Genomic DNA, 46,775 nt, shown 5'->3' with positions numbered 1-46,775 from the left:
GGGGGGGGGGGGTGGGGGGGGGGGGGTGGGGGGGGTGGGGGGGGGGGGGGGGGGGGGGGGGGTGGGGGGGGGGGGGGGAGGTGGGGGGGGGGGGGGACACCCCCCCCCCCCCCCCCCGCCACCGCCGCACCACCCCCGCGGCAGGGCACCCCTGACCCATGTCGACCCGCGCAGATGAGGCTGAGCCCGCACCCCTCTGGGGGACGCTGCCCCCACATCTGCCGCCCGGTGTCAAAGGACCGATGATGACCGATATGACCGCCCCGCTGACCACTGCTGACGGGATGCCGCTGAAAGAAGCGCTCGCCCACTCGCAGCGCCGCGCCAAGCGCCGCGCCCTGACGCTGGTGGCGCCGCTGTTCCTCTTCGTGCTGATCAGCTTTGTGTTTCCCATCGGCCAGATGCTCTGGCAGTCGATCTACAATGACAGCTTCTCCTCGGCCGCTCCGGCGCTGGGGAAATGGTTTGACGAACATCCCGCCGGGTCCGAGATCGACGAGACGGCCTATGCCGCCCTCGCCGCCGATCTGGTCACGATGAAGAACGACAAGACCGCAGGCTCTGCCGGGACCCGGATCAACTATGATTATTCCGGCACGCGCAGCCTGTTCACCGGCTCGGCCCGCAAGGCGGACAACCTGACCCCGCCCTACAAGGACGCGCTTCTGGCCATTGATGCCAAATGGGGCGATCCGGCATTGTGGCAGGTGATGCGCGGTGCCTCGCATGCCTATACGGCGGATTTCTACCTCGCCGCGCTCGACCTCACGCATAATGCCCAGGGCGAGATCGTGAAGGTCGATGAGGGGCAGGCGATCTACAAGCTCCTGTTCACCCGCACCTTCGCGCTTTCGCTCCTGATCACCTGCTGCTGCCTGATCCTCGCCTTTCCGATCGCGCATCTGCTGGCGATCCTGCCGATGGCCAAATCCAACCTGCTGATGATCCTGGTGCTGCTGCCGTTCTGGACCTCGCTTCTGGTGCGCACCACCTCCTGGATGGTGCTGCTGCAAAGTCAGGGCGTGGTGAATGACATTCTGGTGGCGCTGGGCATCATCGGCGAGGATGGCCGCATCCAGATGATGTACAACCAGATCGGCACCATCATCGCGATGACGCATATCCTGCTGCCCTTCATGGTGCTGCCGCTCTATTCGGTGATGCGGCCGATCCCGCCCAGCTATGTGCGCGCGGCCCGCAGCCTCGGCGCCACCAGCTGGACCGCCTTCCGCCGCATCTATCTGCCGCAGACCCTGCCGGGGATCGGCGCGGGCGCGCTCCTCGTCTTCATCCTCGCGGTGGGCTATTACATCACCCCCGCGCTGGTCGGCGGCGCCGATGGCCAGTTGGTCTCGAACCTGATCGCCTTCCACATGCAAAAGTCGCTGAACTGGTCGCTCGCCGCTGCTCTCGCCGGTCTTCTCCTCTTCGGCGTGCTGATCCTCTACTGGCTCTACGACCGTCTCGTCGGCATCGACAATCTGAAACTGGGCTGACGGCTCGCCGCCTTTGCCTGATTGAAAATATCCCGGGGGTCCGGGGGCAGCGCCCCCGGCGTCACCGCCCAAGACGACCCCGCCAAGGAGACCCAGATGGCCCTGCCCACCTACGCCACCCCGCTGGAAAAGACCTGGTACTACACGTTTCGCGTCATTTGCGCGCTGATCTTCCTGTTCCTGATCGCGCCGATCCTGATCGTGATCCCGCTCTCGTTCAACGCCGAGCCCTATTTCACCTTCACGCCCAAGATGCTCTCCTTCGACCCCGAGGGCTACAGCCTGCGCTGGTATGCCAATCTGGTGACCTTTGGCATGGTGGCCCCCGAGACCGCTCAAGGGGCGGGCTGGTGGGCCGATCTGTGGGATAACTCGCAATGGCTGCAGGTGACCAAGCATTCGATCATCATCGGGGTCTTCTCGACCATCGTCGCCACCGGCCTTGGCACGCTCGCCGCGCTCGGGCTCTCGCGTCCCGAAATGCCCTACCGCCGGCTGATCATGGCGGTGCTGATCTCGCCGATGATCGTGCCGGTCATCATCACCGCCACGGGCCTGTTCTTCTTCTACTCCAAAACCGGGCTGGCCTACAGCTATCCGGGCATCATCCTCGCCCATGCCACACTGGGCATCCCCTTCGTGATCATCACCGTCACCGCCACCCTCGTCGGCTTTGACCAATCGCTGATCCGCGCGGCGGCCAGCCTCGGGGCCAATCCCCGCACCACCTTTTTCAAGGTGATCATGCCGCTGATCCTGCCGGGTGTGGTTTCGGGCGCGCTCTTTGCCTTTGTCACCTCATTTGACGAGGTGGTGGTGGTGCTCTTTGTCGCCGACCACAGCCAGCAGACCATCCCGCGCCAGATGTGGAACGGCATCCGCGAGCGCATCAGCCCCGAGATTCTGGCGGCGGCGACGATCCTCGTGATCATTTCGATCGCGCTGCTGACCACGGTGGAATTGCTGCGCCGCCGGTCCGAGCGTCTGCGCGGGGTCACGCCGCACTGAGCTGCCGCCGACCGCAAGGGACAAGCGCGCCGGGCGACCGGCGCGCTTTTCGCTTTCCATGGCGGCGCGAATGGATTTTATGGACCTATGCCGGAAACCGCGATCATCCGCCCCCTTATGGCCCGGACGCATGCCGATGCTGTGCTGACCTTTTACCGTCGCGCGGCGGATTATGTGCAGCTGGAGACCGGCACACTGCCGGACATGGGTCTGGTTGAAGAGTTTTTTGCCGATGTGCCGCCGGGATGTGATCCCGCGCGCTCGCTGAAGCTGGGGCTCTATCTGCCGCACCCGCAGGGGGACGGGGCGGGCGAGGGCGCGCCGGTGCTGGCCGGCATTGCCGATCTGGGCTTTGGCTATCCCGAGGCCCGCGACGCCTATCTCGGCCTGCTCTTGCTCGCGCCGGAGGCGCGGGGGCAGAATTGGGGCCAGCGCTTCCTGCGGCATCTGCGGCGAGAGGCCGAATTGCGCGGTGCTAGGCGCCTGGTGCTGGCGGTGCTGGCAGACAACCCGCGGGGCCGGGCGTTCTGGGAGCGTGAGGGCTTTCGCATCGAACTCACGACACCGCCGATGCAAATGGGGCGGCGGCTGAATGTGCGCCACCGGATGGTCCTCGATCTCTGAGCCGCGCTCAGGGCAGAATGGCCAGCCAGATCCAGATCGTCAGCACCGACACGGCGGTCGCCACCAGCACCGAGGAGGCCGAGACGCGTTTGGCCACGCCGTACATATTGGCAAAGAGGTAGGCATTCACCCCCGGCGCCATTGCCGCCGTCATCACGGCCGAGCGAAGTCCCGCCGTGTCGAGGTGAAAGGCATAGCGCGCCAGAAGATAGGCGATGCCCGGATGCACGACGAGCGAGCAGAGCGTGACCATGACGATCGGCTGTACATCCCCCTCGGGACGGTAGCGGAAGAGCACGCCGCCAAGGCCAAAAAGCGCGGCGGGCAGCGCGGCGGCGGCCATCATATCCATCGCCGACCAGATCGGCTTTGGCAGATCGAGGCCGAGGGCCGCCAGCGCCTGAATGACAAAGCCGCAAAGAATGCCCAGCACCAGCGGCGTGCGCAGCACCCCGGCCAGCGCCTTCAGCGCCACCTGCGGCAGCGAATTGGCACTGCCGCGTGAGCGCACCGCCTCCATCATCGTGATCCCGATCGTGTAGAGCATCGGCGAATGGATCGAGATGATGGCGAAATTCCCGGTCAGCGCGGCGGTGCCATAGGCGCGCTCGGTGATCGGGATGCCGAGGAGGAGGGAGTTGGAAAACAGGCAGCAGAACCCGATGGCGACGCAATCGGTCGCCGGGCGGTTGAAGAGATAGCGCGCGCCCAATAGACCGATCCCGAACGAGGCAAAGGCCCCGATGTAGAACGAGAGCATCAGCCCCGCATCATATCCCGCGTGCAGATCGAGCCGCGCGATGGAGCGCGCCAGCAGCACCGGCACGGCGAAATTCTGCGCGAAACGCATCACCCCCTCGACCGCGCTTTCCGAGAAAAGCCCCCGCCAGCTCACGACATATCCAAAGCCGATGACCAGAAACACCGGCAGGATGACGTCGAGAAGGTTCTGCATCAGACGGGGAACTCCAGCACCAGGCCGTCATAGGCCGGGCGAATATGGTCAGGGGTCTCGGCGGCCAGCGTGTCATGGTCGAGGTCGAGATGCATGTTGGTCAGCACGGCACTGGCGGGTTGCGCCCGCTCGATCCATTCCAGCGCCAGCGCCAGATGCGCATGCGTCGGATGCGGTGTGCGGCGCAACGCGTCGAGGATCCAGCAGTCGAGGCCCTGCAAATGTGCCGCCCAGACCGGCTCGGGGATGGCCGAGACATCGGGCAGATAGGCGAGGCCGCCGATGCGGAAGCCCAAAGCCGGGATATTGCCATGCTCCACCTCGAACGGCGTAAAGGCGATCTCGCCCCCGGCGCCGGCGATGCTGAACGGCCCCCGGATCGTGTGCAGATCGCAGATCGGGGGGTAATTGCTGTCCTCGGGCTGCACGAAAACATAGGCGAAGCGGTCGATCAGCGCCGCTTGCGTCGGCTGGTCGGCCCAGACGGGCAGGCGGCGGCGCATGTTGAAGGTGATCTGGCGCAGGTCATCCAACCCATGCACATGGTCGGCATGCGGATGGGTATAGACCACCGCATCCAGCGTTCCGACACCCGCCGCGAGGAGCTGGGCGCGCATGTCGGGCGAGGTGTCGATCAGCACGCGTGTGGTGCCCTCCGGCCCCAGCCGTTCGACCAGCATCGAGCAGCGCAGGCGGCGGTTCTTGGGGTTGGTCGGATCGCATTCCCCCCAATCGCCGCCGAGCCGCGGCACCCCGCCCGAGGAGCCACAGCCAAGGATGGTAAAACGCAGACGGTTCATGCAGGCACCTGTGGCGTCCGGGCGGCCTTCCAGAACAGCCGGTCGAAATTGGCCGAGGTTTGCGCCGCGAAATCGGGGTAGCTGAGGCCGAACACCTCGGCCCCGCGCCGGGCGGTGTGGGCGGTATAGGCGGGTTCATTGCGGCGGCCCCGATGCGGCGGCGGCGCGAGATAGGGGGCGTCGGTCTCGACCAGAATCCGGTCGAGCGGGGCGGCCGCGAAAATATCGCGGATCTCCTGGCTTTTCGGGAATGCAGTGATGCCCGACATCGACAGGTAAAAGCCGAGATCGAGCGCGGCTTTCGCCAGTTCCGGCGAGGAGGTGAAGCAATGCATGACGCAAGTGAAGGCGCCTGCGTGGAATTCCTCGGTCAGGATCTGCGCCATATCGGCATCGGCATCGCGCGAATGGATGATCAGGGGCAGGCGGGTCTGCCGCGCCGCCTCGATATGGATGCGGAGCGAGGTTTTCTGCGCCTCGGCGCTGTCGGCGGAATAGTGGTAATCCAGGCCGGTCTCACCCAGACCCACGAATTTCGGATGCCGGGCGAGGGCGACCAACTCCTCGACGCTCGTCATCTTTTCCTCGCCCGCCCGCATCGGATGCGTACCGGCGGCGTAAAACACGCCCTCATATGCCTCGGCAATCGCGCGGACATTGGCCTCGGTGTGCAGTTTGGTGCAGATGGTGACCATGCGCGTGACCCCCGCCGCACGGGCGCGGGCGATGATCTCGGGCAGTTCGCCGTCAAAATCCGGGAAATCGAGGTGGCAATGGCTGTCGACGATTTCGGGCAGGGCTTCGGTCGCAGGACCAGTGGTTTGGGGCATATCGTCGGGCTTCGGGCTCATCTGCCGTCCTCAAAGTATTGGGTCAGAATGCGGGGGCCGGGGCGGGCCCGGTCAGACGCGCTCAGGCGGCGGCACCCTCTGCCACTGCGGAAATCTCCAGAACCATATCCATGACCAGCGCGGCAGGGTCAAGGTTGACCGCCTGTCCATGCCGCGCGCGCGCGCCCAGCGACTGGTGCAATGCCGCCCATTTGCGCGCCCGCCCCATATCCGGGCAAAGCCGCGCCATCAGCGCCGCTTCACCGGGCGCCGCCTCGGGCTGCGGCGGGCCCATCACACCCGTGCGCGCCAGGCGCGACAGGAACAGGTCCATCAGCCCCAGCATCAGGTCAAACTTCGCCTCATTGCCGCGCCCGGTCGAGGCTTCGGCCAGTGCCAATGCGCGGGGGCGGTCAAGCCGGGGCAGGGTGGAGAAGAGATCCACCAGACGGCCATAGCTTTTCAGCCCATCGAGGTTCACCAGCCGGATCGCCTCGCCGACCGAGCCGCCCGAAAGCGCCGCGAGCGCCACCGGATCTTCGGGATGCGCGCCCGCCGCGACCAAAGCCTCGGCCATATCGGCGGCATCGAGCGTGGTCAGCCGCAACTCGCGGCAGCGCGAGCGGATGGTGGGCAAAAGCCGCGCGGGCTGATGCGCGATGAGCAGGATGGTGCAACCGGCGGGCGGCTCTTCCAATAGTTTCAACAGCGCATTGGCGGCCGAGGTGTTCATCTCATCGGCGCAATCGACAATCGCCACCCGGCGGCCGCCATCGGCAGAGGAAAGCTGGAAAAAGCTCTTCAGCTTGCGGATTTCCTCAACCGTGATGTCCTGTTTCAGGCGGTTGGCTTTTTCGTCATAGGGGCGGCGGGTCAGCTGCAAACGCGGCTCGGCCAGCGCCGCCATCCGCCGGGCCACCGGGTGCTGCGGGTCGATGTCCAGACTGGCAGGGGGGGGCGGCGCGCCAAAAAGGCCATCTTCCTCGGCCTCGGGTGTGGCGATCAGAAAGCGTGCGATCCGCCAGGCGAGCGTGGCTTTGCCGACGCCGCGCGGCCCGGTGATCAGCCAGCCGTGGTGCAGCCGCCCGGTGGCATAGGCCTCGAGAAAGGCCGCTTCCGCGCGCGACTGGCCCAGCAGGCGGGCGGTGTCGCGCGGATGCGGTGCCCCTTCGACGCGGTCGGGTTCGGGATGGCCCTCGTCACCGCTCATCCGCGGGCCTCCAGCGCGGCGCGGGCGATGGCGGTGACATCGGCGGCAACGGCTTCGGGCGCGCGGTCGCCGTCAATCACCCGGAAACGCGGGGCGAATTCCTTTGCCAGCGCCAGAAAGCCCGCCCGCATTTTCTCCTGCATCGGCAGGCCGAAATCCTCAAACCGTTCCTCATGCCCCTTGCGGCCCAAGGCGCGGCCAAGGCCGACGGCGGGGTCAATATCGATCAGAAACGTCAGGTCCGGCTCGCGGCCGATCATCATCTGATGCAGGGCATCCACCGTGGCGCGCAGATCGCCGCGCGAGAGGCCCTGATACATCCGCGTGCTGTCGGCAAAGCGGTCGCAAATCACCACCTCACCCGCCGCCAGCGCCGGGTTGATCGTGCGCTCCAGATGGTCGCGCCGGGCGGCGGTGAACAGAAGGAGCTCGCTCTCGGCTGACCAGCGGTCGGGGTCCCCCTCCAGCACCAGCCGGCGGATCTCCTCAGCGCCGGGCGAGCCGCCGGGCTCGCGCGTGGCGCGGACCACATGGCCCTCCGCATGCAGGGCCTCGGCCAACAGCCGCGCCTGCGTGGATTTGCCGGATCCGTCGATGCCTTCAAAGGTGATGAACATTCAGCTGCCCGAAGCGTCCATCGCCCGGCTCATCAGCCGCCCCACGGCGGTTTTCAGCCGGACGCTGAAGCCGCCCGGGGCCACATCGCTTTCCGCCACCAGATCCACCCGGTGCTGCGCCATGCCCGGCACGTCGATCACCAGCTCGCCCAGCTTTTGCCCGGCGGTGATCGGGGCCTCGACCGGGCCGGAGAACTCGGCCTTGGCGCTGACGCCATCCGCCGCCAGCGCGGGCAGGAGAAGCGAGACATCGCCGCCCGGCACCAGCCCGACGCTCGGCGCAGCCCCCAGCCAGACCGGCGCTTCGGCCAGATGCTGGCCCTTGGTCGCCACCGTCTTTTTCACAAACTGCCGAAAGGCCCAGTTGGCCACCGCTTCGCCTTCCTTGGCGCGCGCGGTGTCGCTCTCCAGCCCGGTGATCACGAAAACCACGCGGCGGTCGCCCTGTTGCGCCGAGCCGACGAGGCCATAGCCCGCTTCTTCGGTATGGCCGGTTTTCAGCCCGTCCGCCGTCCAGTCGCCGCCTTCGCCGAGTTTTAGCAGCGGGTTGCGGTTGTGGCTGTTGGCCGGGGCGCGGTCTTCGTAGTTGAACTGCAACATGCTGAAGAACGGGTAATATTCCGGGAACTGCGTGATGAGGCGCGTGGCCAGAATGCCCAGATCATGCATCGACATCCGCTGGCCCGGATCCGGCCAGCCTGACGCATTGGCGAAATGCGAATTTTCCATGCCGAGCGCCTTGGCCCGCTCGGTCATCAGTTTGGCGAATGCTTCTTCCGAGCCCGCCAGCCCTTCGGCCACCACCACACAGGCGTCATTGCCCGAGTTGATGATGATGCCGTGGATCAGATCCTCGACCCGCGGGCGGTCCATCTCATTGAGGAACATGGTCGAGCCGCCCATCGCCTTGGCGCGGCTCGAGACCGAAAACTGGGTGTCCATCGTGACGCGCCCGTCCTTCAGCGCCTCGAACAGCATGTTCAGCGTCATCAGCTTGGACATGGAGGCGGGGGGCAGCGGCGTGTCGGCGTTTTTCGACAGCAGAACGGTGCCGGTCGAGATGTCATAGACCCAGGCCGCCGTCGCATTGGTTTCGAAATGCGGCTCTTGCGCCAGAAGCGGCGCGGGCAGGGCGAGGGCCAGGCAGAGCATCAGCGCATGCCGGAGGGCGGAGCCGGCACGGCGGGCCTTGCGGGCGCGGGTGAGCGGGGTCGGCTGGGTGCTGTGGGTCATGCGGGTCATCGGATCGGTCCGGTTCAGTTCGCCCCGAAGCTGTGGGGCTTGAGATGGGCCCCGGCCGCCTTCCCGCTGGGAGAGGGGGCCGGGTCAGGCAGACGCGCCAGATCAGCGCGTCACGGCATAGGCATCGGAATATCCGAGCCCTTTGATTTTGGTCAGCATGGCCTCGCGCGCGGTGACATCGGCGGCAGGGCCGGCCACGACGCGCCAGAAGGTTTTGCCTTGGCTGGATTCGGTTTTCACCGTGGCGGTGACACCGGCCGCGCTCATTTGGCTGGCGGCGCGTTTCGCATTGGCTTCGGTGCTGAAAATGCCAATCTGGATCAGCATCTTGCCGCTCGCGGCCGGGGTGGATGCGGGTTTGGCGGGCGCGGGAGATGCCGCCGGGCTGGCGGCCGCTTTCGGCGCGGCAGCGGCGGGTTGCGCGGCAGGCTTGGTTTCGGCCTGCGCGATCGCCCCGGCGGCGGCGCTGGTGATCTGGTCGATCGGCCGCGCCTCGATGCTCTCGCTGGCCAGGGCGCCGCCGGGCGCGGCGACCACATCCGATGCGGCGTCGGGGGCCTCGACGGCCTCCGCCCCTGCGGCCTCTTCGCGCGTCAGCGCCACGACCGAGAGTTTGGCCGGCTGCCCGGCCAACATGCCCAAGGCGGCCGCCGCATCCGAGGAGACCTGGAATTTCGGGCCGGGATTGTCCAACTCGCGGCGGAACAGCGCGCCGATGACGAATTTCCCGTTGGCGGTGTTGCGGATGATCACCCGTTCGGGGTCTTTCACCGTCGGATGCGCCACCCAGACCCCGCCGAGCGAGGGGCGGCCATCCCAGAGGCCCTGATCATCGACCGAGAAGATTTCCGGCGCTTCGACATCGCGCTCGACCAGGCGGGTGGAGCTGGCGCTGCGCGGGGCGGTGTCGGATGCGCCCGACCCGCCTTTGCCCCCGAGAAAGCCCGGGGCGCTGTCGCATCCGGCCAGGGTCATCCCGATCACCATCAGCCCCGCGATGCCCACGACCTTCGGCTGCAACACCCGTCTTGCCATTCTGCCCCCTTGGCGGCCGTGGCCGCTCGCTGCCGGATCCGCCCTTGCCGGGCCGTTTCATTGTCGCATCGGTCAGCCAGCTGCCTGCCCGTCGCCATCCGATGCGCGGGAACCTTATCCGCTTGGGCGTTGCAAGAAAAGTGCGCAAGCAGCGCTGATGCGGTTTTCAGCCGCCCCGGGCCTGTCAGAAATCCGTGATCGGGCGGTGCCGCGCGGTGGCCGGGCGCCCGTCGCGCCGGCACGCCCGGCGGCGGGGCGGGAGTTGCCTTGACTTCCCGGGGCGCAGTCCCTCTAAAAATCATGTCGCTTTCAAACAGATGTTGGGTCCTTCATGCGCATTCTTCACACCGCCGACCTGCATCTGGGCCGCCAGTTCAACGGAATCGCGCTCGAGGCGGATCAAGAGGCCATTCTGGCGCAGATCGTGCAGGCGGTTGTCGCGCATCGGGTGGATGTGCTGGTGATCGCGGGGGATATTTTCGACCGCGCCGCGCCGCCTTCCACCGCGGTGCGGCAGTTCAACGGCTTTTTGACACGCATCGCGCAGGAGAGCTCGGCGGCGGTGGTGATGATCGCGGGCAATCACGATTCCGGCGACCGGATCGAATCCATGTCGATCCTGACCGACCGGCGGCGCGCGCTGATCCGGGGGGCGCTTTGCGCCGAAGAGCCGCCGCTGATCCTCTCGGATGCGGCAGGGCCGGTGGCGTTCTCTGCGCTGCCCTTTGGCTATGAATATGCCGCGCGCGCGTGTTTTGACGATGAAAGCATCCAGAACCCCGAAGATGTGCTGGCCGCGCAGGTTGCGGCAGCCCGCCGCCATCTGCCCCCGGACGTGCGCTGGGTGATCGTGGCCCATGCCTTTGTGGCGGGTGCCGAGAACAGCGATGCCGAGCGCCCGCTGGCGCGGGTCGGCGGGATCGAAACGGTTCGCCCCGAGATCTTTGCCGGGGCGCAATATGTCGCGCTGGGGCATTTGCACCGCCCGCAGGCGATCAGCTTTCCGCATGTCTGCTATTCCGGCGCACCGCTGGCCTTTGGCTTTGACGAGGCGGAGGCCGCCAAATCCATGAATCTGGTCGAGATGGACGCCGAAGGCGGTGTGCAGATCGAGGTGCTGCCGTTTGTGCCTCTGCGCCGGGTTCGGGTGCTGCGGGGGACGCATGCCGAATTGCTGCTCGCGCCGCCGTCCCAAGATCTGATCAAGGCGATCCTGACCGATCCGGTGCCGGTGATTGACGCGATGAAGCGCCTGCGCGAGGTGTTCCCCAATGCTTGCGACCTGACCTATGCGCGCGACGCCGCCGCGCCGGAGGTGAAATCGGCGCTGACGCGGGGGCGGCAGGTGACCGATCCCTTGACGGTGGTGGGCGATTTCCTCGAAGGCGTGCGCGGCGAGCGGATGCGCCCGGAGGAACTGGCCGTGGTGGCGCGCAGCCTGCATGCGCTCGATCGCGATGATGCGGGAGAGGCGGCATGAGGCCGGTCCGGCTGACGCTGCAGGCCTTTGGCCCCTATGCGGGCCGCGAGGTGATCGATTTTCGCGCGGCAGTGGCGGCGGGGCTGTTTGGCATTTACGGCCAGACCGGTTCGGGCAAATCCACCATCTTCAGCGCGATGACCTTTGCGCTCTTTGGCGAGGCGGCAAAATCCGAGCAGGAGGCCAGCTCCCTGCGCTCGGACCATGCGGGCGCGGATCTGCTGACCGAGGTGGAGCTGGTCTTTGACATCGGCGCCAACCGCTATGTGATCCTGCGCCGGCCCGAGCAGCGCCGCCCCAAGCAGCGCGGGCAGGGCGAGACGCGCGAGCCGCATGAGGCGTTCTTGTTCGACGCGACCGGGATGGCGCTGGGGGAGATCACCGCCGGGCATCGCGGCAAGATCCTGGCCGAGAAAAAGGTGGGCGTGGTGGCCGCGGCGGTGGTTGATCTGCTGGGCTATGGCCCGGCGCAGTTCCGCCAGATCGTGCTCTTGCCGCAGGGCCGGTTTGAGACCTTCCTCGCCGCCAAGACCAAGGAGCGGGTCGAGATCCTGCGCGAACTTTTCGATGTCTCGCTCTACCGGCGCCTGGTGGCGCGGACCCGGGCCGAGGCCGAGGCGGCGGAGCGCGAGATCCGTGAAGAGCGGGCGCTTTCGGTGCGCCGTCTCTCGGCTGAGGGGTTCGAGAGCGCCGAGGCCCTGACCGCCGGTATTGTGACGGTGACCGCCGCGCAGGTGCTTGAGCAGGAGGCGGCCGCGCGCAGCCGGGCTCTGGTCGCGGGCGCCCAGCAGGCGCTGCAGGCGGCGCAGGCGGTCGAGATGCAGTTTCAGGCGGCGATCTCTGCGCAGGAGGCCCGGGCGGCGGTGCGGGCGCAGGTGCCCGACATGGCGCAGCTGGCGGCGCGGTTGCGCGATGCGGAAGGTGCGCGCGGGCTTCTGGATGTGGAGGCGCTGGTGCTGAAGGCCGCGGCCGAAGCGACGGCGGCCGCCGGGGAGGTGCAGGCGAAGGAGGAGCTGGCGGCCGCGGCCGGGGCGGCGGCGGCAACGGCTGCCGGGGCACTGGCGGCCGAGCAGGCCCGGGCGGATGAGACAGACATGCTGCGCCGCCAGGTGGAGACGCTGGCGCGGCATCAGGAGGTTCTGGTGCAGGCGGCCGGGATGCGCGATGCCACCCTGCGGGCCGATCAACAGGCAAAAGCGGCGCAAGCGGCGCATTCGGGGGCGGTGGCGGCTCTTGCCTCGCTCGCCGAGGCGCGCAAGCGGCAGGCAGAGGTGCTGAAAGCTGCCCGCCAAACCGCCGAGGCCCGTCAAAACCTGACCGTCGTGCTGGCGCAACGCGAGGCGGCACGGGCCGCCGCCGAGGTTTTCGAGACGGCGGAGGCTGCCCGGGTGCAAGCGGCGCAGGACGTGGCGCGGCAAGAGGGCCTCTGTGCGGCGGACCGCCAGCGGCTGTCAGAAGCCCGCGCGGCGGTGGAGGCCGCCACCGCGCATCTGGCGCAGGCGCAGGCGGCGCAGCTGGCGGCGCAGTTGCGCCCCGGCGCGCCCTGTCCGGTCTGTGGTGCCGAGACGCATCCCGCCCCCGCGCAAGGCGGCGCGGCAGAGGCGGGTCTGGAAGGGGCGGGTCTGGACGAGGCCGCCCGCCGCGCCACATCGCTTTGGGAGCAGGCGGATGCGCAAGCGCGCCGCAGCGAAGGCGCGCTGGGCGTGGCGCAGGGCGCGCTTGCCGTGCGCGCGCAGAGCCTGGCCGCTTTGACCCGCCCGGCGGACAGCGCCGCCAGCTTGCGCGCGGCCGAGGCGGAAACCCGCAAGGCGCTGTCGGCTTTGCCCGCGCCGGGTGATCTTGGGGAGGCTGAGGCGCAACTTGATCGGCTGGATCAGGAGATGGCCACCGCCGAGACCACCCGCGATCAGCGGCGTGACGCGCGCGCCGAGGCGGAGACCGGGGCGGCAACGGCGCAGGCACGGTTGGCCGAGATGCTTTCGGTGGTGCCCGAGGCGCTGCGCGATCCGGCGGCCCTCGCGCAGACCCTTGCGCGCGAGCAGGGCGCCTTGCGGGCGCGTGTCGCGGCGCAGCAGGCGGCGGAAACGGCGGCGCAAGCCACCCGCGAGGCGGACCTGTCGGCGCGCAAGGATCTTGAGGCGGCGGAGCGTTACGCGGCGCTTTGCCACGAACGCCACGCGGATGCGGCGCGTGATCTGGCGGCGCGGCTGTCTGCGGCGGGGCTGACCGCGGCGGCGTTTGCGGCGCTCAAACCCGCGATTGCCAGCATTGATGCCGACCGCGCAACATTGGCCGAGCACGACCGCCGCCTGCGCAATGCCGAAGAGGCGGCGGCGTCCCTGGCGGCGGCCATTCAGGGGCTGGAGCGCCCCGATCTTGACGCCGCGGCGGCGGATCTGGCCGCGGCCGAGGTGGCGCTGACCGAGGCGAACGCCACGGCGGCCGCGACCGGGGCACGGCGGGCGCAGCTGGCGGCGCTGCAGGACGAGCTGACCGCCACCTTCGCGCGACTGGAGGCGGCAGAGGCGGCAACGGGCCCGCTTCGGGAGCTGGCGGCGCTGTTTGACGCCAAGAATGCGCTGAACCTTGATCTGGAGACCTTTGCCATCGGGGCGATGTTCGATCAGGTGCTGGGTGCCGCCAATCAGCGGCTGGGGCCGATGACCTCCAACCGCTACCGTCTTGAGCGCGAGATGGAGGGCGCCGGGCGCGGGCGGCGTGGTCTGGGGATACAGGTCTTTGACATCTTTACCGGCAAGGCGCGCCCGACCGCGACCCTGTCGGGCGGCGAGACCTTCATCGCCGCTTTGGCGCTGGCGTTGGGGCTGGCCGATATCGTGGAAAGCGCCAGCGGCAAGGTGCGGCTTGATACGATCTTTATTGACGAAGGTTTCGGCAGTCTGGACACCGAAAACGGCTCGGGCACGCTGGAGCAGGTCTTGCAGGTGCTGGGAACTTTGGTCAGCCAGAACCGGGCTGTGGGCCTGATTTCGCATGTGCCCCTCGTGCAGGACGCCATCCCCAACGGGTTTTATGTGCGCAAGGATCTGAGCGGCAGCCATGTCGAGGCCCGCGGTCTGCTCTGAGGGGGGCACGGCGGTGCTTGCGCCGTCAGCGTTGCTCATGCGCGGTTGCTCCTGTGCGGTCGTGGCGCGGGGCCGTGGGAGGGACGGAGGTTCGGGGGGTGACGGTGCGCCCTGTTCGGCGGTCAGGCATGGCCCGTCCGATCCGGCGGCATCTGCCGGCGGGCGCGTGCCCGTCGTTGCGTGTCCGTCGTTGCGTGCCCGTTGTTGCGTGCGGGTGGATGCGTGCCCGTCAGTCTGCGCCCGTCGGCGGGGGGGCGCTTCCGGCATTTGCGGGCGCTTGCCAATGATCACGATTTCGTTAAGTCTGGCGCCATAAGACGTTTTGATTTTGGAGTTGGTGATGGGATTTTCAGAAGCCGTGCGCAGCTGTTTGCGTGAAAAATAGTTCCGTTTTTCCGGGCGCGCCGCGCGGTCTGAATTCTGGTGGTTCACGCTGTTCATGTGGCTGGTGATGCTGGTCGCGGGCGCGGCGCTGGGCGGCCTGTTCTTCGGTGTGGCCAGCAACAGTTTCGGCAATGGCGTTGGCATTGTGGGCTGGCTTTTGATCATCATCGGCGCTGTCGTGTTTGTGGCGCTGCAACTGCCCGCCATCGCGGTGACGGTGCGGCGGTTCCACGACAAAAACCTGTCGGGCTGGTGGGTTCTGGGCTTTTACATCGGTTCGAACATCCCGGTCATCGGCATTGTAATCGGCATCGCGACGCTGGTTGTGCTGCTCCTCAAGGGCACAGAGGGGGCGAACCGCTTTGGCCCCGATCCGCTCAATCCGTTGAGTGACGCCGCCGTTTTCGCCTGATGGTCGGTGACATGGCAGGGTCTGGCGCTTGGCCCGCACGGGTTTCACTGATCCTGTCCCTGACCTGCCTTGCGCCCCTCGCGGCGGTGGCGCAGGCGGCCGAGAACGACAGTTACCGTATCCTTGAGGTGGTGAACCCGCCCGGGGTCACGCCCGTGTCCCCGGATGCCACGGCCTACCGGGCGCGGGCCGCTGCACTCGGGGTGCGGACCGATGTCAGCTACGTCACACGGCTGGAGGGGAAGCTTGTTTCCGGCAAGGAAGATCAAAGCGCCGATTTCGTAGCGCCCGATTTTTCCGGCTCGGGCAGGGGGCTTGGCGTGGCGCTGGCGCTATTCTTGATTGTCGCGGCGCTGGTGGCCTGGGCGAAATTCGGCGGCGGTGGCGCGTTGCTGGCCCGCGCACCGCGGGAGGCGAAAGCCAAAGGCGCCACTGCACCGGACGGCTGGCAGATTTCGGCGGCGGAGGCGGTGCGCCATCCGGCGCAGCTTCTCGCCGAGATTGCGTCGATGCCGGATCGGGGGGCGGCGCTCGTGCTTTTGTTGCGCCATTGCCTGCTGAGCGCCGGGGCCGCGACACAAACCCGCTTTGCCCGCTCGGATACCGAGCGGAGCGCTTTCGCGCGCCTGCCCGGCCGGTACGCGCATCGGCAGGGGCTGGGCACGATCCTGACCACGGCGGAGCTGGCGCATTATGGCGGCCGCCCGGTCGGCGCCAGCAGCTTTGAGGCGGCTTTGCAGGCGGCCCGCGCGTTGCTTTTGGGGCAGGCCCCGGGCGGAGAGGGCGCGCATGGCTGAGCGGTCGGGTGGCGCATCGGGGCTGCTGATTGGCCTTGGCATTCTGGGCGTGGCGGGGCTTGGGCTCTTGCTGGCCTTTGCGGCGCAGGGTGCGCGCGACCGGCAGCTGGACGCCTCGCCCATCGGCTTTGGCGCATTGACCGGCACGCTGAAAGCGGCGGGCATCGCGGCGCGGGCGTCGCATCCCTATCAGTCGCCTTTGGTGGAGGATCTGGGGCTGCGGATCCTGCCGCTCTATGACCTCGATCTGCACCGCACCTCTGACACGCCGCGCGACCGTGCCGACCGGATCGCTGCCACCAGCCTGCGCGATATTGACGAAGAGACGCTGGCGACCAAGCTGTCGGAAATTCCCACGCTGATCATGCTGCCCAAATGGAGTGGCGCGATGGTTGAGCTGGGGGTAGCGCATCGCCAATCCTTGCTCGCGCGGTCGTCACTGCGGCGGGTCTTGCGGCAGATTGGCGTTTCCCGCGTCGAGGTTCAGCAGGCGGGCGCGGCATTTTTGCCCGCCACGATGCCGGAGGGGCAAGAGATGGCCCTGTTTCACGCCCAAACCTTTGAGCGCGCGACATTGCCGAATTCCTGCACAGAAATCATCGGGATGACGGCTGGCGCGCTGGTGGTTTCGTGCCAGATGACGGGGGGCGAGGGGCCGGTTTTGCTCCTTTCTGACCCCGATCTGCTGAACAATCACGGGTTGGCGGTGGCCGAAAATGCGGCTTTCGCGCCAAGACTGGTGGCAGAGCTGATCCCGGCGGACCGGCCGCAAACCGTTTATGTCGATTTCAGCCCCGATCTTTTGACCGCCGTTGACCGCGATGATGAGCGGCAGGATTACACCCGCGGCAGTGCCGAATTCGCGCGCTTTCTGACCTATCCCTTTGGCCTGTTCTGGGCGGCGCTGCTGATCGTTCTCGGGGTGGTGTTCTGGCGGGGCCAGCGCCGCTTTGGCCCCGTTGCCGGGGTGGGGGCCGGGCCGAGTTCCGGGCCGAGTTCGGGGGACACCGGCATCACCCGGGACCGCTCGAAACGGCTGTCGCTGGGGGCGAAAGCGCGCCTTTTGCGGCTGTCGGGGGCCGATGCCCGGTTGGCCGCCGATTTCGTGCAGGCCGATCTGCAGGATCTGGCGCAAACCTTCTTCGGGCGCGAGGCGAGCGCGGGCAGCACCGAGCGGGTGCTGGCGCTGCTGACCCGGCGCGACCCGGCCCTCGCGCGCGACTTCGCGGAAACCAGCCGCCGACTGACCGGCGATGCCGCACTCGGGCCGGCAGCGCTGATGCGCGCGCTCGATCAATACCAATCCCTTCGCAAGAAAGTCCTAGACCATCATGGATCTGCCTGAATTTCAAACGCTCGCCGCTGACATCCGCCACGAAATCGGCTCTGTCGTCCAAGGGCAGGCGCCGCTGATCGACATGCTGCTGATCGGGGTCTTTGCGCGCGGCCATTGCCTGCTGGAAGGCCCGCCGGGCACGGCGAAAACCCTGCTGGCGCGCAGCCTCGCGCAGGTGATTGATCTGACCTTCGGGCGCATCCAGTTCACCCCCGACCTGATGCCGGGGGATGTGCTGGGGGTGAACCTCTTCAACTTTGAAACCAACAGCTTTCGCCTGACGCAGGGGCCGGTTTTCACCGACATCCTGCTGGCCGATGAAATCAACCGCGCGCCGCCCAAGACGCAATCCTCGCTCTTGCAGGCGATGAACGAGCGTGAGGTGACGATTGACGGCACCTCCTATGCGCTGGGGGGTGATTTCTTCGTGCTGGCGACGCAGAACCCGATTGAGCAGCACGGCACCTATCCGCTGCCCGAGGCGCAGCTGGACCGGTTCCTGTTCAAGCTTTTGGTGGATTTTCCGGATCGTCAGGCCGAAATCGACATTCTGACCCAGAATGCCGGGCTGCCGCTCGCGGCCGACAGCGGGCGCGTCAACCTGCGCAAGATCCTCTCGCGTGAGGCGCTGCATGCGGGGCATGCCTTGGTGGATTCGATCCGCCTCGATCCGACGATCCTGACCTATATCGTCGATCTGGTCCGCGCGACGCGCCATGATGGCGACATCCTGCACGGCGCTTCGACCCGTGCCGCCGATGCGCTGGCCCGCGCGGTGCGCGCGAAAGCGGCGCTGGAGGGGCGCGATTATGCGCTGCCCGACGATGTGCAAAGCCTGTTCATCCCCGCGCTGCGGCACCGTCTGGTTCTGGGCCCCTCGGCCGAGATCGACGGGCGGCACCCCGATGATGTGCTGGCGATGATCCTGCAACGCGCCGACGCGCCGCGCTGAGATGCGTCCGGCCCGTTCTCTGATCGCGCTCTGCCTTGGCATCGCTGCGCTGAGCCTGTTGATCGGGCTGATCACGCCCGCGGGCGCGACCTATGCGCTGGTGCTCTGGGGCGGGCTGGCGCTGGTGGCGCTGGCCGATCTGCTGGCATCGCCCGGCCCGCGCCGCTACCGGCTGACGGCCGATGCGCCGGGTGCCGGGTTTGTCGGGTCGGAGGTGCCGCTGGCACTGACCATTGCCACGTTGTCGGGCGCCTTGCCCGCGCGGATCGCGCTGCGGTTGGGGCATGATGCGCATCTGGCGCCGGAAGCGGCTGAGGTCTCGTTGACGCCGGAGCCGGGGGCGCAGAGCCACGCACTTCAACTGCCGATCCGGCTGCGTGCGCGCGGGCAGGGGCGGCTGGACCGGCTCTGGCTGTGTTTCCCCTCGCGCTTTGGGCTGTTCGAGATCCTGCCCTCCTGGCCGCTGGATCTGACGATCAGCATTCATCCCGACATTGCGCCGGTGCTGAACGGCGACATCCAGATGCAGATGTTGCCGCTGACCGACGGGCTGAAAACCATGCGGCTGCGCGGGCAGGGGTCGGAGTTTCATCAGTTTCGGGACTTTCAGCCCGATATGGATCCGCGGATGATCGACTGGAAACGCTCGGCGCGGATGCACCGGCTGGTGGCGCGCGAAACCCGGGCCGAACGCAACCATCAGATCATCCTTTGCCTCGACAGCGGCCATCTGATGGGCGAGCGGATCGGGTCCCTCAGCCGTTTTGATCTGGCGTTGAATGCCGCCCTGGGGCTGGCCTGGGCCGGGGGGCTGGGCGGCGATACCGTGGGCTTTTACAGTTTTGGCAGCCGCCCGGGAAAATTCCTGCCGCCGCGTCCGGGGCGGGCAGCCTTCGGTCTGATCCGGGCGGAAACCGCTGACCTGTTCCCCGAAGAGGCGCAGAGCAACCATACGCTGGGCCTGACCCATCTGAACAGCATGGTGTCGCGCCGCTCGTTGGTGGTGGTGTTTTCGGATTTCTCGGACAGCGTCACGGTGGATCTGCTGGTCGAGAACCTCGCGGTGATCCGGCGTCAGCATCTGGTGCTCTATGTCGCGCTGCGCGACCCGGAGATATCGGCGCTGATGCGGCCCGAGCAGGGCGATCTCGACGCGGTGGCGCTGGCGGTTGCGGCCCGGCAGGTCACGCAGGAGCGGCAATCGGTGCTCGACCGGCTCAACCGGTTGGGGGTGCTGTGCCTCGACACCACGCCCGAGCGGCTGACGGCGGCGCTGATCTCGCGCTATATCGACATCAAAGCCCGGGAGCTGATATGAGCACCGCCCCGCAGGACCGCACCGATCTGATCCGCTCCTCGCGCTTTCGGGCCGAGCGGGAGGCCAGCTGGCGCCAGCTGGAGGCGCTGGTGACGCGCGCCGAAAAGGCAGGCGTCGCGGCGCTGGGATATGAGGCGGCGCGCGATCTGGCCAGCCTCTACCGGCAGGCGATGAACGCGCTCAGCCTTGCGCGGGCGATTTCGATGGATCAGGCGCTGGAGCGCTATCTCGAGGCGCTCTGCGCGCGCGCCTATCTGGTGGTCTATGCGCCGCAAGAAAGCATCCGCGGCGTGCTGGGCCGGTTCCTGACGCAACGGGTGCCACAGACGGTGCGGCGGGCCTGGCCGCCGCTGCTCTTGGGGTTTCTGGCAATGGCGCTGGGGGTGCTGGTGGGCTATGTGCTGTTTCAACAGGATCAGAGCTGGTTTTTCAGCTTTGTTCCCAGTGGCTTGTCGGACGGGCGCGCGCCGGGTGCCTCTGTGTCATATCTGCGGGACACGTTGTTTGACGGGGGCGGGCGCGACGGCGACACCATGGGTGTATTTGCCGCTTTCCTGTTTTCGCACAACACGCAGATTGCGATTTTCACCTTTGCTCTGGGGATCTTTGCCGCGCTGCCCAGTTTTGTGCTGACCTTTTACAACGGGCTGGTGCTGGGGGCGTTTTACGCGCTCTTTGCCTCGGCGGGGCTGGGATATGAGGCCTTTGGCTGGCTCTCTGTGCATGGGGTGACCGAGATTTCGGCGATTTCGATTGCCTGCGCGGGGGGCGCGCAGCTGGGGCTGGCAGTGCTGCAACCGGGCCATGAGACGCGGCGCGCGGCGCTGCGCCGGGTCGGGCCGGATGCGGTGACGCTGATGATCCTCGCCGGTCTGATGCTGATCGTCGCGGCCGGGATCGAGGGATTCCTGCGCCAGATCGTGCAGACGACGCAATGGCGTCTGGCGATTGGCTGGGGCGTCGGGGGGCTGTGGCTTTTGTGGGTTCTTTGCGGCGGACGCGCGCCGTCAGGGGGCCGCGGATGAAGGACAAGCGGCTGATCATTCACCCGCCGGAAGGGGTGCCGATCCAGTTCATGCTCGCCACCCGGGGCAGCCGCTTTGGCGCGCAGTTTCTGGATGTTTTGCTCACCTATGGCGGCCTGCTGCTGCTGATGCTGGTCTGGCTGCAGGTGCTGGACTTGTCCTTCATCGCAACGCTGTTCTTCCTGCTCGTTTTCCTGCTGCGCACCCCCTATTACATTTTTGCCGAGCTGGTCTGGAACGGCCGTACCCTGGGCAAAAAACTGACCAGGATCCGGGTGATCAGCGCCGATGGTACCCGCCTGAGCCCCTATCAGATCACCGCCCGCAATCTGATGAAAGAGATCGAGGTGTTTTTGCCCATCGCGATGTTGCTGGGCGACAGCGCTTTGGCCGGCCCCGAGCGTTGGGCGCTGTTTGGCTGGATGATCGCGGTGCTCAGCGTGCCGCTGTTCAACCGGCGCAACCAGCGTTTGGGCGATATTCTGGCCGGAACCCTGGTCGTCGAGCAGCCGGCGACGCTGTTGTTGCCGGATCTTGCCTCGCAGGCTGTCAGCGCCAAGGCAGGTTTTCGCTTCAGTCCGCAGCAATTGGGGATTTATGGGCGCTTTGAGTTGCAGGCGCTGGAAGCGATCCTGCGCGACCGGCCCCAGACGCCGCAGGCGCAGGCCCGGATTGACGCGATTGCACGCACGATCCAGCGCAAAACCGGCTATGAGGGGCCGGTGCTCGTGGCGGATCATTGGGATTTCCTGTCGGATTTTTACCGTCAGCAGCGCGGCTTTCTGGAAAGCCGTCATCTGATGGGCGACACGCGCGAGAACAAGTTTCACGAAACCACCAAGAATGTTGCCCGGTCCTGACTGTGGCGCGTGGCGTTGCCCGGGGGGCGGCATTGTTGTCCGATACGGGCAAGTTCCTGCCAGCAAAAGTGGTCTTTCCACCTCGGCTTTCCGGCCCGGCATTCACGCCCCCGGTTTTCCGCCTTGCTGGCCGCGCAGCTGTCATCCGTCGACTACCCGCGGGCATTGACGGCACAGCGGCAGCCACCGCCCAACCGGCGCGCGGAAATTGCTCTGTCGCCGCGATGATGCCGCAGAGCGGGCCCGCGGCGCGGGGTGTGACATGGGGGATGTGCAGGCGGCTCTGGCAGACAACAGCCTACGCGCGCGCAGGGGTTGTAAATTGTGATGAAAGACGAGACCGAAGCGTCTGTCGCAACCAAGCGCAAAAACTTAGGCTGATACGTCGGGGGGTGAGCCTGCCGCCGACAAATTCATGAACAATTTCAAGGATGATTGGCGGAAGCGGTGGGATTCGAACCCACGGTAGAGTTCCCCCTACGCTAGTTTTCAAGACTAGAGCCTTAAACCACTCGGCCACACTTCCTGCAGGCAAATCTCTAGCGGGCGGCGCGGCGAAGTTCAAGTATCGCGCAGCGGGGAATTGGGCGGCAGCGACCTCTGGCCGCGCCCGCCCCCGTTCTCAGCAATTCGGGACGTTGACCGCCAGCCCGCCCAGCGAGGTTTCCTTGTATTTCTCATGCATGTCGCGGCCGGTCTGGCGCATGGTCTCGATCGCCGCATCCAACGGTACCAGATGCGTGCCGTCCCCGCGCAGCGCGAGGCTGGCCGCCGAAACCGCCTTGATCGCGCCAAGGCCGTTGCGCTCGATGCAGGGCACCTGCACCAGACCCTTGACCGGATCGCAGGTCATCCCGAGGTGATGCTCCAGCGCGATCTCGGCGGCATTCTCGATCTGGGTGACCGTGCCGCCCAAAACCGCCGCCAGCCCCGCCGCCGCCATCGCTGCCGCCGAACCGACCTCGGCCTGACAGCCGCATTCGGCGCCCGAGATCGAGGCATTGTGCTTCACCAGCCCGCCCACGGCGGCGGCGGTCAGCAGGAACTCGCCCACCCGCGCGGCAGAGGCCCCCGGCACATGGTCGAGCCAGTAGCGGATCACCGCGGGCACCACGCCTGCCGCGCCATTGGTCGGTGCGGTCACCACCTGCCCCCCGGCGGCATTTTCCTCATTCACCGCCATCGCATAGGTCGACATCCAGTCGTTGATCACATGCGGCGCGGTCAGGTTCATGCCGCGCTCGGCGATCAGCGCGTCACGGATGCCCTTGGCGCGGCGCTTGACCTTCAGCCCGCCGGGCAGGATGCCCTCGGTCGCCATGCCGCGCTCAATACAGTCGTTCATCACCGACCAGATCCGCTTCAACCCGGCGTCGATCTCGGCATCCGTGCGAAAGCGCCGCTCATTGGCGCGTTTCATCTCGGCGATGCTCTTTCCGGAACCGGCGGCCATCTGCAGCATCTCGGCGGCGGTCTGGAACGGGAAGGGGACGGAGGAGGGGGTGCGCAGTGACTTGTCGGTGACGCCCGCCGCCTCATCGGCAGTCAGCACAAAGCCGCCGCCGATGGAATAATAGGTCTCTTGCGCGATCACATCGCCCTGGGCATCGGTGGCCATCAACACCATGCCATTCGCATGGCCCGGCAATGCGGGGCCGAAATCGAAGATCAGATCCTTGGCCGGATCAAAGACCAGCGCGGGCAGGCCCGGCGGGGCCAGGGTCAGGGTCTCGCGGTTGGCAGCGAGGGCGGCCTCGGCGGCGGTGGCGTCATAGGTCTCGGGCAGGAACCCGGCGAGGCCGAGGATCGTCGCGCGGTCGGTCGCATGGCCCTTGCCGGTGAAGGCGAGCGAGCCGTGCAGGCTGGCGCGCAGCCCATGCACCGCGAAGGGCAGCCCGCGCAGCATGTCCAGAAAGCGCGACCCGGCGACCATCGGCCCCATCGTATGCGAGGAAGAAGGGCCGACGCCCACCTTGAACATGTCGAAAACGCTGAGGAACATCCGGGGCCTTTCTGAGCTTTGCCCCAGACTGCCCGATTGCGCGCGGGGGGCAAGGCCGGAAAGCGACGTGATGGCGTCTGTTCTGGCCGTCTTGGGGTTCTGCCGGTGTGCGGCAAGTGCAGGGCCGGGCGGGGCTATCCCCCGGGGGGCGTGCTGCGTGGCGGGGCAGGGTGCCCGCCCGGGATGCGCCGGAGATCATGCCCGCAAATGCGGGCCGAGCATCGGCTGCACGGCAAGAATGACGCGGACAGACTTCAGGGGGCGGAAATGAGGATGGACGTCCGGCGGGGCGCTCGCTACCACTTGCGGATGAGCGCTCAAAACACACCCGCCGCCATCGTGCCGCCGCCTGTATCCACCGCCCTGATGGGGGCGGATCGGGTGATGCTGGGCGTCTCGCTGATGATCTTTTTCTGTCTGGTGGCGCCGCTGATCGACGTCTCCTCGAAACTGGCCTCGCAGGCGGTGCCGGTGGGCACGGTCACGCTGGCGCGCTTTGTGGTGCAGGGGCTGTTGATGCTGCCGGTGGTGCTGATCATGCGGCTGCCGATGTCCGTGACGCCCCGGGTGATCTGGCTGACACTGGCGCGGGCGGTGGTCTCGATCCTCGCCACCTATTGCTTTGTGGCGGCCGTGCAGGTGATGCCGATTGCCGATGCGCTCGCCATCGCCTTTGTCGAGCCGTTCATCATTCTGCTCATCGGCAAGCTGGCCCTGGGCGAGCAGGTCGGGCCGCGGCGTCTTGGAGCGGCGGTTGTGGGATTTGCCGGGGCGCTGGCGGTCATCCAGCCCTCTTTCGCGGCCTTTGGCGCCACCGCGCTGTTTCCGCTCGGCACGGCGCTGTTTTTCGCGCTTTACATGCTGATCACGCGCTCGCTGTCGCGCATCTCGCATCCGGTGGTGATGCAGATGCAGACGGCGGTGGTGGCGGCGGTGATCTGCCTGCCCATCCTGCTGGTCGGCACAGCGGCCGGTGCGCGCGAGATTGCCTTTGCCTGGCCCTCGGGGATCTTCTGGCTGTGGGTGTTCTGCGTCGGGTTGGCCGCCACCATCAGCCATATGGCGATGACCTATGCGCTGGCCTTCACCCCATCGGCGACACTGGCCCCGCTGCATTACCTCGAGATTGTCACCGCCACCCTGTTCGGCTTTGTCTTCTTCGGGGATTTCCCCGGCGGGCTGACCTGGAGCGGTATCGCCGTCATCGTCGCCTCCGGCCTCTATGTGATCCACCGCGAGCGGGTGAGCGCGGGCGGCCCGCGCCCTGACCGCGCCTAGGTGGCGAGGCCCATCGCCTCAAGCACCAGCCCCAAGGCATCGCAGGGCAGCATGACCAGACAGGGCCCGTCGAGCCACAGCGACACCGGTCCGGTCGCCTCATTGGAGGTGCTGACGCGGCCCGCGGGGCTGAGCGCCAGCCCGTCGATCGGCCAGCGCAGCCCGGTGGAGCGTCCGGTGACCGGCCCCATCGGATAGAGCGAGACGCGGCACCCCGGCGCCAGCGGCAGGTGCACCTCGGCCGGGGCCAGAAAGGTCAGATCCTCGCTGCCGATCAGAATGACAGGCTGCTGCGGATGACGCGCCAGAACCGTCATTGCTGCCAGCGTGTGGTCCAGCCGTTTGCCGGTGAACCCCAGCGCCAGATAAAACGGCGCCTGCGTATGAATCAGGCATTTCTCGAAATCGGTGCTGTCTTGTTCGGCGATGGGAAACTGCCGGGCGGCGGGAATCGCCTGCCGGGCGGCGTCCGAGACCGAGTCGAAATCGCCGATCACCGCATCGGGCATCTGCCCCAGAGCCAGCGCCACATCCGCGCCGCCATCGGCCGCGATCAGTTTGATCGCGAATCTGCCCGCTTGGTTAACGCCAAAGGCCGTAACCTCTCCCCCACCCATGAGAATTACGCCGTGCTGGAAGTGAAGAAGCGGTTCTGACATGCTGATACTCATGGCGAATAAGGCAAGACACTGCAATTGCTTGCGTCAAGATACCTTTATTTTGACATTTTTCGTTCATTGGAAAGAACCAGTTTACTTTGATGGTGCTAGACACGGGTAACGGCAGAAAAGCGAGCAAACCAATGGTCGGTGCGAGTAAGATCCTTACAGTATCCTACGGGACATTTTCCTGCACGTTGGAAGGGTTTGACGAGCCGTTCTCGACGATGAAGGCGATTGCCGAATACTTCCGGGATCTGGCGGCGGATGACCGTTACTTCGGGGCGGAACCGCCGACCCCGGACGCGGAAATGCTGCACCGCATTGCCGAGCGCGAGATTCAGCGCCGGGTCGAGACCAAGATTCAGGCGAATGGCGTGATTCTGCGGGCGCATGACGTGCAGGGCACCCAGGGCGCCCCGGCGCCTCAGGCCGCGCGCCCGCAGGCTGATGCCGCGCCCGAGGGTTCGGCGCCGGTCGGTGGTGCGATGACTGAACCGCAGGCGGCGCCTGCGCCGACGCTGGCACCGCTGGTGTTGCATGCCGCACCGCAGGCTCCGGCGGCTGTTGACGTGGCCCCCGTGGCGGCGGCGGCCCCCTTGCAAGCTGCGCCCGTCGAAGCTGCCTCCAGCGAGCATCTGCCTGCCGAGGAAGCCCCCGCCAAAGAAAGCCCCGCCGAAGCTGTTCCCACCGGCGTCGCGCCTGTCGACTCGGCGCCTGCCGCTGCAGCCGGATCCGCCACGGTGCCGGTTTCCGAAACCCCGGCGGCGGCGGTCGAGACCGCGCCCGCAGCCTCGGTTGTCGCCCCGGTGGCGGCGCTTGAGGGGGATGATTCCCTCGAAGGGGAGGCGGCTGAGAGCGATGTGATCGCGCCGCAAAATCTCGATAACAGCGTCGCGGCCAAGCTGCAGCGCATCCGCGCCGCCGTGGCCGACGCCCGCGCCGCAGCTCTGGCTGACACCGGCGCGGAGCCTGCCGAAGGCGATGTCGCCGCCGCGCTGGCCGCGGTGGAACTGGCACCCGCGATGGCCGCGGCACCGGCGGCGCCGGGCGCCGCCGAGACCGCCGAGGCGGATTTCGGCTATGCGCTTGAGGCGGATCTGCCTGCCGTGGCGGAGTCTTCCCAAGACTTGCCGACCCCGGAAGCGGCAGAGAATGACGCCCCGGCGGTGATGCCGGAAGGGCCGGAGGCCTATGACGACGAGGCGGAGGCCCTGGCGCCCGAGCCTTGGGAAATGCCGGTGGCGACCGAGGGCGCCGCGTCCCCGCAAGAGGCGGAGATCTCCGAATCTGTCGATACGGTTGAGGCCGAAGCGATTCTGGCGCGTCTGAGCGGTGGGGTCGGGGCGGCGACGTCGCCGAATGATGAGATGCCGCGCGACGCGGAGCACAAGGTGTCCGAGGCGCTTGTGGAAGCACCTGCGGCGCAGGATGCCTCGTTGGTTGATGATGCGGCCATTCTGGCGGCCCTTTCGGGGCTGGATCTTGCCGCGGGTGCCGATGCTGACCTTGCCGAAGACTCTGACCTTGCCGAAGACCCGGCACAGGCAGAGGACGCTGTGGCACGCGCCGAGGCCGAGGCTGACGCCGAAGACGAAGACGAAGCGGGCGCACCGGACGCGGAAGCTGCGGTGGCAGAGGCCGAACCGGCCCCCGCCGGGGATGCGCCGGTGGCGGAACCGCAGGCTGAGGCCGTGACCGAGGCCGCCCCGGAGACGGCGGTGGCGACGGCCCAGACCGCAGTGGCGCCGGTGCCGCGCCGGGCACGGGTCATCAAGGTCCGGCGCAGTCCCGATGCGGATCTGGCCGCCCTGGCGCAGGATCTGGCGGCTCCGGCCGCCCCGCTGGCGCAAGACGAAGCCGCAGCAGCCGATGCCGCGCCGGAAACGCCGAATGCCCCCGTCGCCGCGGCGTCTGAGCCGGATCTGCGCGCCATCGTCGAGCCGGTGCTGGACCTGAGCGACAGCGGTCTGTCCGCCGAAGACGAAGCGGAACTGCTGCGCGAACTGGCGGCTTTGCAGGATGAAGATGAGGCGGGCGACTCGGCGCTCTCGCCGGAGGCGCCGTTGGACGCGGCAATGTCGGATGCGGCCGCCGGGGCTGATGCAGGTGACACGCCGCCGGTTGCGGCGGCGGCGCCTGAGCCGATCGTCCTGCCGGAAGCGGCCCGTGTGGCCCCTGCCTCGGCCGTGCCCGCCGTGCCCAGCCGTCCGCTCGAGCGCCATGCGGCCTCCTCGCGGGCGGAGCCTGCGGAATCCGATCTCTCGCGGCTGATCAAGGAGACCAACACCAAGCTGGAGGTGCCGGAGAACCGCCGCCGCCTCTCGGCGATTGCGCATCTGAAGGCTGCGGTGGCGGCGACGGTTGCGGACCGCAAGCTGCGTTTTGGCCGGCAAGAGACGGCCGAGGAATCGCAAGAGCGCGCCATTGACCCCTACCGTGAAGACCTGACCCAGGCCGTGCGGCCGCGGCGTCCGGTCAGCTCTTCCCTGTCCGAGGGGCCGAGCCGCCGTCCGGCCGCCCCCGAGCCCGCTCGCCCGACGCCGCTGGTGCTGGTCTCCGAGCAGCGCGTGGATCAAGAGCCGACCTCGGTGCCGCGCGATGCGCCCGTGGTCCGGCCGCGCCGGATTTCCGGGGCAGATCTGCCGGTGACCTTTGAGGATACGGATGAGGATGACGTGCCCTTGTCGCCCGCCGAGGCCAAAAGCTTTGCCGAATTTGCCGGCCGGCTGGGGGCGGAGGCGCTCCCGGATCTGCTGGAAGCCGCCGCGGCCTATACGGCGGCGGTTGAAGGGCGCCCGCATTTCTCGCGCCCGCAGATCATCCGCAAACTCGATGCGGTGAGCGAGGATGAGAGCTACTCGCGCGAGGACAGCCTGCGCTCGTTCGGGATGCTGCTGCGTCAGGGCAAGATCGCCAAGGTCCGGCGCGGCCAGTTCGAGATCACGCAGCAGTCGCGCTATTTCGGGGCGTCCAAACGGGCCTGAGGCCCAACGGTGTTACGCATTCCGTCTTGCTGCTCGCGGATGGAATGGGATCGTCCTGCCAGACGATCAGCAAAGGGGCTGTCCGCGGACAGCCCCTTTGCTTTTGGCCAGAACGTCTTTCGTCAATGTGCCTTCGGCGGCGCGCCGTGGGGCAAACCACAGCCCGCGATCAGTCGCGTTTGGCGTCCGGATCAGGCTGGCCAACGCCCAGAAACACCGATTTCAGCGGCAAAGCCCAGATCACGCCCAGTGCCAGATAGACCGCGACCTCGGCCCAGATCGGCATCCGGCCAAAGCGACCGTCCAGCCAGTTCATCAGCGTCACCGCCACCACGATATAGGCGGGCAGGCCGACCACCAGAACAAGAAGCGCCAGGCGGCGGCGGGTGCGGTATTTCAGGGCCATCAGGCTTCCTCCGGTGGCTAAGGCAATCTGGGGTGCCATATGAAAAGGGGGGCGTCGCCGCCCCCCGGTATCCGTCATGTGACGCGGTCAATCCGCGAAAGGATCGGTGACGAGGATGGTATCGTCGCGCTCCGGGCTGGTCGAGAGCATGGCGACCGGGCATTGGATCAGCTCTTCGATGCGGCGCACATATTTGATCGCGGCGGCGGGCAGATCGGCCCAGCTGCGCGCGCCTTGCGTGCTTTCCTGCCAGCCGTCCATCTCTTCATAGATCGGGGTGACTTTCGCCTGCAGCGCGGCGGCGGTCGGCAGATAGTCGTATTTCACGCCGTCGATCTCATAGCCCACGCAGATTTTCAGCGTCTTGAAACCGTCGAGCACGTCGAGCTTGGTCAGCGCGATGCCGTTGACGCCCGAGATCTGGCAGGTCTGGCGCACCAGCACCGCATCGAACCAGCCGCAGCGGCGCTTGCGCCCGGTGACGGTGCCAAATTCATGGCCGCGCTCGCCCAGACGCTGGCCGTCCGCATCCTCCAGCTCGGTCGGGAAGGGGCCTTCGCCGACGCGGGTGGTATAGGCCTTCACGATCCCCAGCACGAAACCGATGGACGAGGGGCCCATGCCGGTGCCGGTGGCGGCCATGCCCGACATCGTGGTCGAGGAGGTCACGTAGGGATAGGTGCCGAAATCGATGTCGAGGAGCGAGCCCTGCGCGCCCTCGAACAGGATGCGTTTGCCCGCGCGGCGCATCTCACCCAGCACTTTCCAGACCGGGGCGGCATAGGGCAAGAGTTTCGGCGCGATTTCGGCGAGTTTCGCCTCCAGCTCGGCGCGGTCAATCGGCGTGGCGCCAAGGCCGACGCGGAGCGGGTCGTGATGCGCGAGCAGACGGTCGATGCGGGCCGAGAGGGTTTCCGGATCGGCCAGATCGGCGACGCGGATGGTGCGGCGGCCGACTTTGTCTTCATAGGCAGGCCCGATGCCGCGGCCGGTGGTGCCGATCTTGGCTTTGCCCGCGGCTTCTTCGCGCAGCTTGTCCAGATCCTGATGCAGCGGCAGGATCAGCGGGGTGTTTTCCGCGATCATCAGGTTCTCGGTGGAAATTTCCACGCCCTGCGCCGTCAGCTTGTCGATTTCCGAGAACAGCGCCCAGGGGTCGAGCACGACGCCATTGCCGATGACGGCCAGCTTGCCCTTGCGCACGATGCCCGAGGGCAGGAGCGAGAGCTTGAAGACCTGATTGCCGATGACCAACGTATGGCCCGCGTTATGACCGCCCTGAAACCGCGCGATCACATCGGCGCGTTCCGAAAGCCAGTCAACGATCTTGCCTTTCCCCTCGTCACCCCATTGGGCGCCGACGACGACGACATTGGCCATATTCATCTCCTCAGGTCTGAAAACCGCGCCTGCTATAGCGGGATGCGGGGGGCGGGGGAACCGAAAACTGCGCCAAATCCCGGGCGCAGTCTTGCGAATGTCACTTAGAGCGCGCGCCAGCCGATGTCGCGGCGGCAAAAACCCTCGGGCCAGTCGATCTGATCGACCATGGCATAGGCGCGGGCGCGGGCTTCCTCGATCGTGGCGCCACGGGCGGTGATGTTCAGCACCCTGCCGCCATTCGAGAGAATCCTGCCCTCTGCCGCTTTGGTGCCCGCGTGGAACACCATGTTCATGCTGTCCTCGGGCAGGGCAGCCAGTCCTTTGATCTCGCTGCCCTTGGCATAGGCGCCGGGATAGCCATTGGCCGCCATCACCACCGAAAGGGCATGGTCATCGGCCCAGTTCACCTGCGCCTTGTCCAATTCTCCCCGTGCGCAGGCCAAGAGCACGTCGAGCGCCTGCGCGCCCATCCGCATCATCAGCGCCTGACATTCCGGGTCGCCAAAGCGGACGTTATATTCCACCAGCCGCGCTTTGCCGTCCTTGATCATCAGCCCGGCATAGAGCACGCCCTGAAACGGGGTGCCGCGCCGTGCCATTTCGCGCACCGTCGGCAGCACGATCTCATCCAGCGCCGCCTGCGCGATGGCATCGGTCAGCACCGGGGCGGGGGAATAGGCGCCCATGCCGCCGGTGTTCGGGCCGGTGTCGCCGTCTCCCACCCGTTTGTGGTCCTGCGCCGTGCCGACGGGCAGGATGTTCACCCCGTCGGAGAGGATGAAGAAGCTGGCCTCTTCGCCCTCCATGAACTCCTCGATCACCACCTCCGCACCGGCGTCGCCGAATTCACCGCCGAACATATCGTCGATGCCCGAGAGCGCCTCTTCCAGCGTCATCGCCACGATCACGCCTTTGCCTGCGGCCAGACCATCGGCCTTGATCACGATCGGCGCGCCGTTGGCCTCAATATAGGCCTTGGCCGGGGCGGCTTCGGTAAAGCGCGCATAGCCTGCGGTGGGGGCGTTGCAGGCGTCGCAAATCTCTTTGGTGAAGGCTTTCGAGGCCTCCAGCCGGGCGGCGGCGGCCGAAGGGCCAAAGGTCAGGATGCCCGCCGCGCGCAGATCATCGGCAATGCCGACGGCCAAAGGTGCCTCGGGGCCGACCACCACGAAATCAATGGCATTTTCCTCGCAGAAGCTGACCACTTCGCTGCCGGAGAAGATGTCGATATCGGCGCATTCGGCCAGCGCCGCGATTCCGGCATTGCCGGGGGCCACGATCAGACGGTCGCATTTCGGGTTTTGCTTGATCGCCCAGGCCAGCGCATGTTCGCGCCCGCCGCTGCCGAGTACCAGAATGTTCATCGCGCCCTCTCTTGGCCTTCGCTCGCCCGCGTTCTAAGGTCTGGGGAGGATCGAGACAAGCACACATAAGGCGCCGCCCGCATGGATATGTTCGAAGACGACACCCCGGCCCCCGGCGGCAACACGCCCGAGCTGACGGTTTCCGAAATCTCCGGCGCGGTGAAGCGGGTGATCGAGGGCGAGTTTTCCCGCGTGCGGGTGCGCGGCGAGGTGGGGCGCGTCTCGCGTCCCGGCTCGGGGCATCTCTATTTCGACCTCAAGGATGACCGTTCGGTCATCGCCGCCGTTTCGTGGAAGGGGCAGGTGGCGAAAATGACCCAGCGCCCCGAGGAGGGGATGGAGGTTATTGCCACCGGCAAGCTGACCACCTTTCCCGGGCAGTCAAAATATCAGCTGATCGTCGATAATGTCGAACCCGCCGGGGCGGGCGCGTTGATGGCGATGCTGGAAAAGCGGCGGCAGATGCTGATGGCCGAGGGGCTGTTTGAGGCGGGGCGCAAGCAGCCGATCCCCTATCTGCCGGGGGTGATCGGGGTGATCACCTCGCCCAGCGGCGCGGTGATCCGCGATATTCTGCACCGCTTGCGCGACCGTTTTCCCCGGCACGTGCTGATCTGGCCGGTCGCGGTGCAGGGCCAGGCCTGCGCGCCCGAGGTGGCGGCGGCCATTCGCGGCTTTAACGCGCTGCCGGCCGGCGGACGCATCCCGCGCCCCGATCTGTTGATCGTCGCGCGCGGCGGCGGCAGTCTCGAAGACCTTTGGGGGTTCAACGAAGAGATCGTGGTGCGGGCGGCGGCAGAGAGCCGGATTCCGCTGATTTCCGCCGTGGGGCATGAAACGGACACGACGCTGATCGATTTCGCCTCTGACCTGCGCGCGCCCACCCCGACGGCGGCGGCGGAAATGGCGGTGCCTGTGCGGATGGAATTGCTGGCACGTTTGGCCGAGGGCGGCGCACGGATCAGCCGCGCGGTGCAGGCGCGGGGTGATCAGCGGCGGCAACGGCTCGCCGATCTCGCGCGCGGGTTGGGGCGGCCGCAGGCGCTGACCGATCCGGCGCGGCAACGCTTCGATCTGTTTGCCGAGCGGCTCGACCCGGCACTGCGTGGCCTCACCCACCGCAAACGCGCGCAATTCGCGCCGGTGGCGGCGCTGGTGCGGCCCGATCTCTTGCGGCGGTTTCTGGCGGAAGAGCGTCGGCGGCTGACCGAGCGGCATGGCCGCATGGGGCAGGCGCTTTTGCGGTTGCGGGCGGAAGCCGGGCGGCAAAACCTCAAGGATCGCACCGCGCTGACCACGATGGCGGAGCGTCTTGCAGCCGCCCCCCGCGCGCGGCTGGATCAATTGTCTGAACGTCTGCAACGGCTTGAGCGGATGCGGCTGACCTTGGGCTACCGCGAGACCCTCTCGCGTGGCTTTGCCGTGGTGCGGGGCGCGCAGGGGCTGGTGACCGGGGCAGAGGTGGCGGCAGTGGCCCCCTCGCTGGAGATTGAGTTCCACGATGGCCGGGTGGCGGTGGTGCCGCAGAGCGGCGGCGCGCCGGTGCCGCCCGCACCGCAGGCTGCCCCCGCCCCGCAAGCTCCGAAAGCCGCGAAACCGGTGGCCAAACCCAAGCCGATACCGCCCGTCAGCCCGGGGGAACAGGGGTCTTTGTTCTGAAGCGGTCGGCGTACTGAAGCACTGCGGGGCGGCAGGCGCCCCCGGATCTTTGCGGTTTCAGCTCAGATCAGCGTTGCGGCAGGACGCGGGCGGCTGGCCTGCCGCTCACACGCCCACATCCGGGCCATTGCACTGCAACGGCTCGGTGCTTTCGGTCAGCGTGGCGAGCGGCTGGTTCTGCTCATCGCCCTGATATTGCGCGCGCAACCCTTCGGCGGTGTCGAGGAATTTCCAGCATTGCAGCGCCATGTCGGGACCGTAGTCGAAACAGATCTGGCCCGCATTCTCGAACCAGGTGCCCGGCTGGCAATCGCCGTCGGCAAAGGACCACAGGACTTTGTGCCCGGGCAGATATTGCTCCATGCCGTACACGTCGCCATCGGCGGAATAGGTGATCGTCCGCCCCAGGGTGCGGGCGTCGAATTCCTGCTCGTTCAGCGTTTTGTCAGCGGAAGCGGCAGCGGCGGAAATCGCCAGTGTCGCACCAAGGCAAAGCGGCAGGATGACGGAAAGACGCATGGTTAGTCCTCGGTTAAGCGGGCGCTGCGCGACCCTGCCAGAAGCCGCGCTGAGAGAAAAGGGCATCCGTTACAATTGCACTCACATCTGCGCGTGTCTGCCGCGGGCGGGGCTTTGATCGGCGGAGATTTGCGGGCTCCGGTCCCGAGAGGGCCCCGGAAGGGCGGCGGCAGGCGGGGTCTCATGCGCAGCGCTCACCTTCCTGTGGGGCGCAGCGCGGCCAGACGCGGGGCCATGACCCGGCGGAACAGCCGGGGGAACAGCGCCAGCGTCGCCATGACCGGCAAGGAATAGGGCAGGGTGGGGCAGGGGCCGGCCTCTGCCCGCAGACGCAGCGCCGGATAGGGGCGGGCGGGATGCGCGTGGTGATCGCCATGCCGGGGGGCGTTCAGCATCCACAGGCTGCTGGCGGGTTGCGGCGCGTCCCAGCTGTGCGCGGGGCCGACGGGTTCATGCTGGCCCATCCCCAGATCGCGGCGGCGCAACCCGTAATGCTGCACATAATCCGACAAGAGCAGCTGCATCTGCGCATAGCCCGCCAGCGCGATGAGCGCCACGAGGCCGCCCGCGCCAAAGCCGAGCGTGGCCGCCGCCAGCACCGCCACCGCGCCGGTGACATAGAAGAGATAGGGGTTCACCCGGCGCAGATGCCCGCGCATCCGGCGGCCAAAGCGGCCCTCATGCGGGGTGATCCGGCGGCGCAGCGCGGCCTCCATCTCATAGCCCGCGGTGAAACTGCCGCGCCAGGCGCGGGGCGCAAAGGCATAGAAACTCTCGCCCAGGGCGGCGGAATTCGGATCGTCATCGGTGGCGACAAAGCGGTGATGCACCAGCCGGTGCGCCGAGCTGTGATGGCCAAAGAGCAGCGAGGTATAGACCGCGGCACCCAGCCGTTGCAGGCCCCGGCTGCTGCGGTGGATCAGCTCATGCGCGTTGGAATTCGAGACCTGACCGAAGAAGAGGCCATAGCTGAGGAAAATCAGCACACGGCTGCCCCAGCCAAGGCCCGTCGCGCCCGAAAGCGCCGCCACACCCAGCACCAACAGCGGGAAATGCACGAGCGCCAGTGTGACCGACAGCCGGTCGGCGGCGGGAAACTCGGCCCCCTCCGGCGCGTCGGGCAGGGCGGCGCCCGCCAGATGGTCAAAAAGCGCCAGAAACACCGCGATGTAGAGAAAAGCCGCCAGCGCAAAGCCGCCGCCCCAGAACCCGGCTGCCAGCAAGAGGGGAATCGGGGCCAGCGTCACCCCCGCAAAGAGCCGGATCGGCGCGGGGCGCCGGAGCAGGCCGCGCAGGCTGGCAAGGCGCGGAAACGGCAGGGAAATCATCGGGCAATCCCTCTCGCGGGGTTTTCGGGCAGCAGGGGCGGCCACATCCGTGGCCCGGATCAGAGTTGCGATAAAATGCGGCCAAAGCGCGGCGCGCGGCAAAGTCGCGTGAAAATTCGGGTTTATCCTTTCATCATCGGCGCAAATTGACTAGGTGGATCGGGTGCAGTGAAAAGGCCGGATATGTCATTTTTCAACAAGCTCAAGTCGCGTTTGACCCGCTCTTCCAGCCGTCTGGACGAGGGGCTGACCGCCATCGTCTCGGAAGCGGAGACGCCGCAGGAGGCGCCTTCCGCACGGCCCGGGACCGCTGCCGTGTCGCTGGCGACACCGGCGCCGGTCGCGGAGCCTGCGGCTGATGCCGCGCGGCCGGGGCTTTTGGGCCGCCTTCTGGGCCGCGAGGCCGCGCCGCAGGCTGAGGCGCCGCGCCGCGTGCTCGACGATGCGATGCTCGAGCGGCTGGAAGAGCTGTTGATCCAATCCGACATGGGGGTGGAGACCGCGCTGCGCGTTGCCGCCAATCTGGCCGAGGGCCGCATGGGGCGCAGGCTGTCCGTGGCCGAGATCAAGGGGCTGATGGCCGCCGAGATCACCCGGATCATGGAGCCGGTGGCGCGCCCGCTGCCGATCTATCCGAAAAAGCCGCAGGTGGTGCTGGTGGTGGGCGTCAATGGCTCGGGCAAGACCACGACCATCGGCAAGCTGGCCTCGCAGTTCCGCGCCGCCGGGAAATCGGTGGTGATCGCGGCGGGCGACACGTTCCGCGCGGCGGCGGTCGAGCAATTGCAGGTCTGGGGCCAGCGCGCCGGGGTACCGGTGATGACCGCCCCCGAAGGCTCGGACCCTGCCAGCCTTGCCTTTGACGCGATGACCCGCGCCGAAGCGGAGGGCGCCGATCTTTTGCTGATCGACACGGCGGGGCGGTTGCAGAACCGCGCGGATCTGATGGAGGAGCTGGCCAAGATCGTGCGGGTGATCCGCAAGAAAGACCCTTCCGCGCCGCACAACACCCTTCTCGTGCTGGATGCGACCACCGGGCAGAACGCGCTCAATCAGGTGGAAACCTTCCGCAAACTGGCCGATGTCTCGGGGCTGGTGATGACCAAGCTCGACGGCACCGCGCGTGGCGGCGTGCTGGTGGCGCTGGCCGACCGCTTTGGCCTGCCGATCCATGCCATCGGTCTGGGCGAGCAGATCGACGATCTGGCCCCGTTCGATCCGGCGGAATTCGCCCGCGCGCTGGTTGGCGACACCGAAACTGTCTGAGGCGCTGCGCATGACACTCCCTTCCATGATCGAAATCGCGGCCTGCGTGGACCGTCAGCCCGGCGCCGTGGCGTTGAGCGAGCTGTTGGAGCATGACCGCCTTGCCCCCGAGGATGCCGCCTGCCCGGGCCCCGAGATGTGCGGTCTGCGCGCGCTCTATGCCGCCTGGCATGGCGAGGAGCTGGTGGGCTATGGCGGTTTGTGCTGGAGCGGCGACAGCCTGCCGCGCGTCTGTGACGTCGCGGTTGCGCGGGCGCATCGCGGGATGATGCTGGAAGATGCGATGATCGACGTGTTGCTTGAGGATTACGCCCAGGACCCCGAGGGGGGCGAATGGGTGGTGGGATTGCACGGCGCGCGCCATGATGTGACCGAGCGGATCGCGCGGATCACCGCCACCCGCGCCGCCCTGATGATGTCGGAGCCGCTGTGACGATGCGCCTGACCCGCGCAGAAGGGTCGCCGGGATGATCGTCGACTGGCTGATCGGGCTGGAGGGGACGGATGCCGGGCGGCAGGTTGCGGTGGGGCTCGCGCTGCTGGCCGCGCTCGCACATGCGTTTTTCGGTGCGCTGCAAAAGGGGCGGTTCGACCCCTGGCTGATGCGCGGGGCCATCGACATCTTCTATTTCCTGATGGCGCTGCCCTTCGCGCTGTTCGTGGTGCCCTGGCCCGAGCCGCATATGTGGCCGATCTTTGCCGGGGTCTTTGTGATCCACACGCTCTATAAATTCCTGCAAGCTGCGGCCTATACGCGCGGTGCCTATACGGTGGTCTATCCGGTGGTACGCGGCACCGGGCCGCTTTTTGCCGTCATCGGTTCGGGGCTGGTTTTTGGCGAGCATTTCACCGCCGGACAATGGACCGGGGTGGCGGTGCTGTGCAGCGGCATCTTTGGCCTCGCCCTGTACAACTACCGCCATGTGACCGTGGCGCGGGACACGCTGGTGCCCGCCCTCGGCATGGCGGTGCTGACCGGGGCTTTCGTGGCGATCTACACCACCTATGATGCCTATGGCATCCGCGCCACCGCCGACCCCTTCACCTTCCTTGCGTGGTTTTTCGTGGTGGATGGCATGGTGATGCCCTTTGTCGTGGCCCGCCGGATGGCGCGGCTGCCGTCCAGCGACCTTGTGCCGCTGTTGAAAAAGGGGTTTCTGGGGGCGCTGGTCGCCTATGTCAGCTTTGGGGCCATCATGCTGGCGACCCGGGTGGGGCATGTCGGCGAAGCGGCGGTACTGCGCGAGACCTCAACGGTCTTTGCGGCGGCCATCGGCTGGCTGGTTCTGGGCGAAAGCACCGGGCCGCGGCGGGTGGCATTGATGACGATGATCGCGGCGGGTGCCGTGATCGTGAAACTGGCAGGATAGGAGCAGGTCATGGCGGGCCGCAAGATCAATCCCTGGCTGAAACTGGGGCTGGAATTCGGGCCGGTGCTGGCCTTTTTCATCGCCTTTTCGCGGATGAAAGACCTGCATTACACCATCGGCGGCACGGAATATTCCGGCTTTATCCTCGCCACGGCGGGGTTCATCCCGTTGATGGTGGTGGCGACGCTGGTGCTCTGGCGGCTGACCGGGCGGCTGGCGCCGATGCAGGTGGCTACTTTGGTGCTGGTGGTGGTGTTCGGCGGCCTCTCGGTCTGGCTGAATGACGAGCGGTTCTTCAAGATGAAGCCGACGATGATCTACCTGCTGTTTGCGGGCGTGCTCAGCCTTGGCCTGATCCGCGGCAAGATCTGGCTGGCGCTGGTGATGGAGGAAGTGCTGCCGATGCGCCCCGAGGGCTGGGTGATCCTGACCCGGCGGCTGATCGGGTTTTTCTTCGCCCTCGCGGTGGCGAATGAGGTGATCTGGCGCACGATGTCGGATCAGACATGGGTCAATTTCAAGACCTTCGGCCTGACCGCGCTGATGATGGTGTTCTTCTTTTCGCAGGCAAAACTCTTTGAGAAATATGCGCTGCCCGAAGAGGAAAAGGCCGGGGATGAGCCCGAGGCCTGAGCATCGGGTACCGGGCCAGGCACAGGGCCAAGAAAGCTCCGGGATATGAAAAGGGGGCGGTTGCCGGACATATCCCGCAACCGCCCCCCGTTGCTTTCGGCTTCAGCGTTTGAACAAGAGCGCCTGCGCGGCCTTGTCGGTGGTCAGGTCACTGCGGCTCTCGGCGGCGACGGCGCTGCCGCGCTGCACGCCCGGGCGCGCGCCAATCTGATCGAGCCAGCGGGCGAGGTTCGGCTTGTCCTCGAGCGTTTGCTGTTGCCCTTCCCAGCGGTAGGCCCAGGGCCAGATGGCGAAATCGGCGATGGAGAGGAAATCCCCCGCCACATATTCGTTGTCGGCCAGACGGCGGTCGAGCACGCCATAAAGCCGTGCCACTTCCTTGCGGTAGCGGTCCTTGGCATAGGGAAGGTCCTGCGGCGGCTCCATCGCGGGGGCGTATTTCAGGAAATGGTGCGCCTGACCGGCCATCGGGCCAACGCCGCCCATCTGCCACATCAGCCATTCCTCCACCGCCACCCGGTCGCGCTCGGATGTGCCGTAGAACTGGCCGCTCTTGCGGGCGAGATATTGCAGGATCGCCCCGGATTCAAAGACCGAGATCGGCGCGCCATCCGGCCCCTCGGGGTCGATGATCGCGGGCATGCGGTTGTTGGGCGAGAATTTCAGAAAGGCCGGGTCGAATTGCTCGCCCTTGCCGATGTTCACCAGCTTGACCGTATAGGGAAGGCCCATTTCCTCGAGGGCAATGCTGACCTTCCAGCCGTTGGGCGTCGGCCAATAATAAAGCTCAATCGGGTTTGGCATCGGGGATTCCTTTTGCGATTTGGGGCGTCAGGATGACAGGTTGCGCCGCGCGGACAAGGGCAGCCGCAGCGGCGGGCGCGCAAAAAGCCGCGACCAGCGCGGGGCCTGACGCTGCGGCAATTGCCGCGCCAGCCAGGGCAGGGGCAGGCGGGCGGGGTCGCGCAGGAGTGCGGCGTAAAGGTCAAAGAGCCCCTCGCGCATATAGGCGGACCAGTGGCAAATCCGCTCTTCCCCCGGCGCGATCTGAAAACCGAGGGTGCCGAGGGCGGCGAGGCTCTCGTCATCGTCGATTTGCAGATCGAGCCAGTTGCGCGCGGCCCCGCCCAGCCCCATGCCGATGGAGGCGGCACCGCGCGCGCCCAGGAGCATCTCCAGCCCGAAGTCAAAGAGGTCATTGGCGCGGGCGGTGACATTGATCACCTCTGCCGCGCGGCCCGCCGGGCTGGCCATTGCGGCGAGCGCAGGCGCGGTGAACTCCGCGCCATAGAGCATGACAAGGCGCCCGACGCAGCCCGCGGGCAAGAGCGGCAGCGCCTGCAGCGCGACCCGGGCGCCCATCGAATGACAGATGACCTCAACCCGGCGTCCGGCGGCCTGCACCAGAAGCGGGATCATCCGTGCCAGAGCGGCGGCGGCCTCCGGCGCATGGGCATAGGCGTCAGAGAGCGTGCCCATCGCCTCCCAGCCGAACGCCACCGCAAGGCCCTCGGCGCGGGTGCCGGTGCCAAAGCCCAGGGCGCGCGGCCAGCTGATCACCCCGCGCTGGGTGATGCCGGGATCGAGCGAGAGGATATGGTCATGCGGATCATTGGCGGGGTCCTGCGGCGAAAAGCGGTAGCCGTGCAGCATCACGATGATCGGCGCGCCGGGGGGCAGGGCGCGGGCCTCGGCCAAGAGAGCTTCGGGCAGGGGATCGTCTTCGGTGACGGCAATCAATGGCATGATGCACCTTTGAAAATCTCGACGGGCGCGGGCGCCCCGGTTCAGGGAGGTAACCCGCAAGGCAGGCCGAAAGTTTCCGATGCACGGCTTTGTGCAGGGCAGCCATGCGGCAAACGCCCCGGCGGGCCCGCGCAGGGGGCCGTTTTGGTTGACCGGCAGCCCGCCCCGCGCTATCGCGGCAAAGCGCGGCAGTGACGCCCGCAGATGATGAGGCCCGGACCATGACCGATTGGAAGACCCGCACGAAACTCGTCCACGAAGGCATCCGCCGGAGCCAATATGGCGAGATGGCCGAGGCGATCTTTCTGACACAGGGTTTTGTCTATCCGACCGCAGAGGCCGCAGAGGCGCGCTTTCTCTCGGCGGGGGATGATGAGTTCATCTATGCCCGCTACGGCAACCCGACCACGCGGATGTTCGAGGACCGGATTGCCGCGATCGAGGGCACCGAAGACGCTTTTGCCTGCGCCTCGGGGATGGCCGCGATCAACGGCGCGCTGACCTCTCTCGTCAAAGCGGGCGACCATATCGTCGCGGCGCGGCAGATGTTCGGCTCGTGTCTGCATATCCTCAAGGTGTTGCAGGGCTTTGGGGTTGAGGTGACGCTGGTGGACGGCACCAAGCTGGACGCCTGGCAGGCCGCGATGCGCCCCGAGACCAAGATCTGCTTCTTTGAAAGCGTGTCGAACCCCGGGCTGGAAGTGATCGACATCGCGGGCGTCGCCGCGATTGCCCATGCGCAGGGCGCGGTGGTGGTGGTGGACAATGTCTTCTCCTCGCCGATCTATTCCAATGCCGTGGCGCAGGGCGCGGATGTCATCGTTTATTCGACCACCAAGCATATCGACGGCGGTGGCCGGGCATTGGGTGGTGTGGTGTGCGGCACCAAGGACTATATCCGCGGTCCGCTCGAGACCTATCTCAAGCACACCGGCGGCGCGATGAGCCCGTTCCACGCCTGGATCATGCTGTCGGGCATGCAGACGCTGGATCTGCGGGTGCGGGCGCAGGCGGCGAATGCCGAAGCGGTGGCGCGCGCGGTGGAGGGGCATGCCCAGATCGCGCGCACGATCTATCCGGGGCTGGCAAGCCATCCGCAGCATGCGCTTGCCATGGCGCAGATGGGCTCGGGCGGGACGATGGTCTGTCTCGACCTCAAGGGCGGCAAGGAGGCGGCGTTCCGTTTCCTCAATGCGCTGGAGATCGTGAAAATCTCGAACAACCTCGGGGATGCGAAATCCATCGCCACGCATCCGACCACCACGACGCATAAGAACCTGTCCGAAGAAGAGCGTGCGGTGATTGGCATCACCCCGGGACTGGTGCGGATTTCGCTGGGCATCGAGGATGGGTCGGATCTGGTCGCCGATATTTCGCACGCATTGGATATGATCTGATCACGCGGCCCCTGCGTAGACAGTGGACAAAGCAACGGGCCGCCCCATCTAAGGTGCGGGCCGGGGCGTTTCCGGGGGCCAACAGGGGGCTGGGCTGATGAACATTCAGGGCAAGATCGAGGATGCGCCGGACCGCGCCGAAGCGGCTGCGGCGCTCGACCTGCTGCGCCTTTGGGCCGCAGGGGCCACGGCCACGGAAATTGCCACGCTGGACCCGGCGATCGCCCGTCTCCTGCCCGGGCGCGACGCCACGCCATACCCCGATCTGAAACGGGCCTATCCGGCGGAATTCGCGGCGGATGCGGCCTATAAGGCGGGGCTGCCCGATCTGCAGAACGGCCCGGCCAGCCTGATCGTCGGGGCGAAAACCCAGATCCAGCATGTGGGGATTTCCAATTTCCGCCTGCCGATCCGCTATCAGTCGCGCGGCGCCGCCGATCTGACGCTGGAGACCAGCGTCACCGGCACCGTCAGCCTGGAGGCCGAGAAAAAGGGCATCAACATGAGCCGCATCATGCGCTCCTTTTATGCCCATGCGGAAAGCACCTTCAGCTTCGCGGTGATGGAAGCGGCGCTGGATGACTATAAAACCGATCTGGAGAGCTTTGACGCGCGCATCCAGATGCGGTTCTCGTTCCCGATGAAGGTGGAGAGCCTGCGCTCGGGCCTGTCGGGCTGGCAGTATTACGATATTGCGCTGGAACTGGTGGAACAGGCCGGGCTGCGCAAGAAGATCGTGCATCTGGATTACGTCTATTCCTCGACCTGCCCCTGTTCGCTGGAACTGTCGGAACATGCGCGGATGACGCGGGGCCAGCTGGCGACGCCGCATTCGCAACGCTCGGTCGCGCGGATCTCGGTGGTGGTCGAGCCGGGGCGGGTGCTCTGGTTCGAGGATCTGATCGATATGGCGCGGCTGGCGGTGCCGACCGAAACGCAGGTGATGGTGAAGCGCGAGGATGAGCAGGCTTTTGCCGAGCTGAACGCCGCCAATCCGATCTTTGTGGAAGATGCGGCGCGGGCCTTTGCGGGCGTGCTGCTGGCCGATCCGCGGGTGGGGGATTTCCGGGTGGTGGCCAGCCATCAGGAAAGCCTGCATTCGCATGATGCGGTGAGCCTGTTGGTCGAAGGACCGACCTTTGCCGCCGAGAGCCTCGATCCTTTGCTTTTCGCCTCGCTGATCCACCGCGGGTGAGTCGGGCGGGCAGGCTCCGTCAGGGGCGCCCGGGGGCGACGCCGGGGGCTGTCTGCCCCCGGACCCCCGAAGGTATTTCAGCCAAGAAGAAAGTGCTTGGGAAGAATTGGCGTGCGGGTTGCGAACATTTGCGGAACATGGGCTTTTCAGTTCCGTTGCGGCGCGCTAGGTTGGGTCCATGAACGGATATGATGAAGATGACGCCTTCGAGGGCGCTGCGCGGGCCGCTTCGGCGCCTTCCCAAGGCTTGAGTCTGTCGCAGCGCGCGATGGGGATGCGGGCGGCGGCGCCGGCACCCTATCTTGACGGGTTGAACCCGGCGCAGCGGCAGGCGGTCGAGGCGCTGGACGGGCCGGTGCTGATGCTGGCGGGGGCAGGGACCGGCAAGACCAAGGCGCTGACCGCGCGGATCGCGCATCTTTTGGTGACCGGCCGGGCGCAGCCGAATGAGATTTTGGCGGTGACCTTCACCAACAAGGCCGCGCGCGAGATGAAGGAGCGGGTGGGGCGTCTGCTGGGGCAATCGGTGGAGGGGGTGCCGTGGCTCGGCACCTTTCACGCGATCTGTGTGAAGCTGCTCAGGCGGCATGCGGAGCTGGCGGGGCTGAAGTCGAATTTCACCATTCTGGACACGGATGATCAGATCCGGCTGATGAAGCAGCTGATCATTGCCGGGCAAATGGATGAAAAGCGCTGGCCCGCGCGGCAGCTGGCGGGAATCATTGACGGTTGGAAGAACCGGGCGCTGACGCCTGCGCGGGTGCCTTCGGCCGAGGCGGGGGCGTTCAACAACCGCGGATCGGAGCTGTATGCGGCCTATCAGGAGCGGCTTCGGGCGCTGAATGCCTGTGATTTTGGCGACCTGCTCTTGCATATGGTCAGCATCTTTCAGGCGCATCCCGATATTCTGGCGCAGTATCAGCGGCGGTTCCGCTACATTCTGGTGGATGAATATCAAGACACCAATGTCGCGCAATATCTCTGGCTGCGGCTTTTGGCGCAGGCGCATCGCAACATCTGCTGTGTCGGCGATGACGATCAGTCGATTTACGGCTGGCGCGGCGCCGAGGTGGGCAACATCCTGCGGTTCGAGAAGGATTTTCCGGGTGCGGTGGTGGTGCGGCTGGAGCAGAATTACCGCTCGACCGAGCATATTCTGGCCGCCGCTTCCGGGCTGATCGCGGCCAATGCCGGGCGGCTCGGCAAGACGCTCTGGACCGACAGCACGGGCGGCGAGAAGGTGCGGCTGATCGGCCATTGGGACGGCGAGGAAGAGGCGCGCTGGATCGGCGAAGAGGTCGAGGCGCTGCAGCGGGGCACGCGCGGTCAGGATCCGGTGGGTCTGGATGATCAGGCGATTCTGGTGCGGGCCAGCCATCAGATGCGGGCCTTTGAGGATCGGTTTCTGACCATCGGTCTGCCCTATCGGGTGATCGGGGGCCCGCGATTCTATGAGCGGCTCGAGATCCGCGATGCGATGGCCTATTTCCGGCTCTCGGTCTCGCCCGAGGATGATCTGGCCTTTGAGCGGGTGGTGAATACGCCCAAGCGGGGCCTCGGCGACAAGGCGCAGCAGGTGATCCAGACCACGGCGCGGGCCGAAGGGGTGGGCCTGCTCGAAGGCGCGCGGATCGTGCTGGCGGAGGGGCGGATCACCGGCAAGGGGGCGGGGCAGCTCCGCGCCTTTGTCGAGGGGATCGACCGCTGGCACCGCGCGATCGGGCAGGGGGTCAGCCATATCGAGATTGCCGAGCAAATTCTGGAGGAATCCGGCTATACCGCCATGTGGCAGGCCGACAAGACACCAGAGGCGCCGGGGCGGCTCGAGAACCTCAAGGAACTCGTCAAGGCGCTGGAGCAGTTCGAGAATCTGCAGGGGTTCCTTGAGCACGTTTCGCTGATCATGGAGAATGAGCAGGAAGAGGCGACCGAAAAGGTCAGCATCATGACTCTGCATGCGGCCAAGGGCCTGGAGTTTCCGGCGGTATTCCTGCCCGGCTGGGAGGATGGTTTGTTCCCCAGCCAGCGGTCGATGGACGAATCGGGTCTGAAGGGTGTCGAGGAAGAGCGGCGGCTGGCCTATGTGGGGATCACCCGGGCCGAGAAGGTCTGCACGATTTCCTTTGCGGGGAACCGCCGGGTCTATGGCCAGTGGCAATCGGCGCTGCCCTCGCGGTTCATTGATGAGCTGCCGGGCGATCATGTCGAGGTGCTGACGCCGCCGGGCCTTTATGGCGGGGGCTTTGGCGCGGCAGGCGGGGCCGGGTTTGGCGGCGGTTTCGGCGGTGGTTTTGGCGGCAGCAGCGGGATTGAAGACCGCGCGATGAAGGCCGATGTCTATAATTCACCGGGCTGGAAGCGGTTGCAGGACCGGGCCGGGCAGCGCGGCATGGGGCAGCCGCGCGAGAGCCGGCATCCGGTGATCGATCTGACCGCTGTCTCGGCCTTTACCCTGGGCGACCGGGTGTTCCACAAGAAATTCGGCTATGGCGCGGTGATCGGGATCGAGGGTGACAAGCTCTCGGTCGATTTCGAAAAGGCGGGCGAGAAGAAAATCGTCGCCGGGTTCGTGGTGCCCGCGGATGAGGTGGATGACCTGCCGTTTTGAGGCAGGCGGGCCTGTGTGGCGCGGTGGTCCGGGGGCTGTTTTTGCGGTGAGGCCGGGGGTTTCACACCCCCGGACCCCCGTGGGATATTTTTGATCAGGCAAAGTCAGGGGTGATCTGTCGTGCTTTGGGGCCGTGCTGGTCGCGCGCATGGCGTTGATCTGTTCGCGGCTCTGTCTGATCTGTCTGGCCTGCCCGATGGCGGGATGCGGGCGGGACCGGCGGACACCGATGCGGCCGGGGTCGCGGGACGGATGGGGCGGCAGGGCAGGCGGCCCTTTGTGGCTTTGGAGTAATGGCACGCGCCGCTGCCGGGGCGGCGCGCCTTTGGCCTAGCGGCGCAGGGCGGCGAAGATCGCGCCGAGGCGGCTGGCCTCTTCCTGACTGCCCCAGGGCGCATTGATCACGAACATGCCGGAGCCGATCATGCCGTGGCCTTCGCGGGCGGGCGGGAACATCACCTCGTGGCAGAGCGCCTCCGGATGCGCATTGGTCAGCGCCATCCGCATCGACAAATGCGCGGCGCTGGTCAGGATCGGGTACCAGAGGGCAATCGTGCCGACATTCCATTTGCGGGCGATCTGGCCGATGACTTTCGGGATCGTCTCGTAATCTTCCTTCATCTCATAACTCGGGTCGATCAGCAAAACGCCGCGGCGCGGGGTGGGCGGCGTCATTGCCATCGCCATTTCCAAACCGTCGCGCTTATGGGTCAGCACCCGGTGCGGCGCGAGGTTTTCCGCCAGCGCCGCAAATTCCTGCGGGTGCAGTTCGGCCAGATGGATGGCGTCGATCTGCCGCAAGAGGAGCGCGGCCAGCATCGGCGAGCCGGGATAGGCCTGCGCGCCATAAAGCTTGCGGGTCTCCGCCAGCGCCCGGCGGTAGGGGTGGGTTGCCGGCAGCCGCTCTTCCAGCCGCAGGATGCCTTGGGCGGCCTCGCCGGTCTTGCGCGCCTCGGCGGCGTCCAGCGCGTAGAGGCCGCGGCCCGCATGGGTTTCCATGTAGGTCAGCGGTTTCTCTTTCTGGATCAGATAGTCGAGGATGAAGGCCATCAGCGCGTGCTTGTGCACATCGGCCAGATTTCCGGCGTGGTAGATGTGTTGGTACGACAGCATGAGGGAACCTTTCCAAGGGGACTGCCCGGTCATGCAACGCCGCGCGGCGCCATGCAAGGGATGCAAGGCGCGGGCCGGACGATCAGTCACATTTTGGGGTTTTTAAATGGAAACGACGGCACCCAGGGAGGAGGAGGGGTGCCGCCGTTCTGAACCTGGGCCTCAGGGAGGAGGAGGAGGCCCTTGATTCTGGTGCGGTCCGCTCCAGGGAGGAGGAGGGAGCGACCGCGGGTTCACCTTTGCCCCAGGGAGGAGGAGGGGGCGCAGGCTATGGGTTCGGTGCTGCCCTCAGGGAGGAGGAGGAGAGCAGCACCTATAACGATCGGCCCAGGGAGGAGGAGGGGCCTTTCGCGTCTCGTTTGGGCCATCGGGGCCCGGAATGGGGTGGCGGTACC

38 protein-coding genes, 1 tRNA gene and 1 pseudogene are annotated in these 46,775 nt (G+C 66.8%); 22 read left to right on the top strand and 18 right to left on the bottom strand.

What is annotated here, in order from left to right; genetic code table 11:
* Window positions 1–245: 245 nt before the first annotated feature.
* The 3 genes from ACEN2S_RS21050 (at window position 246) to ACEN2S_RS21040 (ending at window position 3,128) form a co-directional block, all read left to right on the top strand.
* Window positions 246–1,496 carry an ABC transporter permease gene (locus tag ACEN2S_RS21050; protein WP_441870185.1) on the top strand — a complete coding sequence of 417 codons (1,251 nt, stop codon included), beginning with the start codon at window positions 246–248 and terminating at the stop codon, window positions 1,494–1,496.
* A gap of 96 nt (window positions 1,497–1,592) precedes the next feature.
* Window positions 1,593–2,504 (top strand): ABC transporter permease, encoded by a 912-nt coding sequence (locus ACEN2S_RS21045; RefSeq protein WP_441870183.1) that lies wholly within the window; start codon window positions 1,593–1,595, stop codon window positions 2,502–2,504.
* Window positions 2,505–2,591: 87 nt separating this feature from the next.
* Window positions 2,592–3,128 (top strand): GNAT family N-acetyltransferase, encoded by a 537-nt coding sequence (locus ACEN2S_RS21040; protein ID WP_441870181.1) that lies wholly within the window; start codon window positions 2,592–2,594, stop codon window positions 3,126–3,128.
* 7 nt (window positions 3,129–3,135) lie between these two features.
* Here the strand turns inward: ACEN2S_RS21040 and ACEN2S_RS21035 are convergent, their stop codons facing one another.
* From ACEN2S_RS21035 to ACEN2S_RS21005, 7 genes are all read right to left on the bottom strand, one after another.
* A complete protein-coding gene (locus ACEN2S_RS21035; RefSeq protein WP_441870179.1) occupies window positions 3,136–4,083 on the bottom strand; it encodes an AEC family transporter in 948 nt (315 codons plus the stop codon).
* Complete coding sequence (locus ACEN2S_RS21030) at window positions 4,083–4,883, bottom strand: MBL fold metallo-hydrolase (protein ID WP_441870177.1); 801 nt, start codon at window positions 4,881–4,883, stop codon at window positions 4,083–4,085. The genes ACEN2S_RS21035 and ACEN2S_RS21030 overlap by 1 nt, the downstream gene beginning before the upstream one ends.
* Window positions 4,880–5,734: a TatD family hydrolase gene (locus ACEN2S_RS21025; protein WP_441870175.1), complete on the bottom strand. Its 855-nt coding sequence runs from the start codon at window positions 5,732–5,734 to the stop codon at window positions 4,880–4,882. Before ACEN2S_RS21025 ends, ACEN2S_RS21030 begins: the two co-directional genes overlap by 4 nt.
* A 61-nt stretch (window positions 5,735–5,795) precedes the next feature.
* The gene (locus ACEN2S_RS21020; RefSeq protein WP_441870173.1) at window positions 5,796–6,923 is read right to left on the bottom strand and encodes a DNA polymerase III subunit delta'; all 1,128 of its coding nucleotides are present in this window, start codon (window positions 6,921–6,923) and stop codon (window positions 5,796–5,798) included.
* Window positions 6,920–7,540 (bottom strand): dTMP kinase, encoded by a 621-nt coding sequence (gene tmk / locus ACEN2S_RS21015; protein WP_441870171.1) that lies wholly within the window; start codon window positions 7,538–7,540, stop codon window positions 6,920–6,922. Before tmk ends, ACEN2S_RS21020 begins: the two co-directional genes overlap by 4 nt.
* Window positions 7,541–8,692 (bottom strand): D-alanyl-D-alanine carboxypeptidase family protein, encoded by a 1,152-nt coding sequence (locus ACEN2S_RS21010; protein WP_441870190.1) that lies wholly within the window; start codon window positions 8,690–8,692, stop codon window positions 7,541–7,543.
* A gap of 192 nt (window positions 8,693–8,884) precedes the next feature.
* Window positions 8,885–9,817, bottom strand: coding sequence for an SPOR domain-containing protein (locus ACEN2S_RS21005; RefSeq protein WP_441870169.1), 933 nt, complete (start codon window positions 9,815–9,817; stop codon window positions 8,885–8,887).
* A gap of 331 nt (window positions 9,818–10,148) precedes the next feature.
* Here ACEN2S_RS21005 and ACEN2S_RS21000 point away from each other — a divergent pair, with 331 nt between their 5' ends.
* The 9 genes and pseudogenes from ACEN2S_RS21000 (at window position 10,149) to ACEN2S_RS20960 (ending at window position 21,467) form a co-directional block, all read left to right on the top strand.
* A complete protein-coding gene (locus ACEN2S_RS21000; RefSeq protein WP_441870167.1) occupies window positions 10,149–11,297 on the top strand; it encodes an exonuclease SbcCD subunit D in 1,149 nt (382 codons plus the stop codon).
* Window positions 11,294–14,383 (top strand): AAA family ATPase, encoded by a 3,090-nt coding sequence (locus tag ACEN2S_RS20995; protein ID WP_441870165.1) that lies wholly within the window; start codon window positions 11,294–11,296, stop codon window positions 14,381–14,383. The genes ACEN2S_RS21000 and ACEN2S_RS20995 overlap by 4 nt, the downstream gene beginning before the upstream one ends.
* 397 nt (window positions 14,384–14,780) lie before the next feature.
* Window positions 14,781–15,179, top strand: a pseudogene (locus ACEN2S_RS20990) (DUF805 domain-containing protein); the annotation flags it as partial.
* A gap of 11 nt (window positions 15,180–15,190) precedes the next feature.
* A complete protein-coding gene (locus tag ACEN2S_RS20985; RefSeq protein ID WP_441870163.1) occupies window positions 15,191–15,976 on the top strand; it encodes a hypothetical protein in 786 nt (261 codons plus the stop codon).
* Window positions 15,969–17,321: a hypothetical protein gene (locus tag ACEN2S_RS20980; RefSeq protein WP_441870161.1), complete on the top strand. Its 1,353-nt coding sequence runs from the start codon at window positions 15,969–15,971 to the stop codon at window positions 17,319–17,321. Before ACEN2S_RS20985 ends, ACEN2S_RS20980 begins: the two co-directional genes overlap by 8 nt.
* On the top strand, window positions 17,308–18,264 hold the full coding sequence (locus ACEN2S_RS20975; protein WP_441870160.1) for an AAA family ATPase: 957 nt from the start codon (window positions 17,308–17,310) through the stop codon (window positions 18,262–18,264). The genes ACEN2S_RS20980 and ACEN2S_RS20975 overlap by 14 nt, the downstream gene beginning before the upstream one ends.
* A gap of 1 nt (window position 18,265) precedes the next feature.
* A complete protein-coding gene (locus tag ACEN2S_RS20970; RefSeq protein ID WP_441870158.1) occupies window positions 18,266–19,582 on the top strand; it encodes a DUF58 domain-containing protein in 1,317 nt (438 codons plus the stop codon).
* Complete coding sequence (locus ACEN2S_RS20965) at window positions 19,579–20,607, top strand: stage II sporulation protein M (protein WP_441870156.1); 1,029 nt, start codon at window positions 19,579–19,581, stop codon at window positions 20,605–20,607. Before ACEN2S_RS20970 ends, ACEN2S_RS20965 begins: the two co-directional genes overlap by 4 nt.
* Window positions 20,604–21,467 carry an RDD family protein gene (locus ACEN2S_RS20960; RefSeq protein WP_441870154.1) on the top strand — a complete coding sequence of 288 codons (864 nt, stop codon included), beginning with the start codon at window positions 20,604–20,606 and terminating at the stop codon, window positions 21,465–21,467. The genes ACEN2S_RS20965 and ACEN2S_RS20960 overlap by 4 nt, the downstream gene beginning before the upstream one ends.
* Before the next feature lie 436 nt (window positions 21,468–21,903).
* On the opposite strand, the gene ACEN2S_RS20955 is transcribed toward ACEN2S_RS20960, so the two are convergent.
* Window positions 21,904–21,993: transfer RNA gene (locus ACEN2S_RS20955), tRNA-Ser, on the bottom strand.
* A 96-nt stretch (window positions 21,994–22,089) separates the two neighbouring features.
* A complete protein-coding gene (locus ACEN2S_RS20950) occupies window positions 22,090–23,469 on the bottom strand; it encodes an L-serine ammonia-lyase (protein WP_441870152.1) in 1,380 nt (459 codons plus the stop codon).
* Window positions 23,470–23,835: 366 nt separating this feature from the next.
* Between ACEN2S_RS20950 and ACEN2S_RS20945 the strand changes: the two genes are divergently transcribed.
* Entirely contained in the window at window positions 23,836–24,747 is a 912-nt protein-coding gene (locus ACEN2S_RS20945; RefSeq protein WP_441870189.1) for a DMT family transporter, read from the top strand.
* Here ACEN2S_RS20945 and ACEN2S_RS20940 read toward each other — a convergent pair.
* Window positions 24,744–25,406: a thiamine diphosphokinase gene (locus ACEN2S_RS20940; RefSeq protein ID WP_441870150.1), complete on the bottom strand. Its 663-nt coding sequence runs from the start codon at window positions 25,404–25,406 to the stop codon at window positions 24,744–24,746. The two genes, ACEN2S_RS20945 and ACEN2S_RS20940, sit on opposite strands and share 4 nt — an antisense overlap.
* A gap of 143 nt (window positions 25,407–25,549) precedes the next feature.
* On the opposite strand from ACEN2S_RS20940, the gene ACEN2S_RS20935 reads away from it, so the two are divergent.
* Window positions 25,550–28,393, top strand: a complete 2,844-nt coding sequence (locus tag ACEN2S_RS20935; protein WP_441870148.1) for a hypothetical protein — start codon at window positions 25,550–25,552, stop codon at window positions 28,391–28,393.
* A gap of 169 nt (window positions 28,394–28,562) precedes the next feature.
* Here ACEN2S_RS20935 and ACEN2S_RS20930 read toward each other — a convergent pair whose 3' ends face one another.
* From ACEN2S_RS20930 to purD, 3 genes are all read right to left on the bottom strand, one after another.
* A complete protein-coding gene (locus tag ACEN2S_RS20930) occupies window positions 28,563–28,799 on the bottom strand; it encodes a DUF2842 domain-containing protein (RefSeq protein WP_441870146.1) in 237 nt (78 codons plus the stop codon).
* Between the two features lie 87 nt (window positions 28,800–28,886).
* Window positions 28,887–30,179 (bottom strand): adenylosuccinate synthase, encoded by a 1,293-nt coding sequence (locus ACEN2S_RS20925; RefSeq protein ID WP_441870144.1) that lies wholly within the window; start codon window positions 30,177–30,179, stop codon window positions 28,887–28,889.
* 104 nt (window positions 30,180–30,283) lie between these two features.
* A complete protein-coding gene (purD, locus tag ACEN2S_RS20920; RefSeq protein ID WP_441870142.1) occupies window positions 30,284–31,546 on the bottom strand; it encodes a phosphoribosylamine--glycine ligase in 1,263 nt (420 codons plus the stop codon).
* An 81-nt stretch (window positions 31,547–31,627) separates the two neighbouring features.
* Here purD and xseA point away from each other — a divergent pair, with 81 nt between their 5' ends.
* A complete protein-coding gene (xseA, locus tag ACEN2S_RS20915; protein WP_441870140.1) occupies window positions 31,628–33,205 on the top strand; it encodes an exodeoxyribonuclease VII large subunit in 1,578 nt (525 codons plus the stop codon).
* Window positions 33,206–33,310: 105 nt separating this feature from the next.
* Here the strand turns inward: xseA and ACEN2S_RS20910 are convergent, their stop codons facing one another.
* Both ACEN2S_RS20910 and ACEN2S_RS20905 read right to left on the bottom strand, forming a co-directional pair.
* On the bottom strand, window positions 33,311–33,724 hold the full coding sequence (locus ACEN2S_RS20910; protein ID WP_441870138.1) for a hypothetical protein: 414 nt from the start codon (window positions 33,722–33,724) through the stop codon (window positions 33,311–33,313).
* 194 nt (window positions 33,725–33,918) lie between these two features.
* Window positions 33,919–35,052 carry an alkane 1-monooxygenase gene (locus tag ACEN2S_RS20905; protein ID WP_441870136.1) on the bottom strand — a complete coding sequence of 378 codons (1,134 nt, stop codon included), beginning with the start codon at window positions 35,050–35,052 and terminating at the stop codon, window positions 33,919–33,921.
* A gap of 183 nt (window positions 35,053–35,235) precedes the next feature.
* Between ACEN2S_RS20905 and ftsY the strand changes: the two genes are divergently transcribed.
* From ftsY to ACEN2S_RS20885, 4 genes are read left to right on the top strand one after another with little or no spacing between them, the layout of a single operon-like run.
* Window positions 35,236–36,318 carry a signal recognition particle-docking protein FtsY gene (ftsY, locus tag ACEN2S_RS20900; RefSeq protein WP_441870134.1) on the top strand — a complete coding sequence of 361 codons (1,083 nt, stop codon included), beginning with the start codon at window positions 35,236–35,238 and terminating at the stop codon, window positions 36,316–36,318.
* A 10-nt stretch (window positions 36,319–36,328) separates the two neighbouring features.
* Window positions 36,329–36,751 carry a hypothetical protein gene (locus tag ACEN2S_RS20895; RefSeq protein ID WP_441870132.1) on the top strand — a complete coding sequence of 141 codons (423 nt, stop codon included), beginning with the start codon at window positions 36,329–36,331 and terminating at the stop codon, window positions 36,749–36,751.
* A 37-nt stretch (window positions 36,752–36,788) separates the two neighbouring features.
* The gene (locus tag ACEN2S_RS20890) at window positions 36,789–37,688 is read left to right on the top strand and encodes an EamA family transporter (RefSeq protein WP_441870187.1); all 900 of its coding nucleotides are present in this window, start codon (window positions 36,789–36,791) and stop codon (window positions 37,686–37,688) included.
* Window positions 37,689–37,697: 9 nt separating this feature from the next.
* Window positions 37,698–38,321, top strand: coding sequence for an inner membrane-spanning protein YciB (locus tag ACEN2S_RS20885; RefSeq protein ID WP_441870130.1), 624 nt, complete (start codon window positions 37,698–37,700; stop codon window positions 38,319–38,321).
* Between the two features lie 102 nt (window positions 38,322–38,423).
* Here the strand turns inward: ACEN2S_RS20885 and ACEN2S_RS20880 are convergent, their stop codons facing one another.
* The gene (locus tag ACEN2S_RS20880; RefSeq protein WP_441870128.1) at window positions 38,424–39,125 is read right to left on the bottom strand and encodes a glutathione S-transferase family protein; all 702 of its coding nucleotides are present in this window, start codon (window positions 39,123–39,125) and stop codon (window positions 38,424–38,426) included.
* Between the two features lie 27 nt (window positions 39,126–39,152).
* A complete protein-coding gene (locus ACEN2S_RS20875) occupies window positions 39,153–40,067 on the bottom strand; it encodes a hypothetical protein (RefSeq protein WP_441870126.1) in 915 nt (304 codons plus the stop codon).
* A gap of 221 nt (window positions 40,068–40,288) precedes the next feature.
* On the opposite strand from ACEN2S_RS20875, the gene ACEN2S_RS20870 reads away from it, so the two are divergent.
* The 3 genes from ACEN2S_RS20870 (at window position 40,289) to ACEN2S_RS20860 (ending at window position 45,267) form a co-directional block, all read left to right on the top strand.
* A complete protein-coding gene (locus ACEN2S_RS20870; protein ID WP_441870124.1) occupies window positions 40,289–41,464 on the top strand; it encodes an aminotransferase class V-fold PLP-dependent enzyme in 1,176 nt (391 codons plus the stop codon).
* Between the two features lie 97 nt (window positions 41,465–41,561).
* Entirely contained in the window at window positions 41,562–42,659 is a 1,098-nt protein-coding gene (folE2, locus tag ACEN2S_RS20865) for a GTP cyclohydrolase FolE2 (RefSeq protein ID WP_441870122.1), read from the top strand.
* A 178-nt stretch (window positions 42,660–42,837) separates the two neighbouring features.
* Window positions 42,838–45,267 carry an ATP-dependent helicase gene (locus ACEN2S_RS20860; RefSeq protein ID WP_441870120.1) on the top strand — a complete coding sequence of 810 codons (2,430 nt, stop codon included), beginning with the start codon at window positions 42,838–42,840 and terminating at the stop codon, window positions 45,265–45,267.
* A 330-nt stretch (window positions 45,268–45,597) separates the two neighbouring features.
* Here the strand turns inward: ACEN2S_RS20860 and ACEN2S_RS20855 are convergent, their stop codons facing one another.
* On the bottom strand, window positions 45,598–46,380 hold the full coding sequence (locus tag ACEN2S_RS20855) for a 23S rRNA (adenine(2030)-N(6))-methyltransferase RlmJ (RefSeq protein WP_441870118.1): 783 nt from the start codon (window positions 46,378–46,380) through the stop codon (window positions 45,598–45,600).
* Between the last annotated feature and the right edge of the window lie 395 nt (window positions 46,381–46,775).

The organism is Phaeovulum sp. W22_SRMD_FR3, from assembly GCF_052113705.1.
Lineage (GTDB): Bacteria > Pseudomonadota > Alphaproteobacteria > Rhodobacterales > Rhodobacteraceae > JBGQOG01.
Note: the sequence above shows the minus strand (reverse complement) of the source record. Positions and strands in the feature narration are given on the sequence as shown.

Bases quoted from the DNA above. Each gene is read 5' to 3' on its own strand.
- ACEN2S_RS21050 (WP_441870185.1), top strand. From the start codon at position 246: ATGACCGATATGACCGCCCCGCTGACCACTGCTGACGGGATGCCGCTG.
- ACEN2S_RS21045 (WP_441870183.1), top strand. From the start codon at position 1,593: ATGGCCCTGCCCACCTACGCCACCCCGCTGGAAAAGACCTGGTACTAC.
- ACEN2S_RS21040 (WP_441870181.1), top strand. From the start codon at position 2,592: ATGCCGGAAACCGCGATCATCCGCCCCCTTATGGCCCGGACGCATGCC.
- ACEN2S_RS21035 (WP_441870179.1), bottom strand. From the start codon at position 4,083: ATGCAGAACCTTCTCGACGTCATCCTGCCGGTGTTTCTGGTCATCGGC.
- ACEN2S_RS21030 (WP_441870177.1), bottom strand. From the start codon at position 4,883: ATGAACCGTCTGCGTTTTACCATCCTTGGCTGTGGCTCCTCGGGCGGG.
- ACEN2S_RS21025 (WP_441870175.1), bottom strand. From the start codon at position 5,734: ATGAGCCCGAAGCCCGACGATATGCCCCAAACCACTGGTCCTGCGACC.
- ACEN2S_RS21020 (WP_441870173.1), bottom strand. From the start codon at position 6,923: ATGAGCGGTGACGAGGGCCATCCCGAACCCGACCGCGTCGAAGGGGCA.
- tmk (WP_441870171.1), bottom strand. From the start codon at position 7,540: ATGTTCATCACCTTTGAAGGCATCGACGGATCCGGCAAATCCACGCAG.
- ACEN2S_RS21010 (WP_441870190.1), bottom strand. From the start codon at position 8,692: ATGCTCTGCCTGGCCCTCGCCCTGCCCGCGCCGCTTCTGGCGCAAGAG.
- ACEN2S_RS21005 (WP_441870169.1), bottom strand. From the start codon at position 9,817: ATGGCAAGACGGGTGTTGCAGCCGAAGGTCGTGGGCATCGCGGGGCTG.
- ACEN2S_RS21000 (WP_441870167.1), top strand. From the start codon at position 10,149: ATGCGCATTCTTCACACCGCCGACCTGCATCTGGGCCGCCAGTTCAAC.
- ACEN2S_RS20995 (WP_441870165.1), top strand. From the start codon at position 11,294: ATGAGGCCGGTCCGGCTGACGCTGCAGGCCTTTGGCCCCTATGCGGGC.
- ACEN2S_RS20985 (WP_441870163.1), top strand. From the start codon at position 15,191: ATGGCAGGGTCTGGCGCTTGGCCCGCACGGGTTTCACTGATCCTGTCC.
- ACEN2S_RS20980 (WP_441870161.1), top strand. From the start codon at position 15,969: ATGGCTGAGCGGTCGGGTGGCGCATCGGGGCTGCTGATTGGCCTTGGC.
- ACEN2S_RS20975 (WP_441870160.1), top strand. From the start codon at position 17,308: ATGGATCTGCCTGAATTTCAAACGCTCGCCGCTGACATCCGCCACGAA.
- ACEN2S_RS20970 (WP_441870158.1), top strand. From the start codon at position 18,266: ATGCGTCCGGCCCGTTCTCTGATCGCGCTCTGCCTTGGCATCGCTGCG.
- ACEN2S_RS20965 (WP_441870156.1), top strand. From the start codon at position 19,579: ATGAGCACCGCCCCGCAGGACCGCACCGATCTGATCCGCTCCTCGCGC.
- ACEN2S_RS20960 (WP_441870154.1), top strand. From the start codon at position 20,604: ATGAAGGACAAGCGGCTGATCATTCACCCGCCGGAAGGGGTGCCGATC.
- ACEN2S_RS20950 (WP_441870152.1), bottom strand. From the start codon at position 23,469: ATGTTCCTCAGCGTTTTCGACATGTTCAAGGTGGGCGTCGGCCCTTCT.
- ACEN2S_RS20945 (WP_441870189.1), top strand. From the start codon at position 23,836: ATGGGGGCGGATCGGGTGATGCTGGGCGTCTCGCTGATGATCTTTTTC.
- ACEN2S_RS20940 (WP_441870150.1), bottom strand. From the start codon at position 25,406: ATGTCAGAACCGCTTCTTCACTTCCAGCACGGCGTAATTCTCATGGGT.
- ACEN2S_RS20935 (WP_441870148.1), top strand. From the start codon at position 25,550: ATGGTCGGTGCGAGTAAGATCCTTACAGTATCCTACGGGACATTTTCC.
- ACEN2S_RS20930 (WP_441870146.1), bottom strand. From the start codon at position 28,799: ATGGCCCTGAAATACCGCACCCGCCGCCGCCTGGCGCTTCTTGTTCTG.
- ACEN2S_RS20925 (WP_441870144.1), bottom strand. From the start codon at position 30,179: ATGGCCAATGTCGTCGTCGTCGGCGCCCAATGGGGTGACGAGGGGAAA.
- purD (WP_441870142.1), bottom strand. From the start codon at position 31,546: ATGAACATTCTGGTACTCGGCAGCGGCGGGCGCGAACATGCGCTGGCC.
- xseA (WP_441870140.1), top strand. From the start codon at position 31,628: ATGGATATGTTCGAAGACGACACCCCGGCCCCCGGCGGCAACACGCCC.
- ACEN2S_RS20910 (WP_441870138.1), bottom strand. From the start codon at position 33,724: ATGCGTCTTTCCGTCATCCTGCCGCTTTGCCTTGGTGCGACACTGGCG.
- ACEN2S_RS20905 (WP_441870136.1), bottom strand. From the start codon at position 35,052: ATGATTTCCCTGCCGTTTCCGCGCCTTGCCAGCCTGCGCGGCCTGCTC.
- ftsY (WP_441870134.1), top strand. From the start codon at position 35,236: ATGTCATTTTTCAACAAGCTCAAGTCGCGTTTGACCCGCTCTTCCAGC.
- ACEN2S_RS20895 (WP_441870132.1), top strand. From the start codon at position 36,329: ATGACACTCCCTTCCATGATCGAAATCGCGGCCTGCGTGGACCGTCAG.
- ACEN2S_RS20885 (WP_441870130.1), top strand. From the start codon at position 37,698: ATGGCGGGCCGCAAGATCAATCCCTGGCTGAAACTGGGGCTGGAATTC.
- ACEN2S_RS20880 (WP_441870128.1), bottom strand. From the start codon at position 39,125: ATGCCAAACCCGATTGAGCTTTATTATTGGCCGACGCCCAACGGCTGG.
- ACEN2S_RS20875 (WP_441870126.1), bottom strand. From the start codon at position 40,067: ATGCCATTGATTGCCGTCACCGAAGACGATCCCCTGCCCGAAGCTCTC.
- ACEN2S_RS20870 (WP_441870124.1), top strand. From the start codon at position 40,289: ATGACCGATTGGAAGACCCGCACGAAACTCGTCCACGAAGGCATCCGC.
- folE2 (WP_441870122.1), top strand. From the start codon at position 41,562: ATGAACATTCAGGGCAAGATCGAGGATGCGCCGGACCGCGCCGAAGCG.
- ACEN2S_RS20860 (WP_441870120.1), top strand. From the start codon at position 42,838: ATGAACGGATATGATGAAGATGACGCCTTCGAGGGCGCTGCGCGGGCC.
- ACEN2S_RS20855 (WP_441870118.1), bottom strand. From the start codon at position 46,380: ATGCTGTCGTACCAACACATCTACCACGCCGGAAATCTGGCCGATGTG.